General features: G+C 58.0%; 64 protein-coding genes and 1 pseudogene (2 of these 65 cut by a window edge). 20 read left to right on the top strand and 45 right to left on the bottom strand.

Features of this window, described 5'->3' with window-relative positions:
• The 4 genes from AC3ISR_RS06370 to AC3ISR_RS06355 form a co-directional block, all read right to left on the bottom strand.
• On the bottom strand, nucleotides 1-25 hold the beginning of the coding sequence (locus tag AC3ISR_RS06370; protein ID WP_192297294.1) for a phage baseplate assembly protein V. It extends 587 nt beyond the left edge of the window; 25 of the gene's 612 nt are visible here — the first part of the coding sequence; the start codon lies at nucleotides 23-25; the stop codon falls past the left edge of the window.
• Between the two features lie 3 nt (nucleotides 26-28).
• Nucleotides 29-544, bottom strand: a complete 516-nt coding sequence (locus tag AC3ISR_RS06365; protein ID WP_463983357.1) for a hypothetical protein — start codon at nucleotides 542-544, stop codon at nucleotides 29-31.
• A gap of 20 nt (nucleotides 545-564) precedes the next feature.
• Nucleotides 565-909, bottom strand: coding sequence for a phage holin family protein (locus AC3ISR_RS06360; RefSeq protein ID WP_226455925.1), 345 nt, complete (start codon nucleotides 907-909; stop codon nucleotides 565-567).
• Nucleotides 910-1504: 595 nt separating this feature from the next.
• Complete coding sequence (locus AC3ISR_RS06355; RefSeq protein ID WP_192297297.1) at nucleotides 1505-2239, bottom strand: LexA family transcriptional regulator; 735 nt, start codon at nucleotides 2237-2239, stop codon at nucleotides 1505-1507.
• Nucleotides 2240-2425: 186 nt separating this feature from the next.
• On the opposite strand from AC3ISR_RS06355, the gene AC3ISR_RS06350 reads away from it, so the two are divergent.
• Nucleotides 2426-2614, top strand: a complete 189-nt coding sequence (locus AC3ISR_RS06350) for a hypothetical protein (protein WP_463983356.1) — start codon at nucleotides 2426-2428, stop codon at nucleotides 2612-2614.
• Nucleotides 2615-3211: 597 nt separating this feature from the next.
• Here AC3ISR_RS06350 and AC3ISR_RS06345 read toward each other — a convergent pair.
• The 3 genes from AC3ISR_RS06345 to AC3ISR_RS06335 form a co-directional block, all read right to left on the bottom strand.
• Nucleotides 3212-5215: an AAA family ATPase gene (locus AC3ISR_RS06345; protein ID WP_489324659.1), complete on the bottom strand. Its 2004-nt coding sequence runs from the start codon at nucleotides 5213-5215 to the stop codon at nucleotides 3212-3214.
• A 195-nt stretch (nucleotides 5216-5410) separates the two neighbouring features.
• Nucleotides 5411-6688, bottom strand: coding sequence for a translesion error-prone DNA polymerase V subunit UmuC (umuC, locus tag AC3ISR_RS06340; RefSeq protein ID WP_489324658.1), 1278 nt, complete (start codon nucleotides 6686-6688; stop codon nucleotides 5411-5413).
• Nucleotides 6681-7106: a LexA family protein gene (locus AC3ISR_RS06335; protein ID WP_489324657.1), complete on the bottom strand. Its 426-nt coding sequence runs from the start codon at nucleotides 7104-7106 to the stop codon at nucleotides 6681-6683. The genes umuC and AC3ISR_RS06335 overlap by 8 nt, the downstream gene beginning before the upstream one ends.
• A 101-nt stretch (nucleotides 7107-7207) precedes the next feature.
• On the opposite strand from AC3ISR_RS06335, the gene AC3ISR_RS06330 reads away from it, so the two are divergent.
• Nucleotides 7208-7909, top strand: a complete 702-nt coding sequence (locus tag AC3ISR_RS06330; protein WP_489324656.1) for an SOS response-associated peptidase family protein — start codon at nucleotides 7208-7210, stop codon at nucleotides 7907-7909.
• Here the strand turns inward: AC3ISR_RS06330 and AC3ISR_RS06325 are convergent.
• Entirely contained in the window at nucleotides 7906-8091 is a 186-nt protein-coding gene (locus AC3ISR_RS06325; protein ID WP_305394681.1) for a hypothetical protein, read from the bottom strand. The genes AC3ISR_RS06330 and AC3ISR_RS06325 overlap by 4 nt on opposite strands.
• Before the next feature lie 83 nt (nucleotides 8092-8174).
• Nucleotides 8175-8969, bottom strand: coding sequence for a DNA adenine methylase (locus tag AC3ISR_RS06320; RefSeq protein ID WP_489324655.1), 795 nt, complete (start codon nucleotides 8967-8969; stop codon nucleotides 8175-8177).
• A gap of 343 nt (nucleotides 8970-9312) precedes the next feature.
• Here AC3ISR_RS06320 and AC3ISR_RS06315 point away from each other — a divergent pair, with 343 nt between their 5' ends.
• Complete coding sequence (locus AC3ISR_RS06315; RefSeq protein ID WP_489324654.1) at nucleotides 9313-10389, top strand: acyltransferase family protein; 1077 nt, start codon at nucleotides 9313-9315, stop codon at nucleotides 10387-10389.
• Between the two features lie 64 nt (nucleotides 10390-10453).
• Here the strand turns inward: AC3ISR_RS06315 and AC3ISR_RS06310 are convergent, their stop codons facing one another.
• From AC3ISR_RS06310 to AC3ISR_RS06150, 33 genes and pseudogenes are all read right to left on the bottom strand, one after another.
• Nucleotides 10454-10990 (bottom strand): lysis system spanin subunit, encoded by a 537-nt coding sequence (locus tag AC3ISR_RS06310; protein ID WP_489324653.1) that lies wholly within the window; start codon nucleotides 10988-10990, stop codon nucleotides 10454-10456.
• The gene (locus tag AC3ISR_RS06305) at nucleotides 10972-11535 is read right to left on the bottom strand and encodes a glycoside hydrolase family 19 protein (RefSeq protein ID WP_489324652.1); all 564 of its coding nucleotides are present in this window, start codon (nucleotides 11533-11535) and stop codon (nucleotides 10972-10974) included. Before AC3ISR_RS06305 ends, AC3ISR_RS06310 begins: the two co-directional genes overlap by 19 nt.
• A 63-nt stretch (nucleotides 11536-11598) precedes the next feature.
• A complete protein-coding gene (locus AC3ISR_RS06300) occupies nucleotides 11599-12642 on the bottom strand; it encodes a phage late control D family protein (protein WP_489324651.1) in 1044 nt (347 codons plus the stop codon).
• A 16-nt stretch (nucleotides 12643-12658) separates the two neighbouring features.
• Nucleotides 12659-12865, bottom strand: a complete 207-nt coding sequence (locus AC3ISR_RS06295; protein WP_489324650.1) for a tail protein X — start codon at nucleotides 12863-12865, stop codon at nucleotides 12659-12661.
• The gene (locus tag AC3ISR_RS06290; protein WP_489324649.1) at nucleotides 12840-13685 is read right to left on the bottom strand and encodes a phage tail protein; all 846 of its coding nucleotides are present in this window, start codon (nucleotides 13683-13685) and stop codon (nucleotides 12840-12842) included. Before AC3ISR_RS06290 ends, AC3ISR_RS06295 begins: the two co-directional genes overlap by 26 nt.
• A gap of 9 nt (nucleotides 13686-13694) precedes the next feature.
• The gene (locus tag AC3ISR_RS06285; protein ID WP_489324648.1) at nucleotides 13695-16220 is read right to left on the bottom strand and encodes a phage tail tape measure protein; all 2526 of its coding nucleotides are present in this window, start codon (nucleotides 16218-16220) and stop codon (nucleotides 13695-13697) included.
• A 140-nt stretch (nucleotides 16221-16360) separates the two neighbouring features.
• A complete protein-coding gene (locus AC3ISR_RS06280; protein ID WP_489324836.1) occupies nucleotides 16361-16666 on the bottom strand; it encodes a phage tail assembly protein in 306 nt (101 codons plus the stop codon).
• Between the two features lie 24 nt (nucleotides 16667-16690).
• Nucleotides 16691-16963 (bottom strand): annotated as a pseudogene (locus tag AC3ISR_RS06275) (phage tail assembly protein); the annotation flags it as partial.
• A 15-nt stretch (nucleotides 16964-16978) separates the two neighbouring features.
• The gene (locus AC3ISR_RS06270; RefSeq protein WP_489324647.1) at nucleotides 16979-17482 is read right to left on the bottom strand and encodes a phage major tail tube protein; all 504 of its coding nucleotides are present in this window, start codon (nucleotides 17480-17482) and stop codon (nucleotides 16979-16981) included.
• 13 nt (nucleotides 17483-17495) lie between these two features.
• On the bottom strand, nucleotides 17496-18671 hold the full coding sequence (locus AC3ISR_RS06265; RefSeq protein WP_489324646.1) for a phage tail sheath subtilisin-like domain-containing protein: 1176 nt from the start codon (nucleotides 18669-18671) through the stop codon (nucleotides 17496-17498).
• 99 nt (nucleotides 18672-18770) lie between these two features.
• Entirely contained in the window at nucleotides 18771-19208 is a 438-nt protein-coding gene (locus AC3ISR_RS06260; protein ID WP_489324645.1) for a tail fiber assembly protein, read from the bottom strand.
• An 8-nt stretch (nucleotides 19209-19216) separates the two neighbouring features.
• Complete coding sequence (locus tag AC3ISR_RS06255; protein ID WP_489324644.1) at nucleotides 19217-21121, bottom strand: phage tail protein; 1905 nt, start codon at nucleotides 21119-21121, stop codon at nucleotides 19217-19219.
• Nucleotides 21118-21723: a phage tail protein I gene (locus AC3ISR_RS06250; protein ID WP_489324643.1), complete on the bottom strand. Its 606-nt coding sequence runs from the start codon at nucleotides 21721-21723 to the stop codon at nucleotides 21118-21120. The genes AC3ISR_RS06255 and AC3ISR_RS06250 overlap by 4 nt, the downstream gene beginning before the upstream one ends.
• A 1-nt stretch (nucleotide 21724) precedes the next feature.
• Nucleotides 21725-22606, bottom strand: a complete 882-nt coding sequence (locus tag AC3ISR_RS06245) for a baseplate assembly protein (RefSeq protein ID WP_489324642.1) — start codon at nucleotides 22604-22606, stop codon at nucleotides 21725-21727.
• Nucleotides 22603-22929 (bottom strand): GPW/gp25 family protein, encoded by a 327-nt coding sequence (locus tag AC3ISR_RS06240; protein WP_048729104.1) that lies wholly within the window; start codon nucleotides 22927-22929, stop codon nucleotides 22603-22605. Before AC3ISR_RS06240 ends, AC3ISR_RS06245 begins: the two co-directional genes overlap by 4 nt.
• Nucleotides 22930-22934: 5 nt before the next feature.
• Complete coding sequence (locus tag AC3ISR_RS06235; protein ID WP_463983337.1) at nucleotides 22935-23132, bottom strand: hypothetical protein; 198 nt, start codon at nucleotides 23130-23132, stop codon at nucleotides 22935-22937.
• 46 nt (nucleotides 23133-23178) lie between these two features.
• Nucleotides 23179-23754, bottom strand: a complete 576-nt coding sequence (locus AC3ISR_RS06230) for a phage baseplate assembly protein V (protein ID WP_489324641.1) — start codon at nucleotides 23752-23754, stop codon at nucleotides 23179-23181.
• Nucleotides 23751-24269, bottom strand: coding sequence for a hypothetical protein (locus tag AC3ISR_RS06225; RefSeq protein ID WP_489324640.1), 519 nt, complete (start codon nucleotides 24267-24269; stop codon nucleotides 23751-23753). The genes AC3ISR_RS06230 and AC3ISR_RS06225 overlap by 4 nt, the downstream gene beginning before the upstream one ends.
• Nucleotides 24262-24918 carry a hypothetical protein gene (locus AC3ISR_RS06220; RefSeq protein WP_489324639.1) on the bottom strand — a complete coding sequence of 219 codons (657 nt, stop codon included), beginning with the start codon at nucleotides 24916-24918 and terminating at the stop codon, nucleotides 24262-24264. The genes AC3ISR_RS06225 and AC3ISR_RS06220 overlap by 8 nt, the downstream gene beginning before the upstream one ends.
• Nucleotides 24915-25235 (bottom strand): head-tail joining protein, encoded by a 321-nt coding sequence (locus AC3ISR_RS06215; RefSeq protein WP_124527932.1) that lies wholly within the window; start codon nucleotides 25233-25235, stop codon nucleotides 24915-24917. Before AC3ISR_RS06215 ends, AC3ISR_RS06220 begins: the two co-directional genes overlap by 4 nt.
• Nucleotides 25236-25237: 2 nt before the next feature.
• A complete protein-coding gene (locus tag AC3ISR_RS06210; RefSeq protein ID WP_489324638.1) occupies nucleotides 25238-26233 on the bottom strand; it encodes a major capsid protein in 996 nt (331 codons plus the stop codon).
• Between the two features lie 64 nt (nucleotides 26234-26297).
• On the bottom strand, nucleotides 26298-26636 hold the full coding sequence (locus AC3ISR_RS06205) for a head decoration protein (protein ID WP_124527930.1): 339 nt from the start codon (nucleotides 26634-26636) through the stop codon (nucleotides 26298-26300).
• Nucleotides 26633-27763, bottom strand: a complete 1131-nt coding sequence (locus AC3ISR_RS06200) for a head maturation protease, ClpP-related (RefSeq protein WP_489324637.1) — start codon at nucleotides 27761-27763, stop codon at nucleotides 26633-26635. The genes AC3ISR_RS06205 and AC3ISR_RS06200 overlap by 4 nt, the downstream gene beginning before the upstream one ends.
• The gene (locus tag AC3ISR_RS06195; protein WP_489324636.1) at nucleotides 27760-29241 is read right to left on the bottom strand and encodes a phage portal protein; all 1482 of its coding nucleotides are present in this window, start codon (nucleotides 29239-29241) and stop codon (nucleotides 27760-27762) included. Before AC3ISR_RS06195 ends, AC3ISR_RS06200 begins: the two co-directional genes overlap by 4 nt.
• The gene (locus tag AC3ISR_RS06190) at nucleotides 29241-29447 is read right to left on the bottom strand and encodes a phage head-tail joining protein (protein ID WP_489324635.1); all 207 of its coding nucleotides are present in this window, start codon (nucleotides 29445-29447) and stop codon (nucleotides 29241-29243) included. The genes AC3ISR_RS06195 and AC3ISR_RS06190 overlap by 1 nt, the downstream gene beginning before the upstream one ends.
• Nucleotide 29448: 1 nt before the next feature.
• On the bottom strand, nucleotides 29449-31461 hold the full coding sequence (locus AC3ISR_RS06185; protein WP_489324634.1) for a phage terminase large subunit family protein: 2013 nt from the start codon (nucleotides 31459-31461) through the stop codon (nucleotides 29449-29451).
• Between the two features lie 5 nt (nucleotides 31462-31466).
• Nucleotides 31467-32030 (bottom strand): terminase small subunit, encoded by a 564-nt coding sequence (locus AC3ISR_RS06180; RefSeq protein WP_489324633.1) that lies wholly within the window; start codon nucleotides 32028-32030, stop codon nucleotides 31467-31469.
• Nucleotides 32031-32229: 199 nt separating this feature from the next.
• Nucleotides 32230-32574 carry a phage holin family protein gene (locus AC3ISR_RS06175; RefSeq protein ID WP_191947147.1) on the bottom strand — a complete coding sequence of 115 codons (345 nt, stop codon included), beginning with the start codon at nucleotides 32572-32574 and terminating at the stop codon, nucleotides 32230-32232.
• A gap of 527 nt (nucleotides 32575-33101) precedes the next feature.
• Complete coding sequence (locus tag AC3ISR_RS06170; RefSeq protein WP_099587398.1) at nucleotides 33102-33467, bottom strand: PA0613 family protein; 366 nt, start codon at nucleotides 33465-33467, stop codon at nucleotides 33102-33104.
• Entirely contained in the window at nucleotides 33460-35676 is a 2217-nt protein-coding gene (locus AC3ISR_RS06165) for a VapE domain-containing protein (protein WP_489324632.1), read from the bottom strand. Before AC3ISR_RS06165 ends, AC3ISR_RS06170 begins: the two co-directional genes overlap by 8 nt.
• A complete protein-coding gene (locus tag AC3ISR_RS06160; RefSeq protein ID WP_463983328.1) occupies nucleotides 35666-35893 on the bottom strand; it encodes a TraR/DksA C4-type zinc finger protein in 228 nt (75 codons plus the stop codon). The genes AC3ISR_RS06165 and AC3ISR_RS06160 overlap by 11 nt, the downstream gene beginning before the upstream one ends.
• Nucleotides 35886-36404, bottom strand: a complete 519-nt coding sequence (locus tag AC3ISR_RS06155; RefSeq protein WP_489324631.1) for a phage regulatory CII family protein — start codon at nucleotides 36402-36404, stop codon at nucleotides 35886-35888. The genes AC3ISR_RS06160 and AC3ISR_RS06155 overlap by 8 nt, the downstream gene beginning before the upstream one ends.
• A 329-nt stretch (nucleotides 36405-36733) precedes the next feature.
• Nucleotides 36734-36994: a hypothetical protein gene (locus tag AC3ISR_RS06150; protein WP_122426250.1), complete on the bottom strand. Its 261-nt coding sequence runs from the start codon at nucleotides 36992-36994 to the stop codon at nucleotides 36734-36736.
• Between the two features lie 78 nt (nucleotides 36995-37072).
• Between AC3ISR_RS06150 and AC3ISR_RS06145 the strand changes: the two genes are divergently transcribed.
• A complete protein-coding gene (locus AC3ISR_RS06145; protein WP_489324630.1) occupies nucleotides 37073-37798 on the top strand; it encodes a LexA family protein in 726 nt (241 codons plus the stop codon).
• 16 nt (nucleotides 37799-37814) lie between these two features.
• Here the strand turns inward: AC3ISR_RS06145 and AC3ISR_RS06140 are convergent, their stop codons facing one another.
• Nucleotides 37815-39026: a putative phage abortive infection protein gene (locus AC3ISR_RS06140; RefSeq protein WP_489324629.1), complete on the bottom strand. Its 1212-nt coding sequence runs from the start codon at nucleotides 39024-39026 to the stop codon at nucleotides 37815-37817.
• 188 nt (nucleotides 39027-39214) lie between these two features.
• Here AC3ISR_RS06140 and AC3ISR_RS06135 point away from each other — a divergent pair, with 188 nt between their 5' ends.
• Genes AC3ISR_RS06135 through AC3ISR_RS06080 form a run of 12 tightly spaced genes read left to right on the top strand, consistent with a single transcriptional unit; the run spans nucleotide 39215 to nucleotide 45758 of the window.
• On the top strand, nucleotides 39215-39391 hold the full coding sequence (locus tag AC3ISR_RS06135) for a hypothetical protein (RefSeq protein WP_489324628.1): 177 nt from the start codon (nucleotides 39215-39217) through the stop codon (nucleotides 39389-39391).
• Nucleotides 39388-39969 (top strand): hypothetical protein, encoded by a 582-nt coding sequence (locus AC3ISR_RS06130; RefSeq protein ID WP_489324627.1) that lies wholly within the window; start codon nucleotides 39388-39390, stop codon nucleotides 39967-39969. Before AC3ISR_RS06135 ends, AC3ISR_RS06130 begins: the two co-directional genes overlap by 4 nt.
• 9 nt (nucleotides 39970-39978) lie before the next feature.
• A complete protein-coding gene (locus tag AC3ISR_RS06125) occupies nucleotides 39979-40263 on the top strand; it encodes a phage antirepressor KilAC domain-containing protein (protein WP_489324626.1) in 285 nt (94 codons plus the stop codon).
• Nucleotides 40250-40468 (top strand): hypothetical protein, encoded by a 219-nt coding sequence (locus tag AC3ISR_RS06120; protein WP_489324625.1) that lies wholly within the window; start codon nucleotides 40250-40252, stop codon nucleotides 40466-40468. The genes AC3ISR_RS06125 and AC3ISR_RS06120 overlap by 14 nt, the downstream gene beginning before the upstream one ends.
• The gene (locus AC3ISR_RS06115; protein ID WP_489324624.1) at nucleotides 40419-40745 is read left to right on the top strand and encodes a pyocin activator PrtN family protein; all 327 of its coding nucleotides are present in this window, start codon (nucleotides 40419-40421) and stop codon (nucleotides 40743-40745) included. Before AC3ISR_RS06120 ends, AC3ISR_RS06115 begins: the two co-directional genes overlap by 50 nt.
• Nucleotides 40746-40793: 48 nt before the next feature.
• Nucleotides 40794-41192: a FliH/SctL family protein gene (locus tag AC3ISR_RS06110; protein WP_489324623.1), complete on the top strand. Its 399-nt coding sequence runs from the start codon at nucleotides 40794-40796 to the stop codon at nucleotides 41190-41192.
• Entirely contained in the window at nucleotides 41189-41410 is a 222-nt protein-coding gene (locus AC3ISR_RS06105) for a hypothetical protein (protein ID WP_489324622.1), read from the top strand. The genes AC3ISR_RS06110 and AC3ISR_RS06105 overlap by 4 nt, the downstream gene beginning before the upstream one ends.
• Nucleotides 41407-41949 carry a phosphohydrolase gene (locus tag AC3ISR_RS06100; protein ID WP_489324621.1) on the top strand — a complete coding sequence of 181 codons (543 nt, stop codon included), beginning with the start codon at nucleotides 41407-41409 and terminating at the stop codon, nucleotides 41947-41949. Before AC3ISR_RS06105 ends, AC3ISR_RS06100 begins: the two co-directional genes overlap by 4 nt.
• Nucleotides 41946-42623, top strand: a complete 678-nt coding sequence (locus AC3ISR_RS06095; RefSeq protein ID WP_489324620.1) for a hypothetical protein — start codon at nucleotides 41946-41948, stop codon at nucleotides 42621-42623. The genes AC3ISR_RS06100 and AC3ISR_RS06095 overlap by 4 nt, the downstream gene beginning before the upstream one ends.
• Nucleotides 42620-44365: a DNA cytosine methyltransferase gene (locus AC3ISR_RS06090; protein ID WP_489324619.1), complete on the top strand. Its 1746-nt coding sequence runs from the start codon at nucleotides 42620-42622 to the stop codon at nucleotides 44363-44365. Before AC3ISR_RS06095 ends, AC3ISR_RS06090 begins: the two co-directional genes overlap by 4 nt.
• Nucleotides 44362-44559, top strand: a complete 198-nt coding sequence (xisR, locus tag AC3ISR_RS06085; RefSeq protein ID WP_042944248.1) for an excisionase family protein — start codon at nucleotides 44362-44364, stop codon at nucleotides 44557-44559. The genes AC3ISR_RS06090 and xisR overlap by 4 nt, the downstream gene beginning before the upstream one ends.
• Nucleotides 44526-45758, top strand: a complete 1233-nt coding sequence (locus AC3ISR_RS06080; protein WP_489324618.1) for a site-specific integrase — start codon at nucleotides 44526-44528, stop codon at nucleotides 45756-45758. The genes xisR and AC3ISR_RS06080 overlap by 34 nt, the downstream gene beginning before the upstream one ends.
• A 26-nt stretch (nucleotides 45759-45784) precedes the next feature.
• Here AC3ISR_RS06080 and AC3ISR_RS06075 read toward each other — a convergent pair whose 3' ends face one another.
• The gene (locus AC3ISR_RS06075) at nucleotides 45785-47083 is read right to left on the bottom strand and encodes a PIN-like domain-containing protein (RefSeq protein WP_489324617.1); all 1299 of its coding nucleotides are present in this window, start codon (nucleotides 47081-47083) and stop codon (nucleotides 45785-45787) included.
• A gap of 205 nt (nucleotides 47084-47288) precedes the next feature.
• Between AC3ISR_RS06075 and mutS the strand changes: the two genes are divergently transcribed.
• Both mutS and fdxA read left to right on the top strand, forming a co-directional pair.
• The gene (mutS, locus tag AC3ISR_RS06070) at nucleotides 47289-49868 is read left to right on the top strand and encodes a DNA mismatch repair protein MutS (RefSeq protein WP_463983377.1); all 2580 of its coding nucleotides are present in this window, start codon (nucleotides 47289-47291) and stop codon (nucleotides 49866-49868) included.
• A gap of 142 nt (nucleotides 49869-50010) precedes the next feature.
• The gene (gene fdxA / locus AC3ISR_RS06065) at nucleotides 50011-50334 is read left to right on the top strand and encodes a ferredoxin FdxA (protein ID WP_192297299.1); all 324 of its coding nucleotides are present in this window, start codon (nucleotides 50011-50013) and stop codon (nucleotides 50332-50334) included.
• A gap of 494 nt (nucleotides 50335-50828) precedes the next feature.
• On the opposite strand, the gene apbC is transcribed toward fdxA, so the two are convergent.
• Complete coding sequence (gene apbC, locus AC3ISR_RS06060; protein WP_192297300.1) at nucleotides 50829-51923, bottom strand: iron-sulfur cluster carrier protein ApbC; 1095 nt, start codon at nucleotides 51921-51923, stop codon at nucleotides 50829-50831.
• Between the two features lie 171 nt (nucleotides 51924-52094).
• Here apbC and metG point away from each other — a divergent pair, with 171 nt between their 5' ends.
• Complete coding sequence (metG, locus tag AC3ISR_RS06055) at nucleotides 52095-54146, top strand: methionine--tRNA ligase (RefSeq protein ID WP_192297301.1); 2052 nt, start codon at nucleotides 52095-52097, stop codon at nucleotides 54144-54146.
• 117 nt (nucleotides 54147-54263) lie between these two features.
• Nucleotides 54264-55131, top strand: the 5' portion of a protein-coding gene (rsxB, locus tag AC3ISR_RS06050) for an electron transport complex subunit RsxB (protein WP_192297302.1). The gene runs 95 nt beyond the window's last position; only the first 868 of its 963 coding nucleotides appear in the window; the start codon lies at nucleotides 54264-54266; the stop codon falls past the right edge of the window.

Genomic DNA, 55131 nt, shown 5'->3' with positions numbered 1-55131 from the left:
GCATGCGCAGTAATGCGTCAAACATGGATTACTCCTGGAGTGGGCGATATTGGTCCGGATCGTTGATGTCGAATACTTCCCAAGTGCGGGCAAACAACGGTTTGCCTGTGGGATCTTCGACGAGGGATGGGCCAAGATAGAGGGTTTGGCTGAAGGACACGGTCCAGGTGTCGTAGTCCGTATCCCCACCGCTCGGCGCGGCAGGCGCCGCGACGATAGCGGTAGGCAAGTCGCACTGGTCCGGTGGCAAACCCCAGCGGTTATCCAGGGCCAGGTCCATCAGTTGGCTGGCCAGGTCACACGCTTCAAAAGGAGCTGACTCGCTGGCGACCATGGCTTTGAGTGAAACCGACAACGCATGAGCCTTGCGCCCTTCAAGAGAGCGAGCGCCAGGCCCGTTGCGTTCCATGCTGATCAGTACACCAGTCGTGTCGCCGGGCCCCGTGAAGTCGTGGTGATTACCTACATGCAATTGTGGGAAAGCGCTCTTCAGCGCCGCCTCAATCGCCATAGGCAGTTGGGAGACTTTTTCGATGAGAGTCATTTTTTGCGTCCTTGCGGCGGTTATTGCTGATCCGGGCGGGAGGGCGGGGTTTCGTCGACCCCGATACGCTTGGCCGCCCAACGTTCATAAAGACCGATGGCGACGTCCGCACCGGCCATGGCGGTCAGGCAACCAATGGCGCCGGCGGTCCAGACCGACAGGCCGGCGGCGTACGACAGCATCAATGCCGAAACCCCGCAGACCATGCACGCCCCGGATCGCAGGGCCAGGCGCCGCACCAGCGACCAGCCGCGGGCGCCGTCCTTGTCAGCGCGCCACATTTCGCCGCTGACTCCGCCGATCAAGGCCAGTACGATCACCAGCCAGATCGGCATTTCCGCTAACGCTTGCTGCTCGTTTGTCATGTCACGCCTCCTGGCTGAGCAATGCCGGCAACGTGCCGGTGTGTGGGTACTTCCGTGTGTGGGCAGGCATTCCAAAAAGCCCGGTCGCCCAGGCTTTTCAGTAATGATTTCCACGAACCTTCGGCGCTACTGGCGCAATACGGTTCTTTCCTGAATGTTTTTCCGACCACGATCCCTGTCCGCCGGATAACTGCTTCTGGTGCTTTACGCTGCACACCCGGGTTAGTTGCCAACCCTCTGAACCGTCAAGGCCGGTTCATCGCTGCCTGTTCTTGTATTGCCTTGAAACTAAAGAGCGTCGGCATCCTTGCCGGTGTTACCTGGCGTCCTTGCCATCGCTCGGATGGCGTCCTTGCCGATGTTGCGTGCCTTCCTTGTCTTGACTGGCAGCATCCTTGCCGCCTCCACCAAGCCTTGTTGGCTGGCTTGAGATGAAGAGTATGCATGTATGCATATACAGTCAATGCACTAATGCATTTATTTTCAGCAGCGACATGCACTGACGCATTAGAGACCTTGCAGGCAAAGGGTTAGGTGACTTTTGTCAGGCGAAAAAAAACCCGCACGACGGCGGGTTTTGTCTTACGCAAGGAGGTCAGCGGGCGTACATGCCCCACCAGAACACATGACCAAGGATGCTGATCTGTTCATCCTGGATGTCCTGGAAGCTGTAGTCCTCATCCGGATGCTCATCACGGTTGAAACTGCGCAGGCGAATCCCGGAAGGCAGGCGATAGAGCTGTTTGACGCGAAGTTGGCCATTGTGATTGATGGCATACAAGTCGCCATCAACGATGTCACCAATCCCACTCTTGCCCGCATTTACCCCGACCGTCGCCCCATCCCGCAGCACCGGCAACATGCTGTTGCCGCGCACGGTCACACACTTGGCCTGGTCAAACTGCACCCCGTTATGCCGCAGGCTACGCTTGCCGAACCGCAGGCTGGCCTTTTCGCTTTCTTCGATGACGAATCTTCCTGATCCAGCAGCCAACTCAACCTCGCGTAGAAAGGGGATCGACACCTCGTCGTCATTCACGGGGGTGTCGTCGTCCCAAAGGCTTATGTCCTTGAGTTCCGAATGCGTCGGGCCGCGCGTGTCTTCGCGCAAGACACCCACCGCCACGCGCCCGCGCAGTTGGTCGGTGCTGATGCGGAAGTACTCGGCGATGCGCGAGATGTGTTTGTCCGACGGATCAACGATCTTGCCGTTGAGGATCCGCGACAGCGTGGATTGGGGTACGCCAGTACGCCGGTGAAGCTCCGTGGGGGAGATCCGGTCGCGGTCCAGCAGTTCTCGTAAGACGATAGAAACGTTGCGTTTTTGCATAACGCGAATAATGAAGGGGGTTTGGGGGGTTGGCAAATGCAAATTTGCATATTGTGTGCGTCGATAGATATGTATTAGGTGAAGTTGCGACCAGTAGGGCGGTATAAATCGTGTAATAGCCTTGCGCATATCGCTGAGGATGAGGGCCGGTTGCTGGAACAGGCTGTGTATCCCGTGGACGGCAGCATGACTCCTGCTGAGACTGGGATTCTTTCGATCAAGCTAGGCCTGTCCCAAGGGGTGAAAAGCTCTTTTGCCGACTTTATTCGTGATGCAAAATCCGATCAGAAAAAGCGTGTTTACCGTGAAGTGCTCACCGAGGCGACCAAGCAACAGAACCTCGTGATAATGAAGGCTGAGACGAAACGAGCCTGACTACCTATATGCAAACGACTTCCCGAAGCCCGGCCCTGCACCGGGCTTTTTATTGAGTCAACGGTTACCCCGGACGTACCGCTACGAAGCCCCGACCTCGCGTGTTAACCTTGCCGCCATTGCAAAATCAGCAGGGCCGAGCGCCCCCTTTGCCCCACTCATTTCAACGAATTTGCCTACTATCCAATGAGTAAAAACACTTCCGACCTGTCCTCCCACACCCCGATTGTGTAGGAGTATGTGGGGGATTTGGGGGGAAAGGCCTGTGGTTGCTGGCTGTAATGCGCGCATACAGACGGTTGCATAAGTGCATAATTGGCATTGAATGGCATAGATTGGCGTGCGGTTTGCCCCATTTTTGCCCCAATTCTCGGCGCTCGTACCTACACAGGAACGATCCGCCCGATGATGGGCTGGACCGAGTTTGGCTAAATCACGCAGATCTACCTGCAGAAGCTTTCCCACTTTTGCCCTTGTAGCAATTTCCAAGCAATACCTAATCGACTAGCCCCTGTGACAGTTCAACTTCGACGGTTGTGCGCGCCATGCAGGGGCATTATTTTCTCACAATATTATAATCGGTACGGTTCAAATTTTTTAGTCAATACTGACTGACAGGAGGTTTTCCAAGGTTAGTAGGAAGTCTTTAGGAAGTAGCTGCGGACACTCTTTTAAAACCGTATCAGTTATATACTGTAGAAGGCCACTACCCTTTTGACGAGGAATGAGAAACCCAAACTTTCCGAGCACTATTTGCTCCAATCGATGGTCATCCAGATAAAGATAATCTTTTCTAACCTGAAGAGCCAACCCCGAAACGTAATTTATACAAATAAACTCGACACCCTCAGATGCTTGACCTTCTAAAACATACGCTTGCAAAGTATCTATATAGACTTGCCATTTCGAATCATCCCACCCTTGAATTGAGAAATAATTATCCTCCCTAGGAAACAAGTCTTTCTCAATCAAAAAGTCTAACTTCTCCCTTGAAAGCAGAGCCAACAACAAGACCGGATCTAACAACAAATTCTCTATACCATCTCTTATACAACTCGACAAAACATGAATTCTATCATTAGCTAGCCTCTTGCCATCCCAATCAACCAAACCAAACACGCTTTTGTTACCAGTACCTGACAGCGTACTAACCAAACGAACAACTTGGTCACACCCAGCATTTTTTTCATGCCCGTCAGAACTAGTCCTGCCAACCTCAATGAAGGTCAGAGATCGCTCCGACTTCAACAAGTGCTTATATCTTTGATAAAGCGAGTCATAAAGTCGTGCATCAGAATGACTCTCAACAAAAACTTGGCGACGTCCGTCAAAGGAAATAGAAAGCGTAGGAACCCCCGAAGTCAAGATCGACAAGGCTTCCCCTTTAGATGTTTTAAGTATCCGCGAGGTAGAAACATCCATTACGTAGATCGATTCATCTGGTGCGAGTGCCACAGTCGACGGGCTGTGGGTGGTCATAATCACTGCGACATGTCGCTCATCAACCAATATATTTTTTATGGTTGCAAGCAAGGAGGCCGCCATTGATGGATGAAGAGGCGCATCAACCTCATCAAGCAAAAGTAGAGTTGGAAACGTTTTATCTTGCCGAGCCTCCCTAGCATTATATAAACATAAAGCAAAGGACATTAGGACTTTTTCTCCCGATGATAGATCTTTAAAACTCATCTCTACATCACTAGCGTTTTTTGTTAGTTTTGGTTCATATGGTCCACTTTCATGAAGCGGAGGAGAGTCGACTTTAAAAGATAAATTTGATGCTTCAAGTATTTTATTAACAAAATCCCAAGGGGGTGGACCATAAGTTTCTAAAAACTCATGAGGTTCAAGATATTCATTAATTTCATTAGCCGGTGGCGGAAAGCTTTTGTACATTGCATTCTCATGGAGCAAGCGTCTGTACGTGACAAAAACCTGTCCAAATGCTTGTTGAAAAGGGTCAACAGCCCCCCATAACAGAGCAGGATTTCGGTGAAACTCTGTTGAGGTAGAGAAGAGATATGAACTCGGACTATCTGCAGCGACCCGGCGCATTCTCTTGCGCCACTCTTCATCACCATTGTGTTGAAGAGTCTGCTCCATAATCATATTGGCATTTTGCTTAAAACCTTCCTGAAGCTGCGTCCAATTAATCTTGCCTTGCCCTCTACTTTCGAACCCCTTTAAAAAAACCTCCTCTGTTAATTCGGCTAACCGATTCAATGAAGAAGTATAGTTGTCGGGAACTCCAAGTGCTTTCGCCATAGCCTGTAAACTCGGAAAGCTCGTATCGCGATAGTTCTTAATCTGCTGAAATACATTGGACCTTTGCGCCATATAAGAATGAGAGTCAAATGCACCATTATCCACAGGAACAATATTTGTGGAGTCGTAAATTCTAATACTCCCCTCAGGATCTGGAGCCACGCTAGAACGTATCAACCCGTTCTTTATCGCTGTTAGCAAATGGGTTTTTCCGGATCCATTTACTCCTGTAAGCACAACCAATCCCGGAAGTGAAATCGACTCTAACCCTTTTATGGATTTGTAAGCCCTAACAAAAGTGAGCGTATGTTCTACTACCGCAGCTTCCTTATGCATCTAAATTCATCCTCAAGCATCCCGGACGTAGGATGGCTATGTGACAGTAGAAAACCCTGCGGCAGGCTGCAAGCAAAATTATGAAGCGTGAAGACGTGTTCAAAGTTACCTGTTGATTCGCACCGGTCTTGCTTTCCAAAGATGAGAGGAAAGCTATTACTGATATTGGCCTTCGCTATCCGTGAAGAGGCCGTGTCAATGGCAATTTATAGACCAGAGCTGATCGAGTCTTGTTGTATAACTTCGACTCATTAACTCTCGCCGCATACTCCACTCAGGATTGAGCGGCACGCTGCCCGAGCGTAGCGTCCCACGCCCCCACCGTTCGTTGATCTGATCCAGCACCTTCATCACCCGCGTGGACTCGGCGGGCTGTGAAGTCGCGAACAGATCATCCGTGTACTCACCTGTCTGGCAGAGGTTCAGCAACATCACCTCAGCCTTGCTGTACTTAAAACCTGGTCGAAATATCCGATACAGCGCACCCACCGCAGCTTGAGTAAGAAGCCGCACGTCATCAGTGGGATACGGCATATCCACCACCACCCCGTTGGCATACTTCGCCTCCTCCGGATTGAACATGCCCGTGCGGATGCACACGCGTACCTTCTTACACAGTGATTTCTGAACGCGGAGCTTCTCAGAGGCACGCATCATGTAGGTGGCCACCGCTTCCTTGATCGGCGGTAACTCCGTCAACCGCTTGCCGAACATGCGGCTGCAGCAGATCTCCTGCTTTGGAGGATCCGGCTCATCCAGTTCCAGACAAGGCGTGCCGCCCAACTCCCTGGCCGTCTTCTCGATCACGACGCTGAACTTCTTACGGAGCGTCCACGGGTCGGCCTTAGCCAGGTCCATAGCCGACTTGATGCCCATGGCATCAAGATGGAGTTTCATCTTGCGCCCGACACCCCACACCTCCGCCACGTCCGTATTACGCAGGACCCAATCACGCTTAGCCGGATCGGTGATGTTGACCACCCCACCGGTTTGGGACTGCAGGCGTTTCGCGGTGTGGTTTGCCAGCTTCGCCAGGGTCTTTGTATGAGCGATGCCAACACCGACCGGGATACCAGTACAACGAAGCACCTGAGCACGAATTTGTCGACCTAAGACATCCAGCCCACCAATACCGGTCAGATCGGCAAATGCCTCGTCGATGCTATACACCTCAACCGCCGGCACCATCGCCTCGATCAGGCTCATCACGCGCTCGCTCATGTCGCCGTACAGTGCATAGTTGGAGGAGAACGGGACAATCCCGTGCTGCTTAAGCTTGTGCTTGATCTGGAAATACGGCTCGCCCATCTTGATGAACGGCTTGGCATCGTAGCTACGGGCGATGACACAGCCATCGTTGTTGCTCAGCACCACGATGGGCACCTTCGCAAGATCAGGCCGGAATACTCGCTCGCAACTGGCGTAGAAACTGTTGCAGTCGATCAGTGCAAAAGTCGGCTCTGGCTTAGACATGGCTACGCACTGTGCTGGTGATCACGCCCCAGATCGACAGCTCGTCGCCTTCGAGAACGTAGCGCGCTGGGAATTTGGGGTTCTCGGAAAGCAGCACCACCTCCTGGCCGCGCCTACATAGGCGCTTGCACACCGGCTCATTGTTGAGCAAGGCCACCACCACATGCCCGTGGATCGGCTCGATGGCACGATCCACCACGGCGAGGTCTCCATCGAAGATCCCGACGCCTTGCATGCTTTCGCCAGTGATAGCTACCAGGTACACATGAGGCGCACGGATGTTCAAAACCTCATCCAATGAGATGTGCTGCTCGATGTGATCCGCTGCCGGCGATGGAAAGCCGGCCGGAACCTGGAAAGAGCACAAAGGCAGCTTCGCGCCGACTTCAGCGATGGGACCTAAAATGGTAAAGCTCATGGCGCGACCTTTTACAAATACTGTACGAATGTACAGTTAACTTTGCAGGACGCTTGCGGTCAATTTTTCTGTAGGGGATTTCGACAAGCGGAGAGGTGCGTATGTGTGGGCGATTCGTGCAGTACGAAGGGATGGCGATTTTTATCGAAGAGCTAAACCCACAGATAGAGCTCTTCAGTGGGTACGACGCCGTGCCGATCAATCGCTACAACGTCGCTCCAACGACACGGGTGCAAGTGCTGCACACCGCAGAGAATGGCCTGCATATCGATACAGTCAAATGGGGATGGGCGCCATTCTGGGCCAAGGGCAAACGCCCCGACCCAATCAACGCCCGCGTGGAGACGGTCACTACGGGCAAGTTTTTCAAGCAACTGTGGCCGAATGGCCGAGCCGTGGTGCCGAGTGAAGGTTGGTATGAGTGGGTCAAAGACCCCGACGATCCGAAGAAGAAACAGCCTTACTTCATTCGCCTGAAAAGTCAGAAACCCATGTTTTTCGGGGCGCTCGCCCAAGTGAGCCTTGGCCTGGAGCCCAACGAAGGAGACGGTTTCGTGATCATCACCGCCGCCAGCGACCAAGGGATGGTGGACATCCATGATCGCAAGCCTTTGGTGCTGACGCCTGAGCATGCCAGGGAGTGGCTGGATCCAGGTCTTGCGCCAGAGCGCGCTCAAGAAATAGCCACTGAGTGCTGCCAGCCAACCGAGGATTTTGAGTGGTATGCCGTTGGCAAAGAGGTAGGGAACGTGAAACATCAGGGAGCCGAGCTACTGCTCCCGTTGTCATCAGCGGATGATTAGCCCTGTAAGTGCTGCTCGAGCAGTTGAGCGGCCGCCGGGAAACCTACCCAGGTTGCGTTGTGATCAAGCCCACGGCCAGCCAAGACAACAGCAGCCAATTCGTTAAGGTCAATCTCTCCTCGTGAGGCCGCCGCAAGAAGCTGAGAGGGCAGGACATTCAAGTGGTGGGAGGCAGTTTCCATGGGGTTCATCCTTCGTTTGCGTGACCACAGTAACGCTCTACCATAAACACATAGCAAGCCAATCAGATCGAACATGGCGACCATCAAAACAGCCCCCCTAATGCGGCTGGCTCCCAGTTCATGATCACCAACTCTCCACTGACATCGGCCCTTCCCTGCCGCTGGTTGGTAGTGCTGTAGCGAATATCAACGGTTTCAAAATGAAAGCCGTCAAAGACCTGCCGAATGTCCGGGTGATCATTGATGCTGACCATGACCTTGCCTTTGCAGCGACGCATAAAGTCCGCCATGCGCTCGTAATTCTCAAAGGGAAAATCCACGCCATACCCGGCGGTCTGCCAGTAGGGTGGATCCATGTAGTGGAAGGTGTGGTCACGGTCGTAGCGCTCAGCACAAGCAAGCCAGGGTAAGTTTTCAACGTAGGTACCGGACAACCTCTGCCACGCTGCAGACAGGTTTTCCTCAATCCGCAGCAGGTTGATGGCTGGGCCAGTGGTCGCGGTACCAAATGTCTGCCCCGTCACCTTGCCGGCAAACGCATGGTGCTGCAGATAAAAGAACCGGGCGGCGCGCTGGATGTCGGTCAGGGTTTCCGGACGGGTCATCTTCTGCCACTCAAACACCTGCCGAGAACTGAGCGCCCATTTGAACTGGCGCACGAATTCTTCCAAGTGGTTCTGCACGACGCGGTACAGCGTCACCAGGTCGCCGTTGATGTCGTTGAGGACTTCAACCGGCGCGGCCTGGGGGCGCATGAAGTACAGCGCAGCTCCGCCGGCAAAGACTTCGACGTAGCATTCGTGGGGTGGGAAGAGCGGGATAAGGCGGTCGGCTAGACGGCGTTTGCCGCCCATCCAAGGGATGATGGGTGTGGACATATAAAAGCAAGACCTTTGCTGTATGGATAAACAGTGCTAGGCTCGCTCCGCTTTGTGCACGAAGCAGGAGCCTTGGCTGGACTTGCAGGAACGATCTGCGGGAAAAGCGGCCAGGAAGGATGTTGACGCATCCTCTCCAGCCGCTCCTTTTGCTTACTTGTCGATGAGGGATTTTTACAAAGGCACCTGTCCTCCCTAAACATGGTTGTGACGGATGTATCCTGTACGTATCAGCCTGACATCCAATCAAGACACAGGTAGAATCGTCGCGCCATCACGGGTATGAAAGCTCGTGAAATAGGACCCAGCGCCCAGAGAGTGCGCCAAACGGACGGATCTACACTTGCTCAACAACATCCAGCTTCTACGATTCATTGCGGCCGCTCTTGTCGTGGTCGCTCACGGTGCCATTGCGCCTTTCGGTCTTCCCGCTGAGTTTTACAACACTGGACGATTTGGCGTAGATGTATTCTTTGTTATCAGTGGCTTTATCATCCCCTATATTTTATTTGGAGGATCGCACACTGAAATTTCTAAGGTAAAACTTTCAGGCTGGGATTTTTTTATCCGTCGGTTAGCCAGAATATGGCCCATGTACTTTATTGTTACCTTGTTAGTTTTCGTCTGCGTTTATATAGTCGGCAGTGGTTGGTTTAAACCCAACCCTGATTTAGCCTTTGCGTTCAGCTCCGCAAAGCTGAATATGCGATTATTGTTCGAGTCATTGACCTTCACTCATTCGTTTGTGGCCCCAACACTCAATGTTGGATGGACGCTTCAGTTTGAGTTTATGTTCTATACAATCATAGCAATATTGCTGATTGTAGGTGTCAAGCGCTTGGAAAGCTTTGTCATTTCCACCGCAGCCATTATGCTAGTTTCTTACTTCATCCTGAATTCAGCTGCAAAGCCATATCTAGACTGGATCGCTCCGGTCAAACTTATCGGCTCATCAATGATGTTTGAGTTTCTATTTGGGCTTGTTCTTTATCGAGTTCACTCTGCCGGAGTTCATCTAGCGCGCACTCCCTCCATCATTATTCTAGCGACTGCAATTCCGCTACTGCTCGTGATTCAGTTAAACAATCTGATTCCAGGCTTGAACGGACAAGTTTTCTATAGACCTATTGTTTGGGGGAGCCTAGCCTTCCTGATGGTATGGGCAGCACTGAGCCTGGAAGGTATATACACACCTCCAAAATTTTTGGTACTTCTCGGTGACGCGTCTTATAGCCTATACCTAATTCATTGGATACTGATGCCGTGGGTTGCGCACTTTTTCGACACGCTCGGGCTATATAGGTTGGGGGTTGTCTTTTTCTATGTCGTCTACTTCGCCATCTGTCAGGGTGCCGCTATTGCCCTACACCTGTATGTTGAAAAACCTCTCAACACAGCAATCAGAAAGCACATCCGCTGAACCAACGGCCTGGATGTCTTCCAGGCCGATACCAGGCGACTTTAGGTCATCAGATCATCCTGGCTCAGGGTACTAGAGATCTGATGTACGCCTGGCAAGCACGCAGTGCGATCAATCCTTGATCGCCGGCATCGGTGATTCCGATAATTCGTTGAGCATGCGCTGGGTTAAGTTGGGCTCTTGTGGGGCCATGAACCATGCAGCCGGTGGCGGTGGTGGCTGGCACTGCACAGCTGCCGGTGGCTTCGGTGGCGGCGAGAACGACTGACAGCCGCAGATCAGCAGTAGCCAGGCGATCACGCAGACGAGCCTGCTTCGTTTGCTCATCGGTCAACTCCTTGTAGTGGGTTTCATCGTTGTTGTGCAGGCGCTGCTCCAAGGCGAAGCGCTTGTCCTGCTCTTTGCGTTGCAGGGCGGCGGCGGCTTGGGATAACTCGCCGAGGGTGTCGGCATGGAGCCGGGCCTGGTGCTCCAGCTGCTTGCCGTAGCGCCAGTCTTGGGCGGTCCAGGCCAGGGCAGCAGATCCGGCGGCCAACATCACCAGCAGTAGGCCGACCGCCGCAATCCGATATTGCGTGGGGATCAGGTCGAAGAGACGCATAACACCGCCCTCGCCCTGGCCCACAGTTGCAGCCGATCCTCCAGGCCGTTGAGGCCGCCGTTGATCCGACGGGTGATGGTGTTGAATTGCTCTTGATCCGCGAGCGCGTTCAATCCTTTTATCGACCAGAACCACGCGGCCGATTCAGCGGCCCATTGCGGCAGCTCGAGCAGTTCCGGCATTCGCAGCAATCGCTCATCGCCGAACAGCGCCAGGCTGCACTGCAGGTAGTTGTCGTGGCCGGTGATCTGGATCAGCCCACGGCCGCGATAGCGTTGGCCGTCACCATCGGCTGCCGGCGTGTTCCCCAGCTTGGCGGCCAGCGGACCGGTATCGTACTTACTGAGGTACTGACCGCCGCCCAGTTCACGCACGTATTGCAGCTGGCCTGACTCGTGGCCGATCTGGGCGAGGAACGCGGCCTGCCGCTTCGGCGTATCGATCTTGCGGTTGGTCATGGCCGCGTTGAGCGCGGATACAAAAACGCCCGCTTGGCGGCGGGCGTTGGGCATGATGCGTTGGAGTTGTTGCTCGGTGATGGACATCGCGTTTTCCCAGGCAAAAAAAGACCGCTCGATGGCGGCGGATGGTGAAGCAGGTACGGCCGGTTACAGCTCCAGGACTTTGACCTCCTTGGACTTCTTCTTTTTCTTGCCGGCCGCCTTGGCCTTGCCCTTCTTCCCTGCGTTGCATTCAACCGTGGTGCTCCAGCCGGACTGGGTGAACACCTGCTCCACGGAATCGACGAGGAACTCCCCGTCCAATCCGTCCTTGAAGCCTTGCGCGTTGATCTGCCGCTCTGCAAACAAGTCCGTACGCCCCTCCATCTCCAGCCGCACCTCAGCGGTCGAGCGGTTAAACGCGGCAAGCCGGGCCTTCACGGCTTGCTCAGCGGCGGATTTGTTCGGATGGATGTGGCGGTCGGTATGAACCGGCGGCAAACCGGCAGGCGCATCGTCGTTGTCCAGGGTCAGGTTGACCAGCTCGCCGGTTTTCTTGTCCTGGTACTTGGCCTTGACGGCCTTCTGGGTGGTGCGGTCGGGGAAGCGGAATTGCCAGCGGCTGACGTCACTGCGCCTAAGGGTGATCGCCGGCAGGCTCTTGCCGCTGGCGGTCTGGCCGCTTTGGCGAGGTAGCACCAGCAGCTTGCCGTCGGCGACTTTGGCTGTGCAGTCGTAGCCTTTGGCGAGCCGGGTGATGAAGTTGTAGTCCGATTCGTTCAACTGGTCGGCCCGAGGTACGACCGTGGGGACCGTGCATTCGGGTTTCCAGCCATTGCGTGCAGCGATGTCGCTGACGATCTTGGACAGCGGTACGTTTTCCCAGCCGCCGCTGCGAGTGGTCTTGCCGCTGCCGCGCATGTCACTGGCCTTGCCGCGAATGACCAGGGTGTCGGGCGGGCCGGAAACCTCGACGTCGTCGACGGTGTAACGGCCCACGCGCGCCAGTGCCTTGCTGTCGTAGCCAAGGTAGACCTCGATCCCGGCGCCCTTTTTGGGAAGCGCGACGGCGCCGTCACGGTCATCGATACGCAGCTCGAATTCGTCCGACTCCATGCCGGGCTTGTCGAGGGTGCGCAGCAATAACAGGCGGTCGTTGATCAGGGCAGTGATGTCTGCCCCATCTGCGACAATTCGAAACATAGATTTCATGGTTGGCCCTCAAGATTCAATCCCACAACTGCACCTGCTCGACCGTCGACTGCTCGATGTCGGGGAAGGTAATCAGCAGCCCGGTACGCAACGGTTGCGGCTCATCCGCCAGCAACCGATTGGCAGCCAGAACCGCTTCAACCGTGCCATTGAGGTGCCCGTAATGCTGGTAACACAGCGTGTCGAGCAGGTCGCCGTCAGACGTTCTGCATATCATCGCCATAGCGCTTGAACTCCAAACTAAAGGTTTGCTTGCGCGGGATACCGCCAGCCAGCAACGCGCCCTGCTCTTCCTCCAGGCTGCGCAAGCACCAGGTGCCCAGGACAAAGCCGTAGCCTGTGGTCAGGTTCAACGGCAGCAGCTGGGCACCAATGGAACGCAAGGTATCCAACTGTTTAAGCCCGCCCTTGAACGCAGGAAAGATCGCGCCCTTGAGGCTGAGCTTTTCTTCCCCCATTCCCACGGCCTGCTGCGCCGGCCGACGACTGAGTCGCTCTTGCGAGGCCCAGCGAAACTCCGTCTGCCGGCGAAGTTCGTCGAACGCTGCCGTGTCCAGGTTGAAGTAGAACGGCTGAGCGTTGGTTTGCAGCGGCTGCAAAATCAGCAGGTGCGGGAACGGTTTGACCGCTTCCGCCATGGGCGTGGCATTGGGCGCCAGGGCACTGGTGGGCAAGATGTTCGCCAACCGGGGATCGACCTTTCCGGCAACCTGGTTGATTGCCGTCCCGGCGCGATAGGCTTGTTCCTTGAGCGTGCCCATACGTTCATCGATGCCTGACAGCGTGCGAGTCGCTTTGTTGTAGGTTGCCAGCACCGTCCCGACCTTGGATTGCGCCGCACCGATCCCGCGCATGACACGCTGCAGCCTTGCCCCGACCTCAGGTGGAACGCCCGGCAGGCTGGCGATCTCATCGGCCGCACCGGAGATCTCGCTGATCGCGCCATCCACCGGGCCGATCATGTCGTCAATGCTGTGCCGGCCAGCCTCCCCGGCCTTCACCAGGGATTTGAAGCCGGCATGCAATTGGTCCATATAAGTCATCGCTCCCCCCTAAACATGTGGCGCATCGAACAGATTGCGCCGCGCCTGCTCCCGGCTGAACTCCTCAAACAGCTGACGCAGGTGCGGCATCATTTCCTGCGCCAGTTGCCGTGGATCCTTGACGTCTCCCTGCACCGTGACACCCACGGTCGGGGAGAATTGCCACTGTTGATCAATCCGAGGGGGTTCCGACTTCGCGGCAACCCCGGAACTGAGCAAGGCAGGAGCAACCGCCGATGCCGGGGCAGCACCCAACGAACGCGACACGTCGCCCAAGGCTGGCCCAGCTGCTGCGGGAGCCCTGAGCATCAATGGACCTGCCGCTAATGGCGGTGCCATCTGCGCCAAGCGCGGCATGGGCGATGCACTAGGTGGTGGCAGCAGCAACGGCGAAGGCTGAACCGGCAACACCAAACGCTCGGCGGGTGCGTCAGGCCCGCCGAACGCGGCCTTGCCGACTGCACCGCCCAGCTCACCGCCGCCCCAGCTACCAAGGAAGCCGCCGATCAATCCACCGACCACGGTGCCGATCACCGGGACAACAGAACCAATCGCTGCCCCAGCTGCTGCTCCGGCCAATGTCCCGGCCAACGTGCCAGCGGCATTGCCATAACCCTCGGCCTTTTCGTCGCGGGTTTCGGCGTTCTGATAAGTGTCAGCGGCAATCAACCCGGCCTCGATCAGCGCCATGGGCGCACCGACCTTGGCGAACCCAAGCCCCTTGCCCATCATCGCCTTGGGTGCAAATCGGGTGGCCGTCGCACCAATCGGCGCAGCCGCCGCAGCAGCGCTACCAACAGCCCCACGACCACCGCGACCACGCTTGCCCTTGCCCCGCCGCCGCTTGCCGTCCCCGACATCAACCCCACCAGCACCGCCGGAAGGGTTGGTGACGAACACCCGCTGGATCACATTCGGGTTACCCATCAGCGAACCACGGGCCACGTTCACCAGGCCCTTGCCGATCTTGATCGCATTGATCGCGGCACCCAGTCCGACCACACCAGCGGCCAGCACCGTCGCCCCGCTGATTACCGTTGGAAACTTGCCAGCCAACTCCCCAAGCCCATACGCGACCTTCGCCAACCCATCCGCAGCCAGGTCAGTCAAAGGCCGCACCGCATCACCAATCCGCGTCATCGACGATTCAATGCCAGCAGTCGCCGTCGCCCACTTCCTGTTGGACGTCTCCCGCGCCTTCGCCGCATCCGCCTCGATCTTGGCCTTCCCATCCGTGCCCTTGATCACCGACATGTCAGCCTTGATCTTGTCGCCGTATTTGATCTGCGCAAGCAAACCCGCACTGGCACTCTGATCGCTGACAATCGTCGCCAACCCCGCAGCCTCGGTCAGCGCGACCATGGCCTGCGCTTCCTCCGCGCTACCATCCACCGAGCCCTTGATCTTGGCCTTCAGCGCCTCGATCTTCTTGGCCTTGGCCGGATCCTGTTTTTTGATCAACTGCTCGCTGAGCATGATGAACGCATCGACCGGGTTCGCCGCCTTGCCGCTTTTGGTCGCGGCGAGGATCGAGCCGGCGAGGTCATAACCTTCCTTGGCGAACCGTTCCTGGCTGGTGCTGCTGATCACTGCGTTGAGCAAGTTGTTCATGTTGGTGGCCGCAGCCGCCGCGTCCTGGGTTTGCGAGAACTGCGATTGCAGGCTTGCACCTAGGAAGCGCACCGCCTCGGGGCCTTCCATGCCCAGGCGCTTGATGTTGCCGAGCATGGCCGGCAGGTACCTGGCCATCTCCTTGGGGCCGAACGCGCCGATGTCACCAGCGGCTGCCACCTGCCCCAGCGAGGCGGCCATGTCAGCCTGCTTTACCCCGGCCTCCTTGAAGGCGTTGATCAGCGTGGCGATGGTTTCGGGCTCCATGCCCTGACCGTCGATCAGGTCGGCGATCTGCCCGGCGTAACCGGCGGCCACGTCCCAATCAACGCCTTTTTCGATCAAGGCGCCGACCGACTTCGCCAACAGTTGCTGGCTGATGCCCTTTTCCGACGCGACCTTGCTGATGCTTGCTGCAAGCTTGGCCTCATCGCCGGTGCCAGCGGTGTGCGCCCACAACGACATCTGGCGGATCTGCGCCTGATAATCGCCGGAGACCTTGGTCGGTATCGCCAACGACGCCGTGAGCGCCGCCGCTTTGCCGAGGGAATTTTTCATCCCCTCTTTGCCCTGCTGGATCTGCGTGTGCCCCAGCGCCTTGAGTTCGGCGCCCCGCGCTACCTGGCCGAGGGCCTGGTATTCCTTGCGAAGTTTGCCGACTTCAATGCCCTGCTCTTTCAGGGTTTTGAGGTTGCCCTCCAGCTTTCGCAGCAGGTCACCGGCCGAGGCTGAGCCGGTGTCATGGGCTTTTTTCCATTCGTCGCGCAGGCGGATCGTGTCGCCGATGGTGCTTTGCAGCACGCGGGCCTTGGTGCCGGTTTCGCCGAGTTTCTTGATGCGGCCTTCAACGTCCTTGAAGGCGGCGCCGACCGTGGAGCTGACGACGCCGCCGATGACCAGGCCGAGCGCCAGGTTGTTTGCCATGAGAACACTCCAGGCAGGGATGCGGGGCTCAGTCCGTGAGCCACCAGATCATCGTGGAAAAGGGCATGGTCTCGATTTCGTTGGCGGCGAACGAATACTGCGTCGCCAAACGCTTCGCGACCTGTCGCTGCAGGGAGGCGCTAAACCCCGTCATCCTGCACCAGGCGAAAGTAGGCGGCTTGCAGCCGCTGGTAGTCCGTCAGCTTGAGCCCCTCCAGATCCTTGGTGTTGGATTCAGAGAGACTGGCAAGCAGGATGGTTTCGCGCTGTTCGTCGTCGCCATTGGAGGCTGAAGTTGCGGTACGCACGTCACGCACCGTGGGCGCCCGGAACGTCAGGCGGTCGAGTTTGATGTCGTTGATGTCATACGCCTTGGACAGCGTGACCACTGCGCCATCGGAGCCAACGACCAACCAGGTCGGCGTGTCGCCCTTGTTTTCGGCCATGCCGGCGTCTTGCAACAACCGCGAGTAGGCGGACTGCAAGCGTGAATAGTCCGTCAGCTTGAGTCCGTCGAGGTCAACAATGCCGGCATCCGCCAGGGATGCGAACAACGTCACTTCGCGCAATACCTCGTCGTCGCCACCGATTGCGTCGGAGGCACGGACTTCTCGCAAGGTCGGAGCCCGGAGGGTCAGCCGGTCGACTTTTACGCCGTTGACATCACTGGGACGCGTCAACGTGATCGTCGCGCTATCCGCCTCGATGGTGAGCCAGGACGGCAGTTTTTTCAGTGCTTTCATGAGAGCAGTTTCCCCTTACAGGCCCAGGTCACGACGGACGCTGGCAAGTTGATCGACACCGTTGATGACCCGGACGCAGTTGACCGGATCGATCTCGAACATCAGGCGGCCAGCGACTTCGAGTTTGTAATAGCTGACCGCCACGGCGTACTTGAACTCTCCCGCCTCCCCGGCCTTCCAGTCGCCGCCATCAATCTCTTTGAGCATGCCGCGCATGGTCGCAATGACCCCCGTTGTCGCGCCTTTCTGCCCTTTGAAAGAGCCACGGAACACGGCGTTGAATGCAGTCTGGTCAGCCAGACCGTAGAACTTCATGGCCTCAGGACGTACACCTTTGCCAGCAAAGCTGGACTCCATTTTCTCCATGCCCTGGTCCATCTCGATGGGGGCATCCATTCCAGCAGCCCGGAACTCCTCGGTTTTCAAGGCCAATTTCGGGAGCGTCACACTGGTGATATCCCCGGAAAAACTAATACCGTCGATATGGGCGGTCATGTTGTAGAGCGTTTGCGGAACCATCGGCGGCTCTCCTTTATGCGTTGGTGTCGAGGACTTCGGTCAGCCACTGGTTGGTGACCTCGACCCGGAAGTTGGGATTTTCTGCCGGCGGCACGTCGGTAAAGCGGATGTTCCAGTACACCTTGCCCTGCTCCAGCTGGCTGGCCGTGTTCAACGTAGGGTCGGCGAACACTTCGAAATTGATCACCGCACCCTGATTTTTCAGGTCACGCATGAACGCCTGGAGCCCATTGGTGACGTCGCTGACATAGGTCTTGGTGATCGAGCGGTCGACCGCCCATTTGTGACCGTAAAGGATCGCGTCCATCACGATGTCCATGGTCCGCACGCGGGTGACGAACGCCCACTTCGGATCGCTGGAACAGGTGCGGTTGCCCCACAGGCGGTAGCCGTCATCGCGGATAATCGTGGTGATCTGCGCGTTGTTGAGCAGGTTGGCCCGGCAGGTTTCGTCGCCGTCGAGGAACTCAATGGGGCGACCAGTGCCGGTGAGGCCGACGAACTCTTTGTTCGACGGCGAGGCCCAGAAGCCATACTCCGAATCGGTCCAGGCAAAGAGCCCGGCAACCCAAGCGGAACTCGGCGCATCGATGGTGGCGCTGAGTGCCGTGTCCCAGTACTGCACGCCCGGATCGACCAGAAACACGCGCTTGCTGCCGAAGTTTTCGCGGTACTCCATCGCGGCTTCGTCGGTGGTGTTGGGGCCGTCGATAATTGCCATGGCCCGCAGCTTGTCGCTCAGCGCCACTAAGGCCGTGGCGACGGGCAAGGTCGCCGTGTGTTTGGGCGCAGCCAGCAAACGCGGCTGCGCGTTGAAGCGGCTCTTGCCGTCGAGCAGTGCCTGCATGCCGGTACGGGTGCCGTTCGCCAGCACGCCGCCGATGATGGCTGAAGTCTGCGCTGCGGCGTCCTCCACCTTCGCCACACCACAGGCGACGATCACCGCTTTGGCGCGAACGTAGATCGCCTTGATAGCCTGGGTGATGGCCGCATCTGCGCCCCAGGCGGCGACGGCTTCGCTTTCGCGGGTGATCAGCACTAGTTGGTTGGGCAAGGCGCTGGCAGCGGGGCCGGGGATGAAGGTGTCGCAAAGGCCGATGATCGACGACGACGGCACGGCGATAGGCCGCGAGCCGGTGTCGACGTTGGTCACGGTGACGCCGTGAAAAAATCCACCTGCATTACTCATGGTTGAACTCCAGAAACGAGAAAGCCCCGCATAAGCGAGGCCGTGGGATGGTTCGGGTTACGTGCAACGGGTAAGAAAACGCCCCGTCAGTGCGGGGCGTTATTCGGTTTGATCGGCGATCCAGGCAGGCGCTGGTGGACGATGCTCATGGCTCGGAAAATCCGGAGATTGAGGCCATTCACGCAGAGCCTGTCGATACGTCAGAAGCTCCGCGAATTGCTCAGTAGTCAGCGTCGTAGGCCGATCAAGGCCCTGCTCGTCACGATGTCGCGTGACCAGCCACTCGGTTGAGGCCACTGCCTGATTACGCCACTCGCGCTCAAACTCAAAGGGCAGTTGCCCATCGTCGACCACTGCCTTCGGCCGCTGGGTCAGCTCCCCGAATTCGCTGAGGTGCCACACACAACTATTGTCCTGCGTCACTTCGTACCAGCGATGATCATCGATCTGGACGGCTTTCGGAGGTATCTCATGCACGCCCTTGATCAACTGAGTGACCACTTCGCGGGCGTCATTTAGAACTAAGTATTTAGCCATGGGACCTCTCAGTAACCGAAGCAGAAAAAGAAATAGACGTTGGCTGCCGCCGAAGAGTCGGCCGAGTAGTGCGGCCGGTTAGTGATTGAAATTGAACTCAACGTGGTTCCGACGGTGGCCGAATTATTCCCGGTGCCGACTCGAAACGCTCCAGGCAATACCGCCGAGGCAGGGAAAGCGATCGGATAGTTAAACGACACGATCGAGCCACTGGGGATTGAGGTCGTCATCCCCCACTGGATGATAAAACCACCCATCCACGTTGGTAGAACAATGGCGCCATTGGTGCCTTTGATAAGCTGAAAGCCAAAGCGCATCTTCTTTGCCGTAACGGCCTTTGCATCATCGGCTCCCGCATTGACCTCGTCCTGGGTGGCAAGCTGCACAACGCCCAATACGCCTTCTTGCGCGGCCTGCCACAACGCCGTCAAACGCGCGGCTAATGTCGCCGGTGTGACGATCGTTGTAGTCTCCGTTCCAGTGTTTACAGCTGACTGAGCCGCGATTCGGGCAATGCCGGCGACAGACGCCGTAGCCTGCACAACCTTTGCAGCGATGGCCTGCCAGACGCGCAAGGCCGTCATCGGCTTGGTTGTATCCGAACCTTGCTCAGCCTCAGTCTGGCTCGCAGAGATAATTCCATAGCCAGATAGAGTAGTGGGCGCGCCCGTCAGCGCAGAAAATGGCACAGAGTACAAACCCGCACCATTGCCGGTGATGGTGCCACCGATTTCGACCGCGCCGTCCGACTTTATGCGAATGCCCGGCCCAGTGAACCAAGGGTCAGTTCCAAGCCCAATATATGCAACCTTGAAGGCCCCATCCGCACCGCCGTAAAACCCTACCCCCCCCTTAGCCGAAGAGGACGTTCCAGCGAACAGACCGACGGCCCAAGAGGCAGTGCTTCCAGGCGCGGCATAGAGCCTGCTGTTCTCCGTCATCTGAACATTGCCGTACAGAACGCCGCCAGTGTTTGGTAGCGCGTCGGTGATCCCGTGGCCGGCCAGCGTTGTCGGGTTTGTACCAGCGATTACGCGCCCGTACTTGTCGACGGTAAGCTTGTTGTAGGAGCCAGCAACAACGCCGGTGCGACCCACCGCCATTTCAAAGGAAAGCGGGGTCGTACCAAGAACAATCGGCGCATCGGTTACCAGCTGCCAAACGCTATCGCCGTTGACGGTGCCTGTTTCAACGCTCACGAAGAGGCCAGGCGTCACCTCGATACTGGTGTCTGCGTCCAGGGCGCGCTTCCACACGCCCGCTGCGGGAACCACATACAGGCCGTTATCCTTCGCCTGGGTCTGATTCTTTACCAGCACTCGCGAGCCGGCGGACAGCAACACTCCGTCAATTGTCTGTAGGCCACTCAGCACAATGTTTTCCGTGGTCGCGGCCAGTACCGAATGCTTGAAGTCCAGCTTTGCCATTGCCTCGATAACAGAGGTATCAACATACTCGCGGGTTGCCAACACGACGCTGGGGTCGATTTTCAGCTCAATGTTGGCCGAGCTGCTGACGATCAAGTTGATCCGGATTATTTGGGTCCGGCCTGAGCCTTGGGCAAGCAGCGATTTGTACGTTGGTGCGCAGTTGGCGACCGCGACCATGTCGCCGTCCGCGTCATACAGCGCAAGCTCCCGCACCCACCAGCCGCCTACGCTCTCGGGGATGATCTGCTCGGCGATGATCACGCTAGCGTTGGCCGGATCTGCCTTCACCTGGTTCAACGGTGCACGTCGGCGCTCATTGATCAGCTTGGTTTGTGTACGACTGGGGATAGGGTCGGTGCCGTTGGCATCACCCACGGCCATCTGGGCCAAGACCAAGGACGTACCGAGGGCTGTGGCGTTCGCTAACTTGGCTTCGCCGATAGCGGTGAGGATCGCGAAGAACTGCGTGTTTTGGTCAGTCATGAGTAGATGTCCATCGTGTCGATATGGTGTTCGCAGCCACCGACGCGGTATACGCCGCTGACGTCTATGTCGCGCTGGGTCGGTGGGTAAACGCTGAGTTCGTCGCCCTCGTACACGCTGGCTCCGATGAACACGGTGCCAGCGGTTTCCAGGCTGATCGCGAGGCCGGTCAAGTGCCGACTGACGGGCTTGGCGTCGTCGATCAGGCGCTCCAGTTCCAGGTACATCTCTTCGGTGATGCCGGTGTCCAGCACGCCGACCTTCAAGGCGAAGGTGCCGGGGACGCCTTTGGGATTGGTCTGCCACCACTCGATGACATCGATCAGATACCCAAGCGGTTCAACCACCCGTCGCAGGGCGCCGATGGTGCCCTTGTGTGCATGCACGTAAAACGCGGAACGGATAGCCGAGCGCTTGACGGCTTCCGACCATTTGTTGTCCCAGCGGTCGACCGACCAGGTCCAGGCCAACCAAGGCAACAACTGCGCCGGGCAGGTATCCGGGTTGTACAGCGTGCGCAGCGGGATCTCGGTCTTTTCAGCGAACGCGGCTTCAACAGCGCGCTCCAGCTGCGTGCTGTTCAGGGGTAACAAGCTATTCATGTCATCCCCCAAGAACCACATCGAAGCCGGTGCAATACGCCGCCTGGTATTTGGTCGGTTTCAGGTCGACCCAGTTTTTCAGCTCGACCCTGCCCACACCGCTGATATGCAGTTGGGCGTCGATACCAGAGCGAGCGACTTCCAGCGCCAGCCGTTTGCGCGGGTTGATCCAGGCGGCAAGACGCTTTTTGGCTTCGGCCAGGATCGCGTCATTTTCCGGCCCGGCGCCGATCATGTGCAGCACGGCGTCGATCCGATACTCCAGGATCTGCGCGCTCTGCACGGTGAGGCGGTCGCCCAGCGGGCGGATGTCGTCGTCACTGAGCTTGGCGTACACCTGATCCAGCAACGGCTGATCCGCCTGACCACTGCCGATCAGGCTGAGCACGGTCACTACCACGACGGCCGGTGACGGACTTTCCGCCGTGGCGTCAGCCACCAACGCCGACGCGTTGCGTGCGTGGAAAATGTAGCTGTTACGCGGGCCGGCCGTGGTCAGCCCTTCGTACACCAGCTGGATCCGCTCGCGCAGCGCGTCGTCCGACTCGCGGACCTCTTCGACCGGGGGCACCGCCAGCAGGTTGGCCGGTTGAATGACCAAGCGCTGCAGCTTGACGTTGCCCGCGAGCTGATCGAGGTCTTCCTTTTCCGCGTAGGCCAGCAGCAAGGCCTTGGCCGCGTCGTTGACCCGCGCCCGGTTCTGCATCTTGCCGTAGGCGCCCAACTCCACCAGCTTGACCACCGGATCGCTCTCCAGCGCCGCCGACCAGTTGTCGCCCATGAACCCGCGAAACACCGCGAGCGCTTCGTCGTACAGCGCTTCGTAGTCCAGGGTCTCCAGCACCTGCGGCGCCGGCAACGCCGATAAATCCACCGTGCTCATGCCGACACCTCCAACAACAGGCTTTCGCCCTGATATTCGCCGGTCAGCTTGAAGTCGATGCGGCCACCGACGATGGCGACGACCTGCACCTGTTCCAGTTTCAGCCGCGGCTCCCAGCGACCCAGCGAGCGGGCCACCTCGGCCTGGACAGCGCTTTTCCAACCGCCGTTGACCGGCAGGTCGACGAAGCGCCGGATCTGGCTGCCGTACTCAGGTCGCATCCGCCGACTGCCCACGGGCGTGGCGAGAATGTCCTCGATGGACTGCCGGAGATGGTCGAGCCCGGACAGCGGTTTGCCGGTGCGGCGATCCATTCCGATCATCTGGGTTACTCCTGTACCTGTTCCAGATCCGGGTGGGCCTTGAGGAGTGCGAACTGCTCATCGCCACAGGCCGTGACACGCCCCTTGATCACCTGCGCCGTGCTGCCATCAGGAAAGACCAGGGTGCGCGAGGTGTAGAGTTTGTCGCGAAACACGCGGGCAGGTCCGATGGGCTCCAGACTTTCGGGTTTGTTCTTGCTCATGAACGGAGGCTCCTAAAACGAAAAACCCGCTCAAGGCGGGTTTGGGTCAGTGTTTGTGGTTCGCCGTGTTGCCACCGGCATCGATGACCTTGCCGGCACTGTTGATGTCGCCGGTCGTGTTCAACGTGCTGTTGATCTGGGTCGCGCCGTCGATGGTGACCACGCCCACCAGGTGGATCTGGCCCGACGCCAACCGCATGCTGTCCGGCGTTATCTCCAACACCGAGTCACCGACCTTGACCGTGACGTTGCCCGCTGGCAGATCGATGGTGTAGCTGTGTGCCGCCCAGTCGTAGACCAGCGACCCACCGTCATCGAAACGCCAGACCTCCACATGGTCGCGGTTGTCGGGTTGCGCGCCGGCATTGCCGTACAGACCGGCGATGAATGTACCCATCGCCGCCTCACCACTGGGGCTGATCAGTGCGCCCTGCTCGCCCAGGCTCGGCGCCCGCCAGTGGCGCGCCTTACCAGCGGCCTGGCTGTGCCAGCGCACCCAGGCGCTGGTCCAGTCGCCCGACTTCACGCGCACCATGGCGGCGGGCAGATCCACCGCCACGACCACGCAGGGCATCACCGTGGAAGCGATCATCCGATCATGTTGCGCCGTGGCGTAGCTCATTCCAGATCCTCCGGTTTTATCTGCCCAACGCCCGGCCCCAGGTCGATGACCAAGGTGCCCGGCGGTTCATCCGGCCACGGCCATTCCTCAACGCCCAGGTAGACCGTCTGATCCCACTCCACCAGCCAGACGAAATAGCCATCCAGCTCGGGCTTGGTCCAGTCCTGGGTGGAGCGCATGAACTGCGCGCAATCCACCTCAAGGCCCCAGCTCTGCCCGCGTAAAAGCACGGCCAGTTGGGAGGCCAACTGCACCGCCTGACGTTGCGGATCCGTGCTGATTGAATCGACGATGATCCGCGCCTCGAACTTGCAGGTCAGCGCGGTTTCACCTGTGCCGAGATCCTGCGCGGGCTCCATCTCGGCCATCTCCAGCAGCACCACGGGTGTGGGGATGCTGGTGTCTGCCGACAAGTCCGGCCAGAACGAAACGCCCTGAAGGCCCGGCAACTGATCCTGCAGGTGCTGCTCGATGGCCTCATACAAACGGTCGAGGCTGAAAGGTTGATCAGGCACGGGCGGTCCCCTTGAGGTACTTCTGCAGTTCAAAGTTGAGTTCTTGCTTGAGGATCTCCAGCAAGCGCTCATCGGCCTGTTTGACCCAGTTGTCGAAGTGAGGCCGCACCTGGTCCAGCGAGACCTTGGCTTTCGCCAGCGGGAAGCGGTTGTCGCTTTCCGCGATGAAGCCGGAGCTGCGTCGGCCCTGCGTGCTGCCGGGGTAGTCGGCGGCGTTGAAGTGCTTGCTCGACGTGCGAATCCAGATGTCAGGACTGCCGCCATACACCTGCTTGAAGAACGCGCCCTGGTAACGCCGCCCCGCCACCGAAACACCGGCACGGGTTTGCCGAGCCTTGCCGATGCGGCTGGCCTCGATGGCGTTGACGCCGAACCACAGCTTGCCGCGCATCGCCCCGCCGCTGACCGGGTAAGCCCGCAGGCGTTGCCGGACGGCGCCGATGGCGATGCGCTCCTGCTTGCCCACGGCCCGGGCGATGTGAGTGCGCAGCCAGCCCAACGTCTTGTTGATCGCACGGCGTTGCGCCGCTGCCGCAGCCTTGGGCACCAACTGCCCAAACTCGCGCAACGCCTGGGAATGCATGGCTGATGGCTGGATGTTAAGCATCCCGCTGTCGCGGGTCTGATGTACGTAGCTGCCGATGCTCATGGGCGCTTCCTCAGGATCAGGGCCACCAGGCCATTGCCGTTGGGTTCCAGTTGCAGCAGGTCGTAGTCACCGCCGCCGTCCAGGGCTGGCACATCGACCGTGACCCGCAGACCTCTGCTCAGACCTTCCGAATCCTTCACGCGAATTTCGAAGCGTGGCTCGCGGATGGCGGTCTGGACCTTGCCGAACGCCGGTTGCTTCCACGGTGCCGAGAACATGCCCAGCACCGGCTCGGCGCGGCCTTCGATCAAGGCGCTGTCGCCGAGGGTTTCAAACACCACGTCGTCGATGTCGTCGATCAGGTCGCGGAAGGCCACGGTCACATCTCCAGCAGGATCTGCGCCCGAGGTCGTGTGCACAGGTGCAGCGGGTTGGACTGCGCCTCACCGGCCACACCCTTGCCGAACTGCATTGGCTCGATCTTGCTGTAGTACGGGATGCCCTGGGTGTTGACCGTTTCCATGTAGTCAGCCGGTGCGAAGCACGAGATGTACAGGTCTGGCACGCCTTCGGGGATCAGCAGCGCCTTGTCGTCGTGGACGAACGAAACACCCGCCACCTTGCCGCGATAGCGCTCCCAGACGATCCCGCCGAACTCGAAGCTTTCACGCGCATCGCCACGGAGCGCAGCGGCCTGCATGGTGTTGAGGTAGGTGTCTTTGACCGATTTGTGGACGATCAGCTTGTTCCAGAAGTTTTTGCCGCACAGACCACGGGAACCGCTACTGGTGACGCTGCCGAGCGCCTCTTCTTGCATATCCAACGCTTCGCCACATTTGACCCGCAGCTCGGTGTCTGGACTGTTCAAGCCCATCTGCAGCTTCGGGCGATTCACGCCGAAGGATTTATAAATATCCAACAGGACTGTCTTGCCATCGGCGTCCAGTACCTGCCCGTTCAGGGCGCCCATGCGCTGGAATTCGTGGGTCGCATCCAACTGACGGCGGGCCTTCGCCAAACGCTTGTTGACCACATCCTGCACCGCCTGCAACTCGGTGCGCGTGCCGAAGGCGCGGATGCCCTGGATCTCATCGGCCTTGATGGTGAAGCGTTCAGGCAGGTGCACGGTGTTGAAAGGGATCAGCGTCCGCTTGGTCGCGCCGACCACCAGGCCAGACGTACCACGCTCACCCGCTGGCACCAGGGCCAGGGTGTCGCCGTCCTTCTCGATCTGCACGGTCAGGGTGCTGATGCCCTCTTCACGGAACAGGCCCAGGCTGCTGATGCGGCCCGGCAGGTATTCCTGGTCATTGATTGCAGCGGTCAACGAGGAGACGCTGAAAGCATCGTCTTCAAAAATGGCGATCTCGGCCATGGGGGTACTCTCCAGAAACGAAAAATCCCGCACGCGGCGGGATGGATAAACGGGAATGAGCGTCTTAGCGGACGATCAGGAAATGGGCGGCCAAGGCCTTTTCGGCCGCGAGGTCGAGGCCGGTCAGGTGTGCTTCACTGACCTCGGCCAAGCGCACCACGGCGCGACCGCGACGGACAACATCCGACTCGCCGAGCGGCCCGTAGAGGATCGCGACGGCGTTTTCGGTGCCGTCTTCGGCGGTCGGCTGGTACGGGGCAAACTCGCTGGTGGCGGTGATCAGGCCGAGGATCTGGCCCGGCTCAAGCGCTGCACCGGCGGCGACGTTGATCGCCTCGCGGGAAATATTGCCGGCGCCCTCGGACAGCAGGAACTCACCTGCGTGCATCGATTCGGTTTTCATGCTCTTGCTCCTTTCGAAGATCCGTTCTGCGCCGCCTGACGGGTGGTCCAGATCGAGTGGGTATCAACCTGCTTGGCCTTGACCTTGGGTACAGGGTCGTCGTCCAGTGGCAGGCTGTTGTTGATTTCAAAGCCGCCGCCGCTGCCGACCAGCTTGTCGAACAGCCGCGCACGCACGGCGGCTTCATCGAGGCCGGCCGTGATGAATTCGCCGGTCAGCTCTGGCAGCCGGGCAGCCACACAGAGACCGTGCAGCGCTTTGGCATTGGTCAGTGCGGCCTGGATCACCGCTTCACTTTCAAGCTTGGTGACAGCGAGCAGCGGATCCACCAGGTTGCTGATGCCCGCTGCTGCACAACCTTGCGTGACCATCAGCGCGAGTTTTGCCGCGTCCAGCACCGGGGCCGGATCAGGCTCCGGTAGTTCGACGTCAGGCTCTTCATCGAGCTGGGCGAGCAATTCAGGCGGGGCATGCTGGAAACGTTGCAACACACTGCCCTGGCCGAGGCAGGCGCTGACCTTGAGGCCGTCGCCTACTTCATCGGCCAAGCCCAGCGCCACCGCCTCGTTGGCCGTGAGCCAGGTCTCAGCATTGACCATGCGCCGCAGCTCGGCTTCGTCAATGTCCGGCGCCTTGGCTTTGTAGGCTGCGATGATCGCTTCCAGGGTCTGGTCCAGCACATCCGCGACGCGGCGGAAGTCTTCGGCATCGCCGCCGGTAAAGGTGTAGGGGTTGTGGATCATCAGCATGGCGTTGGCCGCGATCACTACGCGGTGAGCGCCACACACCGCGACACTGGCCGCGCTGGCTGCCAGGGCATCAATGCGGCCGGTGCAGCGCTCGCCCAGGCGCGACAGCGCGTTGTGGATCGCCAGGCCGTCGAACAGGTCACCGCCGATGCTGTTGAACGCAACGATCACCGGCGACACGCCGTCATCCATGGCGCGCAGATCCTGTACGAACTGATTGGCGGTGACGCCCCAGGCGCCGATCTCGCCATACACGAAGATCTCGATGTCGCGCTGCTCGGCTTCGCCGCTGGCCTGGAGCGTGTACCAGCTTTTGTCCGCGACGGTGACCAGCTTGCCAGCCTTGTCATAAACGCGAGGTTTGGCTTTTTTGCTCATGGTAGTTCCTTGTCATCAATCGTCTCGATGGCATCAAGAGTCGTGTAGTTGAGGCCGAGGCCAGTCGCCCTGACGAGATCGGCGGCGTTTTCCGTGTCGACCGTTTCTGCGTCGTAGCCGGTGCGCAACACCATCTCGCTGCGTGAAGCGAAGCCCGCTTGCACTTCCATCCGCCGCGCCTGCACGTCCTGCACCGGCTGGATGTAGGCCCAGCCTTGCGGCACCCAACGTGTGCGCAGGTACTCGCGGCGACGTTGCGCGTAGTCCGGCAGCACCAGGGCGCCAGACAGCACCGCCATGTCCATCCAGGCAGCTCGCACCGGGCGACACAGCTGATGCACGTACACGCCGAATTGCAGCTGCTCCAGCCGGCGCCGGAACTCGTTGAGCACCACGCGCAGCGCCCGGTCGTTGACCTCCCGCATATCGCCGGTGAGGATCTCGTAAGGCGTGCCCGAACCCGCCGCCGCAGCCATCAGCTGCTGACGCATGAAGTCCGGGTAGTTGTTGCCGGCGTCCGGTGGTTTGGAGAACTCCACCTCTTCACCTGGCCCCAGCTCCTGCATGGTGCCGGGTTCCAGGGCGACCATCGGCGTGAAGCCGTCGCGGTCGGTGGTCAGTAGCTGCCCGGTGACAGGATCGCGTGGCGTTTGTCCGCTGTCCGGCGCCGGGCGCTTGATGAAGCCCGCGAACAGATTCGCCACTTCCTGGCGGAACAGCACCGCGTCGTCGTAGTTGTCCAGGCTGCGCAGGCGCTTCAACACCGGGGCCAGACGCGGCACACCGCGCAACTGGCCCGGCTCCATCGGTTCGAAGATATGCAGCACCTGCGTCGCCGGCACACGCACCAACTGGTTGTAACCGGCATTCAGCGACGACGAATCGCGGGGATGCGACAGATACATCCAATACGCCACACGCTTGCCGGCCGGGTTGAACTCGATCCCGGCGCGGATCACGTTGCCATTTTTGGCCGTTTCGAATTTGTCGTGAGGGACAAACTCAGGAGCCAGCGCCTGCAGCTGCAGCGGCACCGCCAAACCTTCGCTCGGGCTGCGTGGCCGCAATCGCACAAAGCACTCACCGGCCGTTTCAACGGTGCGCGCCACCAGTGCCTGCATGCCGTAGAAGTCGGTCAGCTCGTCGGCGTCCGCTTCATCTACCCAGTCATCCCACAGCTGCTGCTTGAGTTTGCGCAGCGCCGCGTCGTCCGTGGTCGGCCTGGGCGTGATGCCGGTGCCGATCAGGTTGCTGACGCGCTTGTCGATGACGTTGAACGCATACGGATCATTGCGCACTGCCGCCCGCGAGCGCGCCCGCAGGTTACGCAGGGCCGGGGTGTTGATGCTGTTGATGCCGTTGTCGGTGGCTTCCCAACTGGCCGAACGCCGGCCCTCCCCGGCGCCTTCATAACTGGCCTTGATGTTCGACGGCAGCAAGAATCCATTACGGGTCAGCGTCGGATAATGTCGAGCCATTAGAGTCCCTTGCCTCCGTGGGTAAGCCGAACCACGCGAGAGCGCGGCCCGGCGGCTTGGCTCAGCGACGTGCGGATCTCGTCACGGGCCTGGAGCAGTTCGTCGATAGAGCGGTACTCCACCGTGCGGTCGCTGTAGCGCACGGTCTTTTCACCGCGTGCGATGGCGCGCTCGATGGCTTCGAGGTGCTTTTGGGTAAACGACATATCAGCGTCTCTTCAGGTAACCGCTCGTGGAGCTGCGGCGTTGTGGGGGTGCGGCGTGTCGCGGTTGGGTGACTGGAGTGACGGGTTGTTGGAAAGGTTGTGATATTGGAACCGACGCGGGGCCTTCAACTTCCCGAGCGTCATCCGGAACACTAGAAGCGGGTTTCTCCGCGAACAGCTCAGATTGCGCGAGTGCCTGAGCAACCCGATCCCAATCCCTTTCCTTGTATCGATCTAGACCGAGGTAATGCGCCATCGCCAAGCAGTACACCATCAGGTCTAACGCTTCGTTACGCTCCGACTTACCTTTGATCCATTCAGTGACCGGTTTGTTTTTCACATAACGGGTGATCCTGCGCTCTGCCACGCATTGCGCGAAAAAGTCGTCAGGTAGATCTTTAGCAAAATGCAACGCCCCTGGACCGGACTCAAATGGATAACGGTTGTAGATCCAATCCTTCGCAGTGTCGGTACCGACAAACCAAAGTTCGGCACCATTACGTTCGGTCTGACCTCGCCAGGTTACGTCGACCATTGAGGGGCGCTGGGCAATAGGCGGCTTGCCGGGTTTGCTAGCGCCCTTGATGGCAAAGACATTGCGCCAACGGCGCACGCGGCAAAACTGATAAACGTCGTTGGTGTGGTGACCACCCGTATCGACGGCGGTTGCCAAAATCGTCAGACCTACACCACAGGGATGCCAATATCGCGCCTTCAGCTTTTCATCCAGAACGGACCAGGTCTGCTCGTCCGATGGATTGCCCATGATCACCTGGTGGTCAATGACCCAACGCTCCATGCCAACACCCCAGCCCATTACCATGAACTCAAGTCGGTTGGCTTGAACATCTACGGAGGCCGTCAACATCAGTGCACCGTTAGGTACAGAGCCAAGCACGTAGTCTTCCTGCAATGCACGAGCCTGCAGCACGCTGGCCTTTGTCTGTTCTTGTGTACTGTCCCAGACCTTCGCCAGGCGCGTGTTGAAAAACACCTGCATCGCTTCAAGATCACCACTAGCCTGTTTCACCAAAGCCTCGTCGTAGTCCTTTGCCATCGACAACCAACTGGTCCAACCCAGCGGGGCATACAGCGCGTTGAGGTGAAAACCAACGGTCTCACCGTCACCTTCAGCATGGGAACGCCACTCCCCGCGAGCCAGCATTTCACCCTTATGGTGTTCGTCAATGAGCGCGCCGCACTCAGGCCCGCTGCAAAGATACTGGATTTGGCTATAGTCCTCGGTGTACTTGAGGTTTTCCCACTCCAGCACTTGCATGTGCTGACAGTGTGGGCACGGAACGTAGTAGTAACGCTGATCGCTGATAGCGAAAAGGTCGGCAATACGGGAGGCGCCCTTGAGTGTCGGCGAACTGGAGAAGTAAAACTTGGCTTTCTTGCCAAATGTACTGCCCCGGATCTCTGCCAATTTTACCGGGTCACCTTCGTTACCCACATCGACCTCCCAGCGGTCGATCTCATCACCATAAATAAAACGTGCTGCCAATTCGGCCAGGTTGGCCGCTGAACCTGCTGTTACCGCGTAAAGCGTCCCCCCCTCAAACTCTTTTGTATCCTGCGTGTTCTTAGCGTCACGCGAGCGCGGCGCAGCCACTCTTTCGCGCAAAACCGGCGTTGCATCTATCGTTTTGCTGATCCGAGACGAAACCCGCGAAGCAAGTTTAAGGGTGGGCAGCAGTGTCAGAATGTTCGAGGGTGACATATGAATCAGCGCCCCGATCCAGTTCAACGCGATCTGTGTTTTCATCAATTGCGAAGCCACCATGGTGACTACTCGCTTGCAAGGGTGTGCCGGGGACAAACAACGCATAGGTTCACGGGCGTAGGGCGTGCGAGATGTTCGATATTGGCCTGGCTCAGCGGCACCCACACTTCGCGGAATTCGCATGTATTCATCGGCCCACTCATCGACCCAAAGGTCAGGGTCAGGATGCAAGCCGCGAAAATACGCCGTGCAGTACACCTCTGCACCGTTAGCGTATGGAAAATGCATCAGGGTCAGCTCTTGGTTAGGACTCGGGAAAGATCGCTGATTGACATGCGCTCAGCGTCTTCAAGGGTTCTTCTGATCGCCGCCGTCAGGTGTTTTTCGATTTCCCAAGGATCAGTGAGTGCAACCAGTTCCGAAGCGATTTGAGGCGGCAGGCCAAGTAGAAGATCCCGCAGCATGCGCCCGGCCTCAAAAGCCGCTTTGTCGACCACTTCAGCCTCAACTAAGGAACCGTTTTCCTTTCTGACCTGGGTTTCAACTTGCTCAGCTTGAGCATGCTCACGACGGGCGCGAGACCGTTGATAATCGGGGATTATCGGCTGTCCGCTGGGAGCCGGCTGATGCACAGATACTGCAGGAGTCTGGGTTGTTGCCTGCTTATCTTGATTATGACGAGCAGTCACACCACCTTTGCTTGGATCACGTGTCAGCGCCAGGAACTGCTCACTAGCATCAACATCGATCAACCCTGCCTCATCCAAAACCAGGCGATTATTGAGTATCAGCTTGCTGATGTGCTGCTTGGACCAGCCTTTCAACGTGCCGTATTCCTTACGAGTCAGAAAAGCCATAAACCCTCCTATGTCCCAGCCCGGTCAACTGGTCAACCAGTCAACTGAAGTCAACTAACTTTGAAACCCAGCCACTAACGAAAAGCCGCGGGTTTCATGCCCCGTGTCCCTCGAATGCCACCAGGGTCCCCGGCGACTTTTCGGCGTTCCATTTCGGGGCAATTCCCTACAGGCCACGTATTCCGTGGCCTACAGCGAATCACGCCTGACCACCGCCGGAGGGCGGCACATCGCACACGCCCAACCGCTTGGCGGCCCAGCGTTCGTACAGGCCGATGGCGACATCGGCGCCGGCCATCGCGGTAAGGCAGCCGATGCTCCCCGCCGCCAGCACCGACATGCCCGAGGCGTGCAACAACATCATGGTGGAAAGCCCGCAGACCACGCAGGCCCCGGAGCGGAGTAGCAAGCGGCGAACCAAAGACCAACCGCTCACCCCCGCCTTGTCGGCCCGCCATGCCTCGCCGGAAATCCCGCCGACCAGGGACAGTACGATCACCATCCAGATCGGCATCTCAATAAGCGCTTGCTGCTCGTTTGTCATCGCCCTACCCCATAAACGCAAAAACCCGGCGCAATGGCCGGGTTCAGTGTGGTGGTGTGTCCCGCTGCTTGCGGTCGCACCTATCGAAGATGGGTACTTTTTACAGGTGGATTCCGGTGGCAGCAAGGAAGTTTTAATGCCATGGCGCAATATGGGTGCGACAGGGGTATGACGCAGGTACAACGGAGGGACAATGCATTCAATCGGCTATCGCTTCTGGTGCCCTGTCTGACCTGTCCCACTGTTCTGGATCGAAGTAGGACAGCTACAGGCGCCTGAATTCGGGGCTCTGCCCTACTGTCCTACCTTTTTTACTTTTCTCTTGTGTATAGAGAGAAAGCTAAAAGCACGCGTGCGCGCCATGGGCGCGATTACGTGCCCGCTATGCTCATGTGTGCGTGGGGCGGGTAAAGGTTGGACAGTAGGACAAGCCAACAACGGCGCGGCCTGCGCCTGTCCAACTGCACTAAGTGGCAGTCGGACAAGGCTGGACAGTAGGACAGCGGCACGCGGATTGATGCCGAGGGTCATGCAGCCTTCCCCATCAGCATGCCGGCGATGTGCAGGTGGGCTTCGTGCAGGCGCTGGTAGTACGTGTCCCGACTGCATCCGCAGTGGGTGTACTTCTGTGACAGGAAGCTTTCGTGGTTGCAATAGTGCTCGCGCACGACGACCGACAGCTGCGGCGGCAGGTGTTTGTTGACGATCAGCTCGATGTCGGCCGATTCATCCAGCAGCACCCGACTACCCCGCGTGCCGCGTATCAACTCCCCTTTACACTCCATCAACATGGCGATCATGTTGCCGCCACTCGGCCCGCCCGCGTTTTCCGGCACAGGCGAATGCAGATCCTGCGCCCACAGTTTGAGCATTTCGTCGATTCGCTTAATCAAAGCAAGGCTCCTCGATCACCGACTGCTGCAACGCAGACGTGCGGCCCCAACCCGCAGGTTTCTCGTAAGCCCATGGCCGTATCCCACTTTTCGGCAACGCCGGCATGCGCCGCTTGCGCCAACCCAGCCGGTGCATGATCGCCCCGACCCGCATCTGCTCGGGCTTGCCCCAATGGCCGACGTCCAGTTTCAGTGCCTGGATCAGGATCTCGTTGCCGGTGGCGGTCTCGCCGATCTGCGACTCTTCCATCCAGGCCAGGATCGGCCCTTCCCATTCATCGACCACGAAGCGTTCATCCTGAGCCTCGGCGAACATCTTGGATTCGTCCTTGTTCACCCACCAGATGTCGCCCGCCTCGAAGCAGAACAACGCCTCGGCCCATAGCTGGTCGCGTATCTCACGCAGTTGCTCCAGGTCGACCTTGTTGCAGAACACAGGCCAGTAGCGACGGTTGCCCGTGGCGTCCTTGAGGTACTCCTCTTGGTTGGTGGTGCCCACGAAAACACACTGGCGTGGCACGTCGTTCGTTCTGCGGCCGTAGCTCTCTCGGTAGGTGTCGGTCGACGCGGAGAAGAACTGCTTGGCCTTGGTGCTTTCAGCTTTGTTGAAGCTGTCCAGCTCGCCCAGCTCGACGATCCACTTGCCGCGAATCGCCTGGAAGCTGTCCTTGTCGCCGAGGGCAAAAGGCGTGTCCATGAACCATTCGCCGCCGAGCACGCCCATGGCTGTGGACTTACCGGCGCCCTGCCCACCTTCGAGGATCATCACGGAGTCGGCCTTGCAGCCTGGGCGCATCACCCGTGCGACTGCGGAAATCAGCCAGCGCTTGCCGACCTTGGCCGAGTACTCGCTGGCATTGACGCCCAGCACGTCGGTCAGCCAGGTTTCGATACGGGGCACGCGGTCCCACTCCAGCTTCTCCAGGTACTCGCGCACTGGGTGGAAGGCGTGGTCGTGGGCGACGACGCTGACCGCCTCGATCACATGGGAGGCTTTGACCCGCAGGTTGTATTGCTGCGCGAGCCACTTCATCACGCGCATGTCGTCGATGTCGGCCCAGTCACCGGCGCCGCCACCGAAGGGCGCAGACCGCAGCTTAACGATCTTGGAGCTGAACACGCTGTAGCCAATGACACCGGCCCAGCGCTCGTCGTTGCCCAGGATCAGCTCGACGTTTTGCATGTGCGCGATCAGGGAGCCGTTTTCGGTGCGGGCGAGCTGGTCTTTCCAGCCCCCCGCTGCAGGTGGCTTGACCACCGCCAGCACCTGGCGGCGGACGGCCTCCAAACCTTCGGCGACGTGCAGGTCGTTGAAGTCGGTCCACTTGATCTCGCGCTCGCCGGAGAACACCGGGGCGACCACTTGCCCGCCGACGACCAGCGCGGCGTTGGCAGCCTTCTCTTCGCCCGGGTTCCAGGCGTCACCGTTGGGGCGCTTGGTCTTCCAGTCGTCGTCGCGGCAGATGATCAGCGGGCAGCCGGGGAAACGCTCGCGCATGGCCTTGGAGACCGGCAGCAAGTTGCCCGCGTCGAAGGCGATGGCGACGGTGAGCGAGGTCGCCATGTGCAGGCTTGCGCCGGTGGCGTAGCCCTCACACACCAGCACCGGCTCACCGGGTTCGGGGTGTGGGCCGATCAGGTGGAAGGCGCCCTCCTTCGACATGCCGTAAGGCCAATACGCTTTGTCGCGCCCGGTGTCCTCTTGCTTCGCGGGGAAGATCACCTGCAGGCCGACGATCTGGTCGCGCACGTTGCACATGGGTACCAAAAATGCGCCGGTACGGGGCGCATAGCGGACTTTGAAGCCGACGATCTGCTTTCGATCCAAATAGGCGCTCTTGCCCTTTTCGGGCATGCGCTTGAACAGGCCGGCGGCACGGTTGGCCGCTCGACGTGAAGCGTTGGCCGCGATCTCGGCGGCCTTGCGCTTAGCGTCTTCCTGGCGAGCGCGCATGACTTCGCGCTCTTCCGGGCTCATGCGCCCGGCCTTGACCTTGATCTTCTGGGTGTCGCCGGAGCGCCAGTCACCGAAGCTGCCGAAGATCAGCGTCTCGTTTTTTTCGGTGTGGTGTTCGTGGATGACGTACCAGCCGTTTTTTTCCTTGCCCTTGTCCTGGGTGGTTTTGCAGCGGGTGAGTTTGCCGAAAATCAGGGGTTGGGCGGGTTCGAGGCCGTAGTCGGCGAATTGATTCAGTACGTCATCGAGCATAACGAGAGGCCCTCAGATCATCAGCAGACTTGCAACCAATGCAGAGCGTGCAACCCGGCTGCGCCAAGCGGCGCGCTTCAGGGATGGGTTCTTCACAGTCGTCACAGAACATCAGGGAATGCGGTGCCGCGTTCGACATCAGCGCCAGGCGTGCGGCCACGGCTTGATCGATCCGCTCTTGCACCAGGTCATTTGCAAAATCAGCGATGTCAGCCACGGTCCGTCCCCCGAGTTGTCTGGTTGACGTATTTGGCGCGGTTGAACATCCCCAGCAGCCCCTGAATGCCGCGAAACACCTGCAGGCGAATCTCGGCCAGTTCCTGATCACTCACAACGCCATCGCCAATGCTCTTGGCCCAGGTGTCGGCCAGATCGGCCACCTGCCGGAAGTAGCCGGCAATCCCGGTGGTCAAGGTCTCAGGCATGTCGCTGGTGTAGGTTTCAGCCAGCTCCTGCCAGGTCGTATCGCCGACAAGGGCATGCACCGCGTCGAGGATGCGCCGGTCCTTGGTCAGTTCGAGGATCTCGCCGAACTCTTGAATGTTGACCGTGTGGGAGGGATGGGTGGGGGACAACTTGTGCTGCAAGGTGGTGGCATTGCGGCCGGTGGTGGCGGCGATTGCAGCGGCGCCGCCGGGATAATCCCGTGCGGCGTGGTACAGGGCTAATTCGAGCGTCAGGACTTCCCTTTGCGCTCTATCAACACAGCTTAAAGCTACTCGGCTCATGGCATTAATCCTACAAAGTTGCCAGTGCCCCGCGACATGCAGTGGTGTTACATTTGCCGCGTGGCTTGAAAGGGCCCAAACGCCGGCCAGATCTTAGGGATCGAAACCGGCACCGTGCCGAGGCGAACAATCCGTTGTTCACCTCTGGCGCAACAGCTGCCTAATCTGTGGTGGAAAAGGCAGCAACCCAAGACATCCGTGTCTTGGCAGCGCGATAAAGGGAGGTGGTTTGCATGTGGTGTGCCCTCCTACCTTCGTCGCGACCCGACAGCACTGTGGTGGTGTGTGCCGGGAGGAACTGGGCGGCCCTTGGGTCGCCTTTTTTCTATCTACACTGTGGCTTTCTGCGGCGCCGATGCATTGAGCAACCAGGCTGCGTCAAACGCGTTGCCCTTCTGCTTTGCGGCGGTCGCCAACAGTTTCGCGTAGTGGGTTTCACCTGTGTAATCAGTGCGGGGAAGACTGGCTGCCAAGCGCCATTTGTTGAGCGCTTGATAACTCCTTTCACATACCTTGGCGGCGGCTCCAATGCCGCCTACTGCTTCAAATGCGAACGCGATGGCGTTCGGAAAATCTGCGGGGTCCAGCATGGCAACCTCCATTTATCAACTCGCGGTTGATATTAACATCAACTGACTATTGCGCAACCCCTGTGAGAGTATCAACTCATGGTTGATAAGAACGAGCTACGGGCAGCTTTCACAGCGCGCCTTCACGAAGCACTCGACGATGCCGGTGTACGCACCCGGGGTCGTGGCGTGGATATTCATAAGCATTTGGTGAAGGCTGGGGCTGAAAAAAGCACTCAGGCCATCAGTAAGTGGCTGAATGGTGAATCCATACCTGAGGCAGACAGCATGGTTGTGCTGTGTTCATGGTTGAAGGTTCGGAGGGAGTGGCTGGAGTATGGTGTGCTGCCTAAAAAGCAATCCGGGGAAAGCAACGTCTATCAGTTCAGCGAAGGGGGAGAGAGTAATGTTCGCAAGTTAACTCGCCACATCGGAAAGGTCCCATTAATTTCGTGGGTGCAGGCCGGGGCATGGTGCGAGTCAAACTTTGAACAGCACGATGGTGAGTCCTGGCTATCCTGTCCTGTACCTATCAGTAATAGTGGCTATGCGCTGAAAGTCCTCGGTGACTCCATGACAAACCCTGGACCTGGACGGAGTTATCCGACGGGCTGCGTTATTTTTGTTGACCCGGAAGCAGAAACTAAGACTGGTGATCGTGTGATCGCCCGAGTTCCACGCACCAATGAAGCAACATTCAAAGTATTAGTGGAAGACGCCGGTCGCCAGTTTCTAAAACCCATCAACCCTCAATACCCAATAATAGACATTACAGAAGAGACTCATATTTGCGGCAAAGTAGTAGGCTCGTTTATTCCAGAATAAAATTCACAAGCTTTCCTTACTCGTCATCCTCCAGGTAGTTTTTGCGCGCCAAATCGTAAGGCACCCCTCTATTCTTCCCAAAAGCACCGCCATATACCTTAACAAGATCTAAGGTAGGAAACTCTTTAGGATGCTTATATTGCAGTAGCATCGAACGATCTACAGCAATACCCGTCCCGCCACCTAACTGAAAGCGTCCTTTAACGCCCCGAACCTCCCTACAATTCAAATGCTCGAACATCTTATACTTAATCAAATAGTTTTTAAACTGCCCTTTATCACACACATTATCGAGACAATTCACAAACAATAACACCAACTCCTTAGTTGAGAGTTGAGCTCGCAGTATGCTCGCATACTTCTTCTTGCTATCCCAAGAAACAATCGACTCATCATAACGATCGATCATCTTTAAAACCTGATAAAGATTTCTAAAATAATGACCTACTATGTGGTTATGCTCTTCTTGTATTTGCATGTACCTCTTCACAATTTGTTTAGGTGTTGCAGAATCGCTGGACAGATATTTTAAAATCTCCTGAAAAGCTGCTCTTCCCTCAAAAACTGTGATCGAGGCTATAGCCGGGGCAGACTCCACGCGTTGCGAATAATTCTTCCCCACCCGCACTACAGTATTTCCATTGTCATCGCGTGGCTCTTCTAAAAACCCCGCATTTAAAAACTTCTTTATACCTGACATCTTTTCTCTATACGCGGAACCGCCAAAGGCACTCAAATCAAATTTAATATTTTCAGAAATTTTATTGTGCAACTCAAGGGTATTAAAAAAGGTATTCTCAACCGATTGAGTAGTCAGTGCCTCAGCCGTACGTTCGTACTCAATCCGTGACAATCGAAGATCATGGCGCTGAACAATAATGGTAACAATCAATCCCAAAAAAGTTAGAAACGTCAAAATCGGATTCAAAACACCTCCGAAGAAATCGCCAAAAATACCCGCAACGTCCTCGTGATTCCTAACCATCCAAATATCTATAATAAATAACAATACCACTACACCGATAGCACCAAATATTATATTAAAGAAAACCTTGGACAATAAATTATTCTCAGCCTTGTTATTGCTCTCAGACAAGACCTCGACAAAAGAGACATATAATTTATTTTTATGAAAAGCAAAAAAATTTGATACAGCATCGAAACAGCCAGGTAATGGAAAAATAGTTACTCCGCACCAAAGCAATAAAGCAAGTACAACAATATCCATATTCCAAGAGTCCATTAAGATGAGCAGCACAACGGCCTTTTCCTGATTTTACCTAAGACGCGGCAATCTGACATTACAAAAAGCTTCGCCATATAAAACGACCAAACAGAAAATCAACCAGAGGTTGACATAATTCAACCAGTGGTTGATATTTCACTCACTCTTCCACCACAGAGCGAGGCAACACCATGCACACCACAGCCACCCTGCACGTCCACCCTGCCGCTGCTAACCCCTCCCGCATCTTCGAAATCCGCCGCCTGGCACAAGACTGCGGCTGCGCCTTCATCGCGTCCAAACCCAAGCTGAAACAGCGCACCGCGCCTACTCCGTTCGATCCGAACGACGGAGGGCAAGCGGCATGAACAAGTACAAACTCGACAACCGCACCCTGGCCCTGCTCAAGGCCCAGGTCAGCCTGACCGAAACCTTCAGCCACCTCCTGCGCACCGAGACGCAGCGCCAGGCCCTCTCCTTTCGCCTGAAAGTCGAACGCCGCATTGCCGACACGCACTTCACCGTTGAATTGGGTAGCGAACGCCACACGCTGACCCTCACCAACAGCAAGAAGATGCACCTCGAGCTTGCGGACTTCATTGAAGAGATCGTCAACGGGCCTTCCAACCCTGCCGAAGCACCTGTCACGCCGCACGCTGATCGCCGTTACGGCGTGTTTGAAACCGAACACAGGCAACAGGTGTTCGACCTGGTGCGAACCGGCGGCGCGCTCAGCCTCGACATGGGTTTTGAGCAACCGATCAACCTGGCGATCCACCGCAACAAATCCCGCGCCGGCATCACCACCATAATGAGCATCGGCGTCAGAAAGCCGCGCTCGAAGTGCTTCACGGTATACGGCAGCGACGTGGAGATCTATTCCATGGTCGCCGAATCCATCACCCACCTGGCGGCCGTGGCGACTCCCGCCGCGCATGCAGCCTAGGAGGTCGCGATGGAACGTAGCCTCGAAAAAGCCGCCAAGTACTTCGGCCTCACCCGCCCCAAGCTGATCCTGCTCATGCGTCAAAAGGGCCTGCTCAACGACCGCAACCTGCCGGCATTCCCGGTGCGAGATCGCGAGTACCTGCGCGTCAAGGACAGCAACTGGTTTCACGCGACCGCCGGCATGCAGTACAGCCAGTCGACCAAGGTCCGACAAGCCGGCATCCGCTGGCTCGCCGACCAGCTGGGGCTCGAACTGCCAGCCATCCCGGCAGACAATCGTGACGTGGCCTAGGGAGTACGCCCGCCAGATCGTCGCCATGGGCACACGCGAGGAGCGCAACGCTGCGCTCCTCGAAGTGCCGGAGCATCTGCGGGAGCTGACCAAACGCCATTGCCTGAACGCCTGGAACCACCCTTCACGACTCAAACGCAAGGAGGCCGCAGCCCATGAGCAACAACAGCCAGACGCCGCTACGACTGCTACCCGCCCCGGATAGTGCCACCGTCGAGATGCTGCACCAACTCTTCGGCGACGTACTTATCCCCCTGGAAAAGCTGCGCGTGCATTACTTCAAGAACCTCAACGAAAAAACCTTCACCGAGGCGATCGCCAACGGGCGTATTCAACTGCCGGTGACCACCCTGGACAACAGCGTCAAGGCGATCCGGTATGCCCACATCAAACACGTCGCAGCACTGATCGACATCCGCGCTTACCGAGCGGACGAAGACATGCCGCGACCACAAAACGATTCAACCGAGCAAGACCAGTAACCCAGACGGCTGCCACCACCAGCCACGAAACTACCAGGAGCACACCACATGACTGCAATTCAAATTTGCGTACTGATCAGCCTCATTACCGCCGCCGCAATCCTCTATTGGGCCGGCTACCGAGGCGGCCTCACTGACGGTAAATATGACGGTTACGAAGACGGCCATTCTGATGGTTTCACCATGGGGCAGGACGATGCCTCAGCCGCGTACGCACGCTCTATCGAAAAGGTGGCGACGCGTTGCCAGCGTCTTGAACAAATATTGCACCGGGAACCACAGGACCGCCTAGACCTTCTCGCCATAGCAGAAAAGCTCAAGCTGGCCGCTGATACCTTCCGAGCGGTTAAAGCAGAAAGCCACGCATCACAGGCGCTTGCCTTGCGTGACAAAGCCTTGAACATGGCTGCAGGGCTGGACTCCTTCTTTCAGGAGGACGCGGCATGAGCCAGGCCATCCAAACGCTTCGCCTGACACCTCAGGCCGCCGGCACACTGCAACAGCAGCACACCAAGGCGACACAGGAACTGCGCGCACTGACACGCTACAACAAGGAACTCGACCGCCAGTTGAAAGCACTGATCGGCCACGACGCACTGCGTCAGCTGCACAAAGCCACTGCCAACGCCCTGCTGCTGGCCGATCTTGTGAGGGAAGCCGCATGAACTGGATCCTCACCTCCACCGGCAAACGCTTCGACCTGTTCGAGCCCGACGCAGACATGATCGACCCACGGGACATCTCGCACTCGCTGTCCCACCTGTGCCGCTTCAACGGCCACACCCGCGAGTTCTACAGCGTGGCCCAACACAGCTGCATCGTCGCCGATCTGGTGCCGGAAGAGCACAAACTCGCGGCCCTGCTCCACGACGCCGCCGAGGCGTACGTGGGCGACATGACTCGGCCACTCAAGCAGTGGATTAGCGCGTACCAGCACTTCGAGGACTGCATCTGGTGGCGCATTTGCGAGCGGTTCGACATCGTTCCTGAACTCCCCGCCTGCATCTACAAGGCCGACCTGATTGCACTGGCGACAGAGCGCCGCGACCTCATGCCAACCGATCCGGCTATCTGGGATTGCTTGGTCGGCATCGAACCCATGGCCGAAACCATCCGTCCATGGCCTACCGCAGAAGCCCGACTCACCTACCACCAGCGCCTGATGGACCAACTCGCTATCGAACACCGGAGGAAAGCGGCATGAAGAACCACCAGGACAACAACAGCACCCTGCCCGCTTTGCTCCGCACAGCCAGTGGTGGCGACACGCTAGAAACAAACAGTCTCTGCTGCGCAGCAGCAGGCATTACTGCTCCTACCAGCGCCACTGCCGAGGCACTTGTACCCCACGAAAAGCTGCGCGGGGCAGCGCTCGCTGATGCAACGCTAAACGCTCAGAAACGCCCGCTCGCGCAGCCTGCCGTGGGGTATAAAGCCGAACTCAAAGCGCTGATGAGCATCCACGGAGTGGGCCGTCAGACAGCTGGGCGAATCCATGCAGCTGGATTCCGTCTAACCGATTCAAATGGAGTCCACAGCGAGACTCAGGTCGATGCACAACCAATATGCCATATCGGTCTGAAGGATCTTGAATACCTACAAGGCGGTACAGATCGACTCGCAGTGGTCCGCTCTGGAGCAGTATCAAAATACAAAGTCCCGCTCTACACATGCTCGCCTTGTGGTACAGCCAATCATTCAGACAACGAGGCATCGATAGCAGCAATCCAGTTCGCTCTCTCTGCAGAAGAGGGCATGACTTTCCTTCGAATCTGGAACGAGGGCGAGTTCGACACGATCCGCGAGGAGTGGCCGGAGGCACCGGAAGAAGTGTTCATTGGCGCGGATCCGCTGTATGTCAGGGAGCAACGGGTATGACTGCACTCAATCCAACCCCAATCACATCCGCCGTCAAAACCCAGTTCGGCCTCGACTTCGCCGGCGAGATCCGCGTTGACCTCTTCGCCGGCGGCGGAGGCGCAACCATGGGCCAGGAGATGGGCACCGGCATGCCGGTCGACATCGCCATCAACCACAACCCCGACGCGATCAGCATGCACAAGCGCAACCACCCGAGCGCCGAGCACTACATCACCGATGTCTACGACGTGTGCCCGCGTGTGGCAACTCGCGGCCGCCCAGTTGCCCACCTGCACGCCAGCCCTGAATGCACCCACCACAGCCTTGCTGCCGGCGGTCAGGCGCGCAGTACCACCAGCCGCTCCCAATCGTGGGTAATCCTTAAATGGGGAGGCCAAGCCAGCCCCCGCATGATCACCATGGAAAACGTCGTGCAGATCCTCCAATGGGGTCCACTGATCGCAAAGCGCTGCGCCAAGACTGGCCGAGTGATCCGCCGGGATCTGACCGTTGCCGCTGCCGGCGAACGTGTGCCGGTGCAGGATCAGTACCTGGTGCCCGATCCAAAGCGCAAGGGACAGACCTGGCGTCGTTTCGAAAGCATCCTGCGGTCCATGGGTTACGACCTGATGTACGGCAAACTCAAGGCTTGTGACTTCGGCGCCGCTACCACCCGCGAGCGCTTGTTCCTGATCGCACGTCGTGACGGACAGCCACTGCGCTGGCCGGAACCTACACATTTCAAGAACCCGGGCAAAGGGCAATCTGCGTACCGCACCGCCGCCAGCTGCATCGACTGGTCGATCCCATGCCCGAGCATTTTCCTCACCAAGGAAGAAGGCCGTGCTGCAGGCGTCAAGCGACCACTGGTTCCCAACACGATGGAACGCCTGCGCAAAGGCGCCAAACGCTACGTCATCGAGCACAAGACCCCTTTCATCGTCAGTGTGAACCACACAGGCAACGATCTGGCGCGCTGCCAATCTGTGGACGACCCGGCAAAGACCATCACGGGCGCTCAGGGCTTTGCACTTGTCACTCCCCAGCTCGCGCCCTTCATCACCGAACATGCCAATGGCAGCAGCCAGCGCAACATGCCAGGTGATGATCCCCTGCGCACAATTTGCAGCGGCGTGAAGGGCGGGCACTTCGCGCTGGCCGTAGCCTATGTTGCACAGCACAACGGCGGGTACAACGAAACGCCAGGGCATCACCCTGCAACCCCCCTGACAGCCATCACAACCACAGGCAGTCAGCAGCAAGTCGTCACCGCGCACCTATCGACACTTCGCAGGAACTGCGTTGGCCGGGCCATGGACGAACTGGTGCCGACCATCACGGCCGGCGCCGAACATCACGCGCTGGTTGAGTACAAGCTCGCTCACGAGGCCGAGGCAGGCGCTATGCGTGTTGCCGCCTTCCTTATGGGCTACTACGGCAGCGACAACACCTACGACCTGCGCAACCCGGCCGCGACCATCACCACGCGGGATCGCTTGGCGCTTGTGACGGTGACGATCAAGGGCACGCCGTATGTGATCGTGGACATCGGCATGCGCATGCTCACCCCGCGTGAGCTTTACCGTGCGCAGGGTTTCCCCGACAACTACGTGATTGATCGAGGGCACGACGGCCGGAAATTCAGCAACAAGACTCAGGTGTTGATGGTGGGCAACTCGGTGTCGCCGTGGCCGATGATGGCGCTGATCAGTGCCAACAAGGACGTGGATGAGCGTGAACTTATAGGAGAAGCAGCATGAGCCTACCTCGCTGGGTAATGATCAGTCGCGCCTCTGAACTCACGGGCTACAGCGAAGACGCTATACGCCACAAAGTGAAGAACGGTACCTGGGCCCAAGGCCGGATCTGGCGTAAGACGCCAGACGGCCGCATCGCAATTAACATGACGGAGTATGACAAGTGGGCCGAGAGCGCACCTCAGGAAGCGGCCTAGAAACCGAGCTGGCAAAGCACAAAGGGATTGAGATCCACGGCGGCAACTTGCGCGTCGTGTTCATGTGGCGGCGTATACGCTGCCGCGAATCCCTTGGCCTTCCGATCACAAAAGCCAATATCAAGCATGCCGCCCTTTTGAGGGCGGCAATTCTTCATGAGATCAAAACCGGCCACTTTGACTATGGCAGACACTTTCCTAATTCGAAGCACGCGACCAACTACAGCAGCGCCAAGGACGAAAGACTCGGCGCGCTGCTGGAGCGATACAAGCCGCTGAAGGCAGTGGACATCACCCCAATGACGGAGGAGAAGTACGGCTACGCCTTGGACATATGCACAGCCCTGGTCGGGGTTGATCGTCTCGCTGGCGTTTTGCTGCCCGAAGACATTCAGTTGCTGAGGACGTTGCTCATTGCAGATCGAGCGCCATCAACCGTAAATCACTACCTCGCTACATTTGCCGGTTTCTTGGGATGGTGCGAGACCAATGGATATTGCCGTAAGGGATTATCAGAAGCGTGCAATAGGTTCGCAATGCAAGGCCAAGACCCGGACCCGCTTACGAGAGATGAGTTCCAACTGCTAGTTAATAAAGGATGCCTCCACTCCCAGGACGCTGCAGCGATTACTTTAGCCGTGTATACCGGGATTCGGCCAGGTGAACTATGTGCGCTGGCTGTTGAGGACATCGACTTGGACGCAGGGCTGATCAACATTACCCGCGCCATAACTGCCAACGGCACATTCAAAGTTCCCAAAACAGGGAAGCCACGTTCAGTATTGTTGATGCCTCCAGCAGTAGAAGCCTGCCGGGTTCTTATGTCACTTGTTGCAGATCACCCCGCGCGTTCTATAGAGGTATTCCAAAACAGGCACGAGAGCAGGAGGGAAAAGGTCACACCACTGCTCTCGCCAACGACCCAGGCACGCAAAAAGATCATAAACTTCTGGTACGTCCCTACCGCCTGGAACACCAAGTGGTCGGCAGTGCAGAAGCGCTCCGGCATTCGTCCGCGTCGCCCTTACCAAACTCGCCATACCTACGCCTGTTGGTGCCTGACTGCTCGTGGAAACCTTGCATTCATCGCAAAGCAGATGGGCCACAAAGACTTCACCATGCTGGTTGAGGTATACGCAAAATGGATGGATGATGAGTCGCCAAATGAGCTTGAAAAAATATGGTCCGCAATTAAATAAGGGAGGACCAACGCAAACCTCAGGTATCAGCTCTTCCCATAATAATACTTACCAATCAAATCTTTTTTGACTACAGACAAGTCCACCAACTTTCGTTTCAAACGAGCTAAATCATGCTCAAGATAACTAATAGACTTATTACACTCCTCAATTTGTTGCTCCTGCTGAGAAAGAACCACCTCATTTGGCGCACCACCAAAACCATCATCTTTAAGACACTCATAATCTAATGCATATTTTCTATGGAGTCTGAATTCGAACTCCAATCTATGCTCAACCTCTTCAATTTGCTTTTGCACAGCTTTTATCTGTTCGTGAACTCTAAAATTATCTCTTTTATACTCATCACCAAAAGCAAATCCAAACGCATCTACCCCTTTTTTAGCAACAGGCCAAGCCTCATTAACCGTGAAATCAAGCAACGCAGCATCCGCCAGGCTTAGATCATCACTCTCATCACGAAGATTTCTAATTTCATTCACCGCTTCTTGTGACGTTTCCTGCTTCAAGAAAGCGTTAGCACGCTCCAAAAATCTATCAGGGGGGTACATATAAAATTGCTGACTTGTCTCCTGCAAAAACTCTTCAACCAGTTGAGGCTGGGGCCCAATAGTTTTCCCCTGAAAAGTCAACCACCAGTCTTCCTTATTATCCCCCGTAACAAATATTACAGGTTTTTTAGACAACTGAGCCTTTTCAATCACTTGCAACCATACAATATAATCTCCAAATGGCTTACACATCTCAGTAAAAACAACCGTATCACTGCCCTTCTTAATATCTTTATAACCAGGTGGAATTTTCTGCTCGTAGCGTGACGCTCCATCCTTTAAAATTAGTTCGAGTCTAGCTCTATCGAATCCGCCTCCGACTTTTCCCTCAAGAAGCGATATTAACTGCTCCCTGATCTCATCGGAATTTATTCGACCTTCATGCACCGATTTATTAGCACTCAACTCCCCTAAGAGCTTTTCAAACACTACTACCGACTCAACCAAAGTATTCGCACTTACAAATGGATGGTGATTATTATTCTCCAACCCCTTTCTAATTAGCTCAACACTTTTAATTGAATCCTCATACACCTTAGCTTGCTCACCAATAACCTTAAGCCTATTGATGAGATACTCATAAACTACCTGATGAGGCACCCACAAACGATTTCCTAAAGATCTAAAAACTTGAAGAAGTTCCGCTCGCGTTGCATCCGAATAACGATAGAGACTCAGTAATACGTTAGCATCTAGAACAAAAAGGCTGTCCTCCCATAACCTTTCCATGTCACCACCGTGATTGGCAAAGAACCCAGGGAACTCCTTCTTCATTACGCGCTCCAGTAAAAAAGTACTAGCAAGTTGACATCAGCCCCCCTAAAGCTAACCTGCCGCACCCAGCTCGGCTAGCCCCCCGTGTGCTAATGTGTCCATCTTTTTTTGCAGGGGTCCTCTTCCAGAATTTCCAGCATTGGAATGCCCCATTTTTGCCCCACACATTTTCACAGAAATCTCTAAACAACTGATGAATAAGACAATTTCAGATTTATCCTCCCATACCCCGATGATGCAGCAGTACTGGCGACTCAAAAACCAGCACCCTGATCAGCTCATGTTCTACCGCATGGGCGACTTCTACGAGATCTTCTACGAAGATGCGAAGAAGGCCGCCAAGCTGTTGGACATCACCCTGACTGCCCGTGGGCAATCGGCTGGGCAGTCGATTCCGATGTGTGGGATTCCTTACCATTCGTTGGAAGGTTATCTGGTCAAGCTGGTGAAGTTGGGCGAATCGGTGGTGATCTGTGAGCAGATCGGCGACCCAGCCACCAGCAAAGGGCCGGTGGAGCGTCAGGTGGTGCGCATTATTACGCCGGGGACGGTGAGTGATGAGGCGCTGCTGGATGAGCGTCGCGACAACCTGATTGCGGCGGTGTTGGGCGATGAGCGTTTGTTCGGCCTGTCGGTGCTGGACATCACCAGCGGTAACTTCAGCGTGCTGGAAATCAAGGGCTGGGAGAACCTGCTGGCAGAACTGGAGCGTATCAATCCGGTGGAGTTGTTGATCCCGGATGACTGGCCGAAGGACTTGCCGGCGGAAAAGCGTCGTGGGGCCAAGCGTCGTGCACCGTGGGATTTCGAGCGTGATTCGGCGCTGAAAAGTCTGTGCCAGCAGTTCTCCGTGCAAGACTTGAAGGGATTTGGCTGCGAAACCCTGACCCTGGCCATCGGCGCTGCCGGTTGCCTGCTCAGCTATGCCAAGGAAACCCAGCGCACCGCCCTGCCGCACTTGCGCAGCCTGCGCCATGAGCGCTTGGACGATACCGTGGTGCTCGATGGCGCCAGCCGTCGCAACCTGGAGTTGGACACCAACCTGGCCGGCGGGCGCGATAACACCCTGCAATCGGTGGTCGACCGTTGCCAGACCGCCATGGGCAGCCGCTTGCTGACCCGCTGGTTGAACCGCCCGCTGCGGGATTTGAGCGTGCTGCAGGCGCGTCAGTCGTCCATCACTTGCCTGCTGGACGGCTATCGCTTTGAAAAGCTGCAGCCGCAGCTCAAGGAAATCGGCGACATCGAACGCATCCTGGCGCGGATCGGCCTGCGCAATGCGCGCCCCCGTGATTTGGCGCGCCTGCGCGATGCCCTGGGTGCACTGCCGCAATTGCAGGCCGCGATGACCGATCTGGACACGCCGCACCTGCAACAGCTGGCCGTGACCACCAGCACCTACCCAGAACTGGCGGCGCTGCTGGAAAAAGCCATCATCGACAACCCGCCAGCGATCATTCGTGACGGCGGTGTGCTGAAGACCGGTTACGACAGCGAGCTGGACGAGCTGCAAGCCCTGAGTGAAAACGCCGGGCAGTTCCTGATTGACCTGGAAGCCCGCGAAAAAGCGCGTACCGGCCTGGCCAACTTGAAGGTCGGCTACAACCGTGTGCACGGCTACTTTATTGAGTTGCCGAGCAAGCAGGCCGAGTCGGCGCCTATCGACTATCAACGTCGCCAGACCCTCAAGGGCGCCGAGCGCTTTATCACTCCGGAGCTCAAAGAGTTCGAAGACAAGGCGCTGTCGGCCAAGAGCCGTGCGCTGGCCCGGGAAAAGATGCTGTATGAAGCCTTGCTTGAGGACTTGATCAGCCAATTGGCACCGCTGCAAGACACCGCCGCCGCCCTGGCCGAGCTGGATGTGTTGAGCAACCTCGCCGAACGTGCACTGAACCTTGACCTGAACTGCCCGCGTTTTGTCAGCGAGCCGTGCATGCGCATCGTCCAGGGCCGTCACCCGGTGGTAGAGCAAGTGCTGACGACACCGTTCGTCGCCAACGACCTGTCGCTCGACGACTACACCCGCATGCTGGTAATCACCGGTCCGAACATGGGCGGTAAATCCACCTACATGCGTCAGACCGCCTTGATCGTGCTGTTGGCGCATATCGGCAGCTTTGTGCCGGCGGCCAGTTGCGAGCTGTCCCTGGTGGACCGCATCTTCACCCGGATCGGCTCCAGCGATGACCTGGCCGGTGGCCGTTCGACCTTCATGGTGGAAATGAGCGAAACCGCCAACATCCTGCACAACGCCACCGAACGCAGCCTGGTGCTGATGGACGAAGTCGGCCGTGGCACCAGCACCTTCGACGGCCTGTCCCTGGCCTGGGCGGCCGCCGAGCGCCTCGCGCATCTGCGCGCCTATACATTGTTCGCCACCCATTACTTCGAACTGACCGTATTGCCGGAAAGCGAGCCGCTGGTGGCCAACGTGCACCTCAACGCGACCGAGCACAACGAGCGCATCGTGTTCCTGCACCACGTGCTGCCAGGGCCGGCGAGCCAGAGCTACGGCCTGGCTGTGGCGCAACTGGCCGGCGTACCGAACATCGTGATCAGCCGCGCCCGCGAGCACCTCAGTCGCTTGGAAACCACGGCGCTGCCTCATGAAAACGTGGTCGCCAGCCCCGCCAAAGCCACGAGCAAAAACGCCGCGCCGCACCAGAGCGATATGTTCGCCAGCCTGCCTCACCCGGTGCTGGATGAATTGGCAAAGCTTGACCTGGATGACTTGACGCCGCGAAAAGCGCTCGAAATGTTATATGCACTGAAGACTCGGATATAACGCTGAGGCTTGCAAGCTGGTAGACTCTCGCGCGGTTTGGGATGCTGCGGGCTCTTAGCCTGGTCCGCAGACTACCACTCCCGAACCTCGCGAGCCCTGCCACAAAGGGTTTCGCCGCCGCCGCCTGAGGAGAGAATTAGAAATGACCTTCGTCGTCACCGACAACTGCATCAAGTGCAAGTACACCGACTGCGTGGAAGTATGTCCGGTGGACTGCTTCTACGAAGGCCCGAACTTCCTGGTCATCCACCCGGACGAGTGCATTGACTGCGCCCTGTGTGAACCGGAATGCCCGGCCGTCGCAATTTTCTCCGAGGACGAAGTCCCGGCAGGTATGGAACAGTTCATTCAGCTCAACGTCGAGCTGGCGGAAATCTGGCCAAATATCACCGAGAAGAAAGATTCGCTGCCAGATGCAGCTGAATGGGATGGCAAGCCCGGCAAGATCGCTGATCTGATTCGCTGATCGGTTTGCTACGACTTAAAAGGCCCTCAAGGGCCTTTTTTGCGTTTTGCAGGCTGGGGTTCACTTTTCTACAGGCAAAAAAAGGGGCGGTATGACCCGCCCACATTTTTTCCCTAGTCCCTGTATTCCTTTTCATCATCCTGATGAATCGCATCCTGCGACATTCCTTCAAACCATCGTTCCTTGATGGCTGTGTCAATCCGTGGACACGGGGCCGATCTTAAAGAGTTCCAAAGGAAGTTCAACGGCAACCCAGCCGCCGGCCGAGAGATTTGCGCCTCAGAACAAAAGTAAATAATTGTTATTATTCAATAGGATAGAAAACGACCCGAGTGTTTCGAGACGCCCATGGCGGCTAAAAAAACCAAACACTTACGAGAAAGTAAGTAATTGCTTACACGAGCAATTGCGTAAAAGCGTAACTGGCAGGCCTTGAGCGTTCTGCAGACATGAAAAAGCCCCGACACCGTCGAGGCTTTTCTCCTTCACGTCGCTTAGTCGTCGCTGACGGTAATCGTCGGCATTGCCGGTGCAGCCGCTTCCTGCAGGACGATCCGCGCGCCTACGTGGCGGGCCAGTTCCTGATAAATCATGGCGATCTGGCTGTCAGGCTCGGCGACAACGGTAGGCTTGCCTCCGTCGGCCTGCTCACGAATCAGCATGGACAACGGCAACGAGGCCAGCAGTTCGACCCCGTACTGGGTGGCCAGCTTCTCGCCGCCGCCCTCGCCGAACAGATGCTCGGCGTGACCGCAGTTGGAGCAGATGTGCACCGCCATGTTTTCCACGACGCCCAGCACCGGGATGTTGACCTTGCGGAACATCTCCACACCCTTTTTCGCGTCCAGCAGCGCCAGGTCCTGGGGCGTGGTGACGATCACAGAGCCGGCCACCGGGACTTTCTGCGCCAGGGTCAGCTGGATGTCGCCGGTGCCTGGCGGCATGTCGATCACCAGGTAATCCAGGTCGCCCCAGGCAGTCTGGGTTACCAGTTGCAACAGCGCGCCGGAAACCATAGGGCCGCGCCAGACCATCGGGGTGTTGTCGTCAGTGAGGAAGGCCATGGACATGACTTCCACGCCCAGGGACTCAATCGGCACAAACCATTTCTGATCCTTGACCTTCGGTCGGGTGCCTTCGGCGATGCCGAACATCACGCCTTGGCTCGGGCCGTAGATGTCGGCGTCGAGAATACCCACGCGGGCGCCTTCACGCGCCAGGGCCAACGCCAGGTTGGCGGCGGTGGTGGATTTGCCGACGCCGCCCTTGCCGGAAGCGACAGCAACGACGTTCTTGACATTGGCCAGGCCCGGAATCTGCGCCTGGGCCTTGTGCGGTGCAATCACGCACTGGATGTCGACCCTGGCCGAGCTCACGCCGTCCAGGCCTTCGATCGCCATCTGCAGCATCTGCGCCCAGCCGTTCTTGAACAGACCGGCGGCATAACCCAGTTCCAACTGGACCGACACCCGCTCGCCCTCGATCTCGATGGCGCGCACACAACCGGCACTGATCGGGTCCTGGTTCAAATAGGGGTCGGTGTACTGGCGAAGAACGGCTTCCACCGCTGCGCGATTCACGGCGCTCATGGGCTACTCCCGAAAAAGACTGACTGAAACAGGCGGCTATCCTAACCGTTCCTATGGCTCAACGGCATGCTTTCGCAGGTTTGGAAGATGCTGAAACAGCGTCACGGGGTGAAATATATTTCCCGGCGCTTTATAGTGGCCGACCTCCGTTTCATCAAGTAGCCGAGCCCCATGTCCGAGCCACGCAAGATCCTCGTCACCAGCGCCCTGCCCTATGCCAATGGTTCCATCCATCTTGGCCATATGCTTGAGTACATCCAGACCGATATGTGGGTGCGCTTCCAGAAGCATCGCGGCAACCAATGCATCTATGTCTGCGCGGACGACGCCCACGGTTCGGCCATCATGTTGCGCGCCGAAAAGGAAGGCATCACCCCGGAACAACTGATCGCCAACGTGCAGGCCGAACACAGCGCCGACTTTGCCGAGTTCCTGGTGGATTTCGACAACTTCCACTCGACCCACTCCGAAGAAAACCGCGAGCTGTCGAGCCAGATCTACCTGCGCTTGAAGGATGCCGGGCACATCGACCAGCGTTCGGTCACCCAGTATTTCGACCCGGAAAAGAAGATGTTCCTGGCCGACCGCTTCATCAAGGGCACCTGCCCGAAATGCGGCACCGAAGACCAGTACGGCGACAACTGCGAAAAATGCGGTGCGACCTACGCACCGACCGAGCTGAAGGATCCGAAGTCGGCGATCTCCGGCGCCACCCCGGTGCTCAAGGATTCCCAACACTTCTTCTTCAAGCTCCCGGACTTCCAGCAGATGCTGCAAACCTGGACCCGCAGCGGCACCCTGCAGGACGCCGTGGCGAACAAGCTCTCCGAGTGGCTCGACAGCGGCCTGCAACAGTGGGACATCTCCCGCGACGCGCCGTACTTCGGCTTCGAGATCCCGGGCGAGCCGGGCAAGTACTTCTATGTGTGGCTGGACGCGCCAATCGGCTACATGGCCAGCTTCAAGAACCTGTGTGATCGCACCCCGGAGCTGGACTTCGACGCGTTCTGGAACAAGGATTCCACCGCCGAGCTGTACCACTTCATCGGCAAGGACATCGTCAACTTCCACGCCCTGTTCTGGCCGGCCATGCTTGAAGGTTCGGGCTACCGCAAGCCGACCGGCATAGCCGTGCACGGCTACCTGACGGTCAACGGCCAGAAGATGTCCAAGTCCCGTGGCACCTTTATCAAGGCGCGCACCTACCTGGACCACCTGTCGCCGGAATACCTGCGCTACTACTACGCCTCCAAGCTGGGCCGTGGCGTAGACGACCTCGACCTGAACCTGGAAGACTTCGTACAGAAGGTCAACTCGGACCTGGTAGGCAAGGTCGTCAACATCGCCAGCCGTTGCGCCGGTTTCATCCACAAGGGCAACGCTGGCCTGCTGGTGGCCGAAAATGCCGCACCGGAACTGACCGACGCGTTCCTGGCCGCCGCACCGAGCATCGCCGAAGCCTATGAAGCCCGCGACTTTGCCCGCGCCATGCGCGAAATCATGGGCCTGGCCGACCGCGCCAACGCCTGGATCGCCGACAAGGCACCGTGGTCGCTGAACAAGCAGGAAGGCAAGCAGGCGCAAGTCCAGGCGATCTGCGCCACCGGCGTCAACCTGTTCCGCCAGTTGGTGATCTTCCTCAAGCCGGTGCTGCCGCTGCTGGCCGCCGACGCCGAGGCGTTCCTCAACGTTGCGCCGCTGACCTGGAAGGACCACGCGACCCTGCTCAGCAACCATCAGTTGAACGAGTTCAAGCCGCTGATGACCCGCATCGACCCGCTCAAGGTCCAGGCCATGACCGACGCTTCGAAAGAAGACCTGGTCGCCAGCCAGACCGATACCGGCTCGGCTGCGCCAGTAGGCAATGGTGAATTGGCCAAAGACCCGATCTCTGCGGAAATCGACTTTGACGCTTTCGCCGCAGTCGACCTGCGTGTCGCGCTGATCGTAAAAGCCGAAGCCGTGGAAGGTGCCGACAAGCTGCTGCGCCTGACGCTGGACCTTGGCGGCGAGCAACGCAACGTGTTCTCCGGGATCAAGAGCGCTTATCCGGACCCGTCCAAACTCGATGGTCGTCTGACCATGATGATCGCCAACCTCAAGCCACGGAAAATGAAGTTCGGCATCTCCGAAGGCATGGTGATGGCGGCCGGTCCTGGCGGTGAAGAGATCTACCTGCTGAGCCCTGATAGCGGCGCCAAGCCGGGTCAACGGATCAAGTAAGCCTGCAAGACGGCCCTGTCGCTTCGGCGACAGGGCTTTTCAGCTAGTTCCCCCTTTTCGCTTGCCGGATAATCAGACCCTGTTTGTCTAACCTACCGGCACGCCAATGATCACAGCATGAACCTCATTCAACGTATCGACGCGCTGCTACCGCAGACCCAATGCGGCAAATGCGGGCACCCCGGATGCAAGCCTTACGCAGAGGGCATCGCCAGCGGCGAAGCCATCAACAAGTGTCCGCCTGGTGGACAGGAAACCATCGCCGGCCTGGCGCACTTGCTGAACGTGCCGGTGCTGGCGCTGGATACCTCCCGTGGCGAAGCTCCGGCGCAGATTGCGTACATCCGCGAAGCCGAGTGCATCGGCTGCACCAAGTGCATCCAGGCGTGCCCGGTGGATGCGATTGTGGGCGCCGCCAAGTTGATGCACACAGTGATCGTCGACGAATGCACGGGTTGTGATTTGTGTGTGGCGCCGTGCCCGGTCGATTGCATTGAAATGCGCCCATTGGTCAGCGTGCTGCCGATCGTGGGAGGTCTGGCAGCCAATGATCACGAGCGCCACGAACGCAGCCTCAAGCGTGACCGGGCACGGCGTCGCTACGAACAACGCAACGCGCGCTTGCAGCGGGAAGAGGAGCATCGGCTCGCCGAGCGCCAGGCACGGACCAAACGACCGGCACCGACGGAAACCGCGCCGGTAGATGCCCTGCAAGCGATTACGGACGCAGCGGTGAAGAAGGCCAAGATTGAGCTGGCGATGAGCCGCGCACAGCTGCACAAGTCCTTGAAAGCCTTTGGTCATCCACCGACCTTTGAACAGCAATCTCAGTTGATCGTCCTGCAACAGCAGTTTGAGGCCGCGGAACGCGCATTGGCTGCACTGGAACCAGACAGCACGCCAGCAATGCCACGGTCGCCCGTGAATACTGCCGAACTCAAACGCGCCAAAATCCAGCTGGCGATGCGCCGCGCCGAGCTGAAGA

It is taken from the genome of Pseudomonas sp. GL_117, assembly GCF_057835125.1.
This window is presented reverse-complemented; position numbering and strand designations above follow the sequence as displayed.

Coding starts and splice junctions, on each gene's coding strand:
- AC3ISR_RS06365 (WP_463983357.1), bottom strand. CDS start 544: ATGACTCTCATCGAAAAAGTCTCCCAACTGCCTATGGCGATTGAGGCG.
- AC3ISR_RS06360 (WP_226455925.1), bottom strand. CDS start 909: ATGACAAACGAGCAGCAAGCGTTAGCGGAAATGCCGATCTGGCTGGTG.
- AC3ISR_RS06355 (WP_192297297.1), bottom strand. CDS start 2,239: ATGCAAAAACGCAACGTTTCTATCGTCTTACGAGAACTGCTGGACCGC.
- AC3ISR_RS06350 (WP_463983356.1), top strand. CDS start 2,426: ATGACTCCTGCTGAGACTGGGATTCTTTCGATCAAGCTAGGCCTGTCC.
- AC3ISR_RS06345 (WP_489324659.1), bottom strand. CDS start 5,215: ATGCATAAGGAAGCTGCGGTAGTAGAACATACGCTCACTTTTGTTAGG.
- umuC (WP_489324658.1), bottom strand. CDS start 6,688: ATGTCTAAGCCAGAGCCGACTTTTGCACTGATCGACTGCAACAGTTTC.
- AC3ISR_RS06335 (WP_489324657.1), bottom strand. CDS start 7,106: ATGAGCTTTACCATTTTAGGTCCCATCGCTGAAGTCGGCGCGAAGCTG.
- AC3ISR_RS06330 (WP_489324656.1), top strand. CDS start 7,208: ATGTGTGGGCGATTCGTGCAGTACGAAGGGATGGCGATTTTTATCGAA.
- AC3ISR_RS06325 (WP_305394681.1), bottom strand. CDS start 8,091: ATGGAAACTGCCTCCCACCACTTGAATGTCCTGCCCTCTCAGCTTCTT.
- AC3ISR_RS06320 (WP_489324655.1), bottom strand. CDS start 8,969: ATGTCCACACCCATCATCCCTTGGATGGGCGGCAAACGCCGTCTAGCC.
- AC3ISR_RS06310 (WP_489324653.1), bottom strand. CDS start 10,990: ATGCGTCTCTTCGACCTGATCCCCACGCAATATCGGATTGCGGCGGTC.
- AC3ISR_RS06305 (WP_489324652.1), bottom strand. CDS start 11,535: ATGTCCATCACCGAGCAACAACTCCAACGCATCATGCCCAACGCCCGC.
- AC3ISR_RS06300 (WP_489324651.1), bottom strand. CDS start 12,642: ATGAAATCTATGTTTCGAATTGTCGCAGATGGGGCAGACATCACTGCC.
- AC3ISR_RS06295 (WP_489324650.1), bottom strand. CDS start 12,865: ATGGCGATGATATGCAGAACGTCTGACGGCGACCTGCTCGACACGCTG.
- AC3ISR_RS06290 (WP_489324649.1), bottom strand. CDS start 13,685: ATGACTTATATGGACCAATTGCATGCCGGCTTCAAATCCCTGGTGAAG.
- AC3ISR_RS06285 (WP_489324648.1), bottom strand. CDS start 16,220: ATGGCAAACAACCTGGCGCTCGGCCTGGTCATCGGCGGCGTCGTCAGC.
- AC3ISR_RS06280 (WP_489324836.1), bottom strand. CDS start 16,666: ATGGCCGAAAACAAGGGCGACACGCCGACCTGGTTGGTCGTTGGCTCC.
- AC3ISR_RS06270 (WP_489324647.1), bottom strand. CDS start 17,482: ATGGTTCCGCAAACGCTCTACAACATGACCGCCCATATCGACGGTATT.
- AC3ISR_RS06265 (WP_489324646.1), bottom strand. CDS start 18,671: ATGAGTAATGCAGGTGGATTTTTTCACGGCGTCACCGTGACCAACGTC.
- AC3ISR_RS06260 (WP_489324645.1), bottom strand. CDS start 19,208: ATGGCTAAATACTTAGTTCTAAATGACGCCCGCGAAGTGGTCACTCAG.
- AC3ISR_RS06255 (WP_489324644.1), bottom strand. CDS start 21,121: ATGACTGACCAAAACACGCAGTTCTTCGCGATCCTCACCGCTATCGGC.
- AC3ISR_RS06250 (WP_489324643.1), bottom strand. CDS start 21,723: ATGAATAGCTTGTTACCCCTGAACAGCACGCAGCTGGAGCGCGCTGTT.
- AC3ISR_RS06245 (WP_489324642.1), bottom strand. CDS start 22,606: ATGAGCACGGTGGATTTATCGGCGTTGCCGGCGCCGCAGGTGCTGGAG.
- AC3ISR_RS06240 (WP_048729104.1), bottom strand. CDS start 22,929: ATGATCGGAATGGATCGCCGCACCGGCAAACCGCTGTCCGGGCTCGAC.
- AC3ISR_RS06235 (WP_463983337.1), bottom strand. CDS start 23,132: ATGAGCAAGAACAAACCCGAAAGTCTGGAGCCCATCGGACCTGCCCGC.
- AC3ISR_RS06230 (WP_489324641.1), bottom strand. CDS start 23,754: ATGAGCTACGCCACGGCGCAACATGATCGGATGATCGCTTCCACGGTG.
- AC3ISR_RS06220 (WP_489324639.1), bottom strand. CDS start 24,918: ATGAGCATCGGCAGCTACGTACATCAGACCCGCGACAGCGGGATGCTT.
- AC3ISR_RS06210 (WP_489324638.1), bottom strand. CDS start 26,233: ATGGCCGAGATCGCCATTTTTGAAGACGATGCTTTCAGCGTCTCCTCG.
- AC3ISR_RS06205 (WP_124527930.1), bottom strand. CDS start 26,636: ATGAAAACCGAATCGATGCACGCAGGTGAGTTCCTGCTGTCCGAGGGC.
- AC3ISR_RS06200 (WP_489324637.1), bottom strand. CDS start 27,763: ATGAGCAAAAAAGCCAAACCTCGCGTTTATGACAAGGCTGGCAAGCTG.
- AC3ISR_RS06195 (WP_489324636.1), bottom strand. CDS start 29,241: ATGGCTCGACATTATCCGACGCTGACCCGTAATGGATTCTTGCTGCCG.
- AC3ISR_RS06190 (WP_489324635.1), bottom strand. CDS start 29,447: ATGTCGTTTACCCAAAAGCACCTCGAAGCCATCGAGCGCGCCATCGCA.
- AC3ISR_RS06185 (WP_489324634.1), bottom strand. CDS start 31,461: ATGCATTTTCCATACGCTAACGGTGCAGAGGTGTACTGCACGGCGTAT.
- AC3ISR_RS06180 (WP_489324633.1), bottom strand. CDS start 32,030: ATGGCTTTTCTGACTCGTAAGGAATACGGCACGTTGAAAGGCTGGTCC.
- AC3ISR_RS06175 (WP_191947147.1), bottom strand. CDS start 32,574: ATGACAAACGAGCAGCAAGCGCTTATTGAGATGCCGATCTGGATGGTG.
- AC3ISR_RS06165 (WP_489324632.1), bottom strand. CDS start 35,676: ATGCTCGATGACGTACTGAATCAATTCGCCGACTACGGCCTCGAACCC.
- AC3ISR_RS06155 (WP_489324631.1), bottom strand. CDS start 36,404: ATGAGCCGAGTAGCTTTAAGCTGTGTTGATAGAGCGCAAAGGGAAGTC.
- AC3ISR_RS06150 (WP_122426250.1), bottom strand. CDS start 36,994: ATGCTGGACCCCGCAGATTTTCCGAACGCCATCGCGTTCGCATTTGAA.
- AC3ISR_RS06145 (WP_489324630.1), top strand. CDS start 37,073: ATGGTTGATAAGAACGAGCTACGGGCAGCTTTCACAGCGCGCCTTCAC.
- AC3ISR_RS06140 (WP_489324629.1), bottom strand. CDS start 39,026: ATGGATATTGTTGTACTTGCTTTATTGCTTTGGTGCGGAGTAACTATT.
- AC3ISR_RS06135 (WP_489324628.1), top strand. CDS start 39,215: ATGCACACCACAGCCACCCTGCACGTCCACCCTGCCGCTGCTAACCCC.
- AC3ISR_RS06130 (WP_489324627.1), top strand. CDS start 39,388: ATGAACAAGTACAAACTCGACAACCGCACCCTGGCCCTGCTCAAGGCC.
- AC3ISR_RS06125 (WP_489324626.1), top strand. CDS start 39,979: ATGGAACGTAGCCTCGAAAAAGCCGCCAAGTACTTCGGCCTCACCCGC.
- AC3ISR_RS06115 (WP_489324624.1), top strand. CDS start 40,419: ATGAGCAACAACAGCCAGACGCCGCTACGACTGCTACCCGCCCCGGAT.
- AC3ISR_RS06110 (WP_489324623.1), top strand. CDS start 40,794: ATGACTGCAATTCAAATTTGCGTACTGATCAGCCTCATTACCGCCGCC.
- AC3ISR_RS06105 (WP_489324622.1), top strand. CDS start 41,189: ATGAGCCAGGCCATCCAAACGCTTCGCCTGACACCTCAGGCCGCCGGC.
- AC3ISR_RS06100 (WP_489324621.1), top strand. CDS start 41,407: ATGAACTGGATCCTCACCTCCACCGGCAAACGCTTCGACCTGTTCGAG.
- AC3ISR_RS06095 (WP_489324620.1), top strand. CDS start 41,946: ATGAAGAACCACCAGGACAACAACAGCACCCTGCCCGCTTTGCTCCGC.
- AC3ISR_RS06090 (WP_489324619.1), top strand. CDS start 42,620: ATGACTGCACTCAATCCAACCCCAATCACATCCGCCGTCAAAACCCAG.
- xisR (WP_042944248.1), top strand. CDS start 44,362: ATGAGCCTACCTCGCTGGGTAATGATCAGTCGCGCCTCTGAACTCACG.
- AC3ISR_RS06075 (WP_489324617.1), bottom strand. CDS start 47,083: ATGAAGAAGGAGTTCCCTGGGTTCTTTGCCAATCACGGTGGTGACATG.
- fdxA (WP_192297299.1), top strand. CDS start 50,011: ATGACCTTCGTCGTCACCGACAACTGCATCAAGTGCAAGTACACCGAC.
- apbC (WP_192297300.1), bottom strand. CDS start 51,923: ATGAGCGCCGTGAATCGCGCAGCGGTGGAAGCCGTTCTTCGCCAGTAC.
- metG (WP_192297301.1), top strand. CDS start 52,095: ATGTCCGAGCCACGCAAGATCCTCGTCACCAGCGCCCTGCCCTATGCC.